Annotated in this window: 55 protein-coding genes, 1 tRNA gene and 1 pseudogene (1 of these 57 only partly in view); 20 read left to right on the forward strand and 37 right to left on the reverse strand. The window is 67.1% G+C overall.

Annotated elements, in window-relative coordinates; genetic code table 11:
- Positions 1-377, reverse strand: a pseudogene (locus ASE91_RS20705) (hypothetical protein); the annotation flags it as partial.
- Positions 378-439: 62 nt separating this feature from the next.
- Complete coding sequence (locus ASE91_RS13625; RefSeq protein ID WP_156357858.1) at positions 440-2020, reverse strand: histidine kinase famiy protein; 1581 nt, start codon at positions 2018-2020, stop codon at positions 440-442.
- 161 nt (positions 2021-2181) lie between these two features.
- On the opposite strand from ASE91_RS13625, the gene ASE91_RS13630 reads away from it, so the two are divergent.
- Positions 2182-3036 carry an oxygenase MpaB family protein gene (locus tag ASE91_RS13630; RefSeq protein WP_056626952.1) on the forward strand — a complete coding sequence of 285 codons (855 nt, stop codon included), beginning with the start codon at positions 2182-2184 and terminating at the stop codon, positions 3034-3036.
- Here ASE91_RS13630 and ASE91_RS13635 read toward each other — a convergent pair.
- Both ASE91_RS13635 and ASE91_RS13640 read right to left on the reverse strand, forming a co-directional pair.
- Positions 3033-5087 (reverse strand): NAD(+) synthase, encoded by a 2055-nt coding sequence (locus ASE91_RS13635; protein WP_056626954.1) that lies wholly within the window; start codon positions 5085-5087, stop codon positions 3033-3035. The genes ASE91_RS13630 and ASE91_RS13635 overlap by 4 nt on opposite strands.
- 42 nt (positions 5088-5129) lie before the next feature.
- Complete coding sequence (locus ASE91_RS13640) at positions 5130-5837, reverse strand: murein L,D-transpeptidase catalytic domain family protein (RefSeq protein ID WP_056626959.1); 708 nt, start codon at positions 5835-5837, stop codon at positions 5130-5132.
- A 177-nt stretch (positions 5838-6014) separates the two neighbouring features.
- Here ASE91_RS13640 and ASE91_RS13645 point away from each other — a divergent pair, with 177 nt between their 5' ends.
- Complete coding sequence (locus tag ASE91_RS13645; protein WP_056626961.1) at positions 6015-6626, forward strand: L,D-transpeptidase family protein; 612 nt, start codon at positions 6015-6017, stop codon at positions 6624-6626.
- Between the two features lie 61 nt (positions 6627-6687).
- Positions 6688-7452 carry a COG3650 family protein gene (locus ASE91_RS13650; protein ID WP_235530486.1) on the forward strand — a complete coding sequence of 255 codons (765 nt, stop codon included), beginning with the start codon at positions 6688-6690 and terminating at the stop codon, positions 7450-7452.
- Here the strand turns inward: ASE91_RS13650 and ASE91_RS13655 are convergent.
- The 12 genes from ASE91_RS13655 to ASE91_RS13710 form a co-directional block, all read right to left on the reverse strand.
- Positions 7427-9229, reverse strand: a complete 1803-nt coding sequence (locus ASE91_RS13655) for a response regulator (RefSeq protein WP_056626965.1) — start codon at positions 9227-9229, stop codon at positions 7427-7429. The two genes, ASE91_RS13650 and ASE91_RS13655, sit on opposite strands and share 26 nt — an antisense overlap.
- Positions 9229-10872: a response regulator gene (locus ASE91_RS13660; protein WP_056626967.1), complete on the reverse strand. Its 1644-nt coding sequence runs from the start codon at positions 10870-10872 to the stop codon at positions 9229-9231. The genes ASE91_RS13655 and ASE91_RS13660 overlap by 1 nt, the downstream gene beginning before the upstream one ends.
- Positions 10872-11912 carry a chemotaxis protein CheB gene (locus ASE91_RS13665; protein WP_200910763.1) on the reverse strand — a complete coding sequence of 347 codons (1041 nt, stop codon included), beginning with the start codon at positions 11910-11912 and terminating at the stop codon, positions 10872-10874. The genes ASE91_RS13660 and ASE91_RS13665 overlap by 1 nt, the downstream gene beginning before the upstream one ends.
- Positions 11913-11919: 7 nt before the next feature.
- Positions 11920-13929 (reverse strand): hybrid sensor histidine kinase/response regulator, encoded by a 2010-nt coding sequence (locus ASE91_RS13670; protein WP_056626968.1) that lies wholly within the window; start codon positions 13927-13929, stop codon positions 11920-11922.
- Positions 13930-13932: 3 nt separating this feature from the next.
- Complete coding sequence (locus ASE91_RS13675) at positions 13933-15591, reverse strand: methyl-accepting chemotaxis protein (RefSeq protein WP_056626970.1); 1659 nt, start codon at positions 15589-15591, stop codon at positions 13933-13935.
- A 3-nt stretch (positions 15592-15594) separates the two neighbouring features.
- Entirely contained in the window at positions 15595-16107 is a 513-nt protein-coding gene (locus tag ASE91_RS13680) for a chemotaxis protein CheW (protein ID WP_056626973.1), read from the reverse strand.
- On the reverse strand, positions 16104-17363 hold the full coding sequence (locus ASE91_RS13685; protein WP_056626974.1) for a CheR family methyltransferase: 1260 nt from the start codon (positions 17361-17363) through the stop codon (positions 16104-16106). Before ASE91_RS13685 ends, ASE91_RS13680 begins: the two co-directional genes overlap by 4 nt.
- Positions 17360-17833 carry a chemotaxis protein CheW gene (locus tag ASE91_RS13690; RefSeq protein ID WP_056626976.1) on the reverse strand — a complete coding sequence of 158 codons (474 nt, stop codon included), beginning with the start codon at positions 17831-17833 and terminating at the stop codon, positions 17360-17362. Before ASE91_RS13690 ends, ASE91_RS13685 begins: the two co-directional genes overlap by 4 nt.
- Before the next feature lie 33 nt (positions 17834-17866).
- Positions 17867-18406, reverse strand: a complete 540-nt coding sequence (gene mobA, locus ASE91_RS13695) for a molybdenum cofactor guanylyltransferase (RefSeq protein WP_056626978.1) — start codon at positions 18404-18406, stop codon at positions 17867-17869.
- Positions 18403-19182: a formate dehydrogenase accessory sulfurtransferase FdhD gene (gene fdhD / locus ASE91_RS13700; RefSeq protein ID WP_056626980.1), complete on the reverse strand. Its 780-nt coding sequence runs from the start codon at positions 19180-19182 to the stop codon at positions 18403-18405. The genes mobA and fdhD overlap by 4 nt, the downstream gene beginning before the upstream one ends.
- A complete protein-coding gene (locus tag ASE91_RS13705; RefSeq protein ID WP_443024540.1) occupies positions 19179-21458 on the reverse strand; it encodes an FdhF/YdeP family oxidoreductase in 2280 nt (759 codons plus the stop codon). Before ASE91_RS13705 ends, fdhD begins: the two co-directional genes overlap by 4 nt.
- A gap of 65 nt (positions 21459-21523) precedes the next feature.
- Positions 21524-22708, reverse strand: coding sequence for an acetyl-CoA C-acyltransferase (locus ASE91_RS13710; protein ID WP_056627221.1), 1185 nt, complete (start codon positions 22706-22708; stop codon positions 21524-21526).
- A gap of 94 nt (positions 22709-22802) precedes the next feature.
- Here ASE91_RS13710 and ASE91_RS13715 point away from each other — a divergent pair, with 94 nt between their 5' ends.
- Complete coding sequence (locus ASE91_RS13715) at positions 22803-23555, forward strand: prepilin peptidase (RefSeq protein WP_056626984.1); 753 nt, start codon at positions 22803-22805, stop codon at positions 23553-23555.
- Here ASE91_RS13715 and ASE91_RS13720 read toward each other — a convergent pair.
- Positions 23552-24139 carry a DUF1989 domain-containing protein gene (locus ASE91_RS13720; RefSeq protein ID WP_056626986.1) on the reverse strand — a complete coding sequence of 196 codons (588 nt, stop codon included), beginning with the start codon at positions 24137-24139 and terminating at the stop codon, positions 23552-23554. The two genes, ASE91_RS13715 and ASE91_RS13720, sit on opposite strands and share 4 nt — an antisense overlap.
- Positions 24136-24822, reverse strand: coding sequence for a guanitoxin biosynthesis heme-dependent pre-guanitoxin N-hydroxylase GntA (gntA, locus tag ASE91_RS13725; RefSeq protein ID WP_055994748.1), 687 nt, complete (start codon positions 24820-24822; stop codon positions 24136-24138). Before gntA ends, ASE91_RS13720 begins: the two co-directional genes overlap by 4 nt.
- A gap of 103 nt (positions 24823-24925) precedes the next feature.
- Between gntA and ASE91_RS13730 the strand changes: the two genes are divergently transcribed.
- Positions 24926-25387: a MarR family winged helix-turn-helix transcriptional regulator gene (locus ASE91_RS13730; protein ID WP_055997029.1), complete on the forward strand. Its 462-nt coding sequence runs from the start codon at positions 24926-24928 to the stop codon at positions 25385-25387.
- On the opposite strand, the gene ASE91_RS13735 is transcribed toward ASE91_RS13730, so the two are convergent.
- Entirely contained in the window at positions 25381-26385 is a 1005-nt protein-coding gene (locus ASE91_RS13735) for a YihY/virulence factor BrkB family protein (RefSeq protein ID WP_235530487.1), read from the reverse strand. The two genes, ASE91_RS13730 and ASE91_RS13735, sit on opposite strands and share 7 nt — an antisense overlap.
- Before the next feature lie 198 nt (positions 26386-26583).
- Between ASE91_RS13735 and ASE91_RS13740 the strand changes: the two genes are divergently transcribed.
- From ASE91_RS13740 to ASE91_RS13750, 3 genes are all read left to right on the forward strand, one after another.
- A complete protein-coding gene (locus ASE91_RS13740) occupies positions 26584-28719 on the forward strand; it encodes an autotransporter assembly complex protein TamA (protein WP_056626988.1) in 2136 nt (711 codons plus the stop codon).
- Positions 28719-32945: a translocation/assembly module TamB domain-containing protein gene (locus ASE91_RS13745; protein ID WP_056626990.1), complete on the forward strand. Its 4227-nt coding sequence runs from the start codon at positions 28719-28721 to the stop codon at positions 32943-32945. The genes ASE91_RS13740 and ASE91_RS13745 overlap by 1 nt, the downstream gene beginning before the upstream one ends.
- A 158-nt stretch (positions 32946-33103) precedes the next feature.
- Positions 33104-33670, forward strand: a complete 567-nt coding sequence (locus ASE91_RS13750; RefSeq protein ID WP_056626992.1) for a nucleotidyltransferase family protein — start codon at positions 33104-33106, stop codon at positions 33668-33670.
- 66 nt (positions 33671-33736) lie between these two features.
- On the opposite strand, the gene ASE91_RS13755 is transcribed toward ASE91_RS13750, so the two are convergent.
- Positions 33737-34897 (reverse strand): endo-1,4-beta-xylanase, encoded by a 1161-nt coding sequence (locus ASE91_RS13755; protein WP_056626996.1) that lies wholly within the window; start codon positions 34895-34897, stop codon positions 33737-33739.
- Positions 34898-35448: 551 nt separating this feature from the next.
- On the opposite strand from ASE91_RS13755, the gene ASE91_RS13760 reads away from it, so the two are divergent.
- The gene (locus ASE91_RS13760) at positions 35449-37587 is read left to right on the forward strand and encodes an alpha-glucuronidase family glycosyl hydrolase (RefSeq protein ID WP_200911260.1); all 2139 of its coding nucleotides are present in this window, start codon (positions 35449-35451) and stop codon (positions 37585-37587) included.
- A 103-nt stretch (positions 37588-37690) separates the two neighbouring features.
- On the opposite strand, the gene lexA is transcribed toward ASE91_RS13760, so the two are convergent.
- The 6 genes from lexA to ASE91_RS13790 form a co-directional block, all read right to left on the reverse strand.
- On the reverse strand, positions 37691-38353 hold the full coding sequence (gene lexA / locus ASE91_RS13765; protein WP_056626999.1) for a transcriptional repressor LexA: 663 nt from the start codon (positions 38351-38353) through the stop codon (positions 37691-37693).
- A 53-nt stretch (positions 38354-38406) separates the two neighbouring features.
- Positions 38407-39585 carry a molybdopterin molybdotransferase MoeA gene (locus tag ASE91_RS13770; RefSeq protein ID WP_056627001.1) on the reverse strand — a complete coding sequence of 393 codons (1179 nt, stop codon included), beginning with the start codon at positions 39583-39585 and terminating at the stop codon, positions 38407-38409.
- Between the two features lie 349 nt (positions 39586-39934).
- Positions 39935-40402: a cyclic pyranopterin monophosphate synthase MoaC gene (moaC, locus tag ASE91_RS13775; RefSeq protein WP_056627002.1), complete on the reverse strand. Its 468-nt coding sequence runs from the start codon at positions 40400-40402 to the stop codon at positions 39935-39937.
- Complete coding sequence (gene trpC, locus ASE91_RS13780; protein WP_056627004.1) at positions 40399-41175, reverse strand: indole-3-glycerol phosphate synthase TrpC; 777 nt, start codon at positions 41173-41175, stop codon at positions 40399-40401. The genes moaC and trpC overlap by 4 nt, the downstream gene beginning before the upstream one ends.
- On the reverse strand, positions 41172-42164 hold the full coding sequence (gene trpD, locus ASE91_RS13785) for an anthranilate phosphoribosyltransferase (RefSeq protein ID WP_056627006.1): 993 nt from the start codon (positions 42162-42164) through the stop codon (positions 41172-41174). Before trpD ends, trpC begins: the two co-directional genes overlap by 4 nt.
- On the reverse strand, positions 42161-42745 hold the full coding sequence (locus ASE91_RS13790; RefSeq protein ID WP_056627008.1) for an anthranilate synthase component II: 585 nt from the start codon (positions 42743-42745) through the stop codon (positions 42161-42163). Before ASE91_RS13790 ends, trpD begins: the two co-directional genes overlap by 4 nt.
- Positions 42746-42854: 109 nt before the next feature.
- Here ASE91_RS13790 and ASE91_RS13795 point away from each other — a divergent pair, with 109 nt between their 5' ends.
- On the forward strand, positions 42855-43259 hold the full coding sequence (locus tag ASE91_RS13795; protein ID WP_082454040.1) for a hypothetical protein: 405 nt from the start codon (positions 42855-42857) through the stop codon (positions 43257-43259).
- A gap of 4 nt (positions 43260-43263) precedes the next feature.
- Here ASE91_RS13795 and ASE91_RS13800 read toward each other — a convergent pair whose 3' ends face one another.
- From ASE91_RS13800 to ASE91_RS13810, 4 genes are all read right to left on the reverse strand, one after another.
- Positions 43264-44421, reverse strand: a complete 1158-nt coding sequence (locus ASE91_RS13800; protein WP_082454025.1) for a GGDEF domain-containing protein — start codon at positions 44419-44421, stop codon at positions 43264-43266.
- A gap of 65 nt (positions 44422-44486) precedes the next feature.
- The gene (locus ASE91_RS18965) at positions 44487-44636 is read right to left on the reverse strand and encodes a DUF2256 domain-containing protein (RefSeq protein ID WP_082439004.1); all 150 of its coding nucleotides are present in this window, start codon (positions 44634-44636) and stop codon (positions 44487-44489) included.
- Entirely contained in the window at positions 44636-45736 is a 1101-nt protein-coding gene (aroB, locus tag ASE91_RS13805) for a 3-dehydroquinate synthase (protein ID WP_056627015.1), read from the reverse strand. The genes ASE91_RS18965 and aroB overlap by 1 nt, the downstream gene beginning before the upstream one ends.
- A complete protein-coding gene (locus ASE91_RS13810; RefSeq protein ID WP_056627017.1) occupies positions 45733-46284 on the reverse strand; it encodes a shikimate kinase in 552 nt (183 codons plus the stop codon). The genes aroB and ASE91_RS13810 overlap by 4 nt, the downstream gene beginning before the upstream one ends.
- Positions 46285-46374: 90 nt before the next feature.
- Here ASE91_RS13810 and ASE91_RS20280 point away from each other — a divergent pair, with 90 nt between their 5' ends.
- Genes ASE91_RS20280 through ASE91_RS13825 form a run of 4 tightly spaced genes read left to right on the forward strand, consistent with a single transcriptional unit; the run spans position 46375 to position 50159 of the window.
- Positions 46375-46512 carry a hypothetical protein gene (locus ASE91_RS20280; RefSeq protein ID WP_200909539.1) on the forward strand — a complete coding sequence of 46 codons (138 nt, stop codon included), beginning with the start codon at positions 46375-46377 and terminating at the stop codon, positions 46510-46512.
- Complete coding sequence (locus ASE91_RS13815) at positions 46493-48295, forward strand: hypothetical protein (RefSeq protein WP_056627020.1); 1803 nt, start codon at positions 46493-46495, stop codon at positions 48293-48295. The genes ASE91_RS20280 and ASE91_RS13815 overlap by 20 nt, the downstream gene beginning before the upstream one ends.
- Positions 48296-48300: 5 nt before the next feature.
- The gene (locus ASE91_RS13820) at positions 48301-49200 is read left to right on the forward strand and encodes a tyrosine-type recombinase/integrase (protein ID WP_156357859.1); all 900 of its coding nucleotides are present in this window, start codon (positions 48301-48303) and stop codon (positions 49198-49200) included.
- A gap of 11 nt (positions 49201-49211) precedes the next feature.
- On the forward strand, positions 49212-50159 hold the full coding sequence (locus ASE91_RS13825; protein WP_056627022.1) for an acetyl-CoA carboxylase carboxyltransferase subunit alpha: 948 nt from the start codon (positions 49212-49214) through the stop codon (positions 50157-50159).
- A 64-nt stretch (positions 50160-50223) separates the two neighbouring features.
- On the opposite strand, the gene ASE91_RS13830 is transcribed toward ASE91_RS13825, so the two are convergent.
- Positions 50224-50403: a Flp family type IVb pilin gene (locus ASE91_RS13830; RefSeq protein ID WP_055997017.1), complete on the reverse strand. Its 180-nt coding sequence runs from the start codon at positions 50401-50403 to the stop codon at positions 50224-50226.
- Between the two features lie 130 nt (positions 50404-50533).
- Positions 50534-50725 carry a Flp family type IVb pilin gene (locus ASE91_RS13835; RefSeq protein ID WP_055994700.1) on the reverse strand — a complete coding sequence of 64 codons (192 nt, stop codon included), beginning with the start codon at positions 50723-50725 and terminating at the stop codon, positions 50534-50536.
- 83 nt (positions 50726-50808) lie between these two features.
- On the opposite strand from ASE91_RS13835, the gene ASE91_RS13840 reads away from it, so the two are divergent.
- Positions 50809-51195 carry a (deoxy)nucleoside triphosphate pyrophosphohydrolase gene (locus ASE91_RS13840; RefSeq protein ID WP_055994697.1) on the forward strand — a complete coding sequence of 129 codons (387 nt, stop codon included), beginning with the start codon at positions 50809-50811 and terminating at the stop codon, positions 51193-51195.
- Between the two features lies 1 nt (position 51196).
- Here ASE91_RS13840 and ASE91_RS13845 read toward each other — a convergent pair whose 3' ends face one another.
- A complete protein-coding gene (locus ASE91_RS13845) occupies positions 51197-52027 on the reverse strand; it encodes a class I SAM-dependent methyltransferase (RefSeq protein ID WP_056627024.1) in 831 nt (276 codons plus the stop codon).
- 42 nt (positions 52028-52069) lie between these two features.
- On the opposite strand from ASE91_RS13845, the gene ASE91_RS13850 reads away from it, so the two are divergent.
- Genes ASE91_RS13850 through ASE91_RS13865 form a run of 4 tightly spaced genes read left to right on the forward strand, consistent with a single transcriptional unit; the run spans position 52070 to position 54336 of the window.
- On the forward strand, positions 52070-52801 hold the full coding sequence (locus ASE91_RS13850) for a ComF family protein (RefSeq protein WP_056627227.1): 732 nt from the start codon (positions 52070-52072) through the stop codon (positions 52799-52801).
- 31 nt (positions 52802-52832) lie between these two features.
- Positions 52833-53090: a glutaredoxin 3 gene (gene grxC / locus ASE91_RS13855; RefSeq protein WP_055994693.1), complete on the forward strand. Its 258-nt coding sequence runs from the start codon at positions 52833-52835 to the stop codon at positions 53088-53090.
- Positions 53087-53911, forward strand: coding sequence for a carbon-nitrogen hydrolase family protein (locus ASE91_RS13860; protein ID WP_056627026.1), 825 nt, complete (start codon positions 53087-53089; stop codon positions 53909-53911). The genes grxC and ASE91_RS13860 overlap by 4 nt, the downstream gene beginning before the upstream one ends.
- A complete protein-coding gene (locus ASE91_RS13865; protein ID WP_056627029.1) occupies positions 53908-54336 on the forward strand; it encodes a DUF1178 family protein in 429 nt (142 codons plus the stop codon). Before ASE91_RS13860 ends, ASE91_RS13865 begins: the two co-directional genes overlap by 4 nt.
- Here ASE91_RS13865 and ASE91_RS13870 read toward each other — a convergent pair.
- From ASE91_RS13870 to folE, 4 genes are all read right to left on the reverse strand, one after another.
- Positions 54333-54782 carry a hypothetical protein gene (locus tag ASE91_RS13870; RefSeq protein ID WP_056627031.1) on the reverse strand — a complete coding sequence of 150 codons (450 nt, stop codon included), beginning with the start codon at positions 54780-54782 and terminating at the stop codon, positions 54333-54335. The genes ASE91_RS13865 and ASE91_RS13870 overlap by 4 nt on opposite strands.
- 86 nt (positions 54783-54868) lie before the next feature.
- A tRNA-Arg gene (locus ASE91_RS13875) sits at positions 54869-54945 on the reverse strand.
- A 47-nt stretch (positions 54946-54992) separates the two neighbouring features.
- The gene (locus ASE91_RS13880; protein ID WP_056627033.1) at positions 54993-55538 is read right to left on the reverse strand and encodes a hypothetical protein; all 546 of its coding nucleotides are present in this window, start codon (positions 55536-55538) and stop codon (positions 54993-54995) included.
- Between the two features lie 34 nt (positions 55539-55572).
- Positions 55573-56196, reverse strand: coding sequence for a GTP cyclohydrolase I FolE (folE, locus tag ASE91_RS13885; RefSeq protein WP_056627229.1), 624 nt, complete (start codon positions 56194-56196; stop codon positions 55573-55575).
- A 205-nt stretch (positions 56197-56401) separates the two neighbouring features.
- On the opposite strand from folE, the gene ASE91_RS13890 reads away from it, so the two are divergent.
- On the forward strand, positions 56402-56498 hold the beginning of the coding sequence (locus ASE91_RS13890) for a TonB-dependent receptor (RefSeq protein WP_056627035.1). It continues 2555 nt past the right edge of the window; 97 of the gene's 2652 nt are visible here — the first part of the coding sequence; it begins with the start codon at positions 56402-56404; its stop codon lies off the right edge, out of view.

The raw sequence follows: 56498 nt of genomic DNA on the forward strand, positions 1-56498 counted from the left end.
TCCACCAGCCAGTACGGATCCGCCCGACTGGCAACGACCGAAAGCGCACGGTCGTTGATCGTGCCGAGCGACACCGGGCCGACGATCGTCGACCGCAGCACGGCAAGGGCATCGGCACCGATCAGCGTGCCGATCGGTCCACCCAGCCAGCCACCGCCCAGCAAGCCGTCGACGTCGCCCGCGCCACCCACGATCCGGTCCTGTCCGGGATCGACGATCAACAGCACGCCATGCGGCTGGATCGCGCCGGGAATATGGATCGCCTCGCGATCGCATGCGGTCACGTCCGGTCCCAGGTCCGACACCGAATGGGCATCGGGCCGCTTGGGGGCATCGAAATCGGCATTCGTCGCCAACGGGTGGCCTTTCGTGGTCATGATGCGACCCGACGACGACAATCGCAGCGGGACACTTGCAGTAAAAGGGCTTGGCGTTTTGTTCAACCGGCCCCCATCGCACCGTCCAGCACCTGCCGGATGCGGGCGATCAGATCGGCACGCTTATACGGCTTTCCGATCAGATCGAACTCGGTGCCCCGCGCATCCACCCGCTCGATCGACGCCTCCGCATAGCCGGTCGTCAGCAGGACCTTCAGCCGGGGGCGCTGTCGTTTTGCCTCGCGCGCCAGCATGACCCCGTTCATGCCGCCCGGCATGATCAGGTCGGTGAACAACAGGTCGATTGCCGTTCCCATGTCCAGAATGTCGATCGCTTCAGGACCGTTGCCAGCACGCACGACGCGATAGCCAACATCGTTCAGGATCGATTCGGCCAGATCGCCGATATCGGGCTGATCCTCGACGACCAGCACCGTCTCGTCGCCGCGTGGTTCGCGTCCGCTATGCGTCAGGCCACGACGGATCGGTTCGGCAGCATCGGTCGCCGCCGGGAACAGCAGGTGGACGGTCGTGCCCTTGCCTTCCCCGGACTCGATCCGCAGCGCGCCGTTCGACTGTTTCATGAACCCATAGACCATCGACAGGCCCAGGCCGGTGCCCTTGCCCTGATCCTTGGTCGTGAAGAACGGTTCGGCCGCCCGCGCCAGCACGTCCGGGGCCATGCCCGATCCGGTGTCGGCGATCGACAGGCCGATATACTGGCCGGCACGCGCGTCGGCGAAACGCTCGTCGGTGCCGTCGATGCATTTGTGTTCGGCGGCGATCGTCACCGTTCCGCCATCGGGCATGGCGTCGCGGGCATTCATCAGGATGTTGAGGATTGCGGTTTCGGCCTGCACGGGATCTATCCGGGCATTGCAGTCGCTGCCGCACGGCCTCACGTCGATGTCGATCGGTGTCGACCGGATCGTGCGTTTCAGCATCGGCAACAGATTCGCGATCAGGTCGTCGATATTGGTGACCCGGCCCGACAGCTTCTGCTTGCGCGAGAAGGCGAGGAGTTGCTGTGTGAGTTCGGCACCGCGTTCCGCCGCCTCCGCTACGGCACGCAGCGACCGGGTGGTCCGTGCCGGATCGATCGGCTTTTCGCCGCTGCGCTCGACCTGCGTCAGCACGACGTCGGTGAACCCTTGGATGACGGTCAGAAGATTGTTGAAGTCATGCGCGATGCCCCCGGTCAATTGTCCGACCGCCTCCATCTTCTGCGCCTGCCGCAACCCTTCCTCGGCATCGCGACGGCGGGTAACGTCGAGCTGCGAGGCAAAGAAATATCGCAACTCGCCTTCGCCATCCAGCACCGGAGACACGAACAAGGCGTTCCAGAACGCGCTGCCGTTCTTCTTGTAGTTGATGATCTCTACCGATGTCTCGCGCCGCTGGCGGATGGCATCGGAGATTTCGGCGATTGTCTCGGGATCGGTCTCCGGTCCCTGCAGAAACCGGCAATTCCGGCCCAGCACCTCGTCCGCCGCATAGCCGGTCATCTGCAGGAAAGCGGGGTTGGCAAAGATGATCGGATTGTCGTCCTGTTTGGGATCGGTCACGATCATCGGCATCCGCGTCGTCTTGACCGCCGCGAAAAAGATGCCGTTCGCCGGGTCGCGCATGTCGCCTTCGGCCATTGCCGGTTGCCGGGGTACGGGATCGAGCGGTTTTTCCGGGCTGGACGGCGCATGCATGGACGGGATCTACCGGTTCGAGGTTTTGCCTATAGGTCGCGAACGTATACATTGGTTCCACCGCGGCACGGACCCCGATCCGGCCACCGGTCGTTGCACATCCCATGAACCCCGTCCGCCAAGCCATTGCCCGCCAAGTCCGATTGTTGACCGGGGCGGGGGACGGCGCGATCGACCTGACCCGGCCGCCTGGCGATGATGGACTGTTCGGGCCGCAATCGGTCAGCTGGCGCGTCCATGGCGATTTTTCGTCGATGATGATCGGCGGCACCGCGGCACTGCTGGTGCAGATGCTGCACCCCGGTGCGCTGGCGGGGGTATGGGATCACAGCAATTTCCAGCGCGACATGCTCGGCCGGCTGAAACGGACCGCGCAGTTCATCGCCGCCACCACCTATGGCAGCACGGTCGAGGCAAATCGGCTGATCGGCAGGGTCCGGCAGATCCATGACCGGGTCAACGGCGTGCTGCCCGATGGCACGCGCTATGACGCCAACGATCCGCACCTGCTGACGTGGGTGCATGTCGCCGAGACCGATTCGTTCCTGCGCGCCTATCTGCGCTATCGCGATCCGACGCTGTCGCGCGCCGATCAGGACCGGTATTTCGCCGAGAATGTCGTGGTGGCCGAACGGCTGGGCGCGACCGACGTGCCCGACAGCCGGGCGGCGGTCGATGCATGGCTGTTGTCGGTGCGGCGCGAACTGCGCTGCGACGAACGGACGCGCACGGTGCGCGATGCGCTGCTGCACCAGCCGCTGCCCAACCCGTTGTTGAAGGGGTTCGGCGCGCTCAACACCGCTGCGGCGATCGACCTGTTGCCGCCATGGGCGCGGGCGATGCTGGAATTGCAGGGCAACGGCGTCGGCGTGCGCACCGGCGCACACGGCATGGCGTGCGTCCTGCGCTGGGCGCTCGGCGGTTCGGCGTCGGAGCGGACGGCGCGGGCGCAGGGCTAGAGCGGCGGCAACCCCGCCTTTAGCTCCGCCATCCACGGCCCGGCGACGCCATCGGACGGCGCGCGCCAGTCGCCGCGCGGCGACAGTGCCCCGCCGCCCGAAACCTTTGGGCCGTTGGGCAGCGCCGACCGCTTGAACTGGCCGGTCTGAAAGAACCGCCACAGGAACTTTTCCAGCCACGCGGCGATCACCGGCAAATCGTAGCTCCCTTTCGCATCGTCCGGAAAGTCGATCGGCCAGCGACCCGCCGCCGCATCGCGCCACGCATGCCAGCACAGGAAGGCGATCTTCGACGGCCGCATCCCGAAGCGCACGACATGATGCAGGAAGAAATCGTTCAGCGCATAGGGGCCGACCCGGTCCTCGGTGCTCTGCATCCTGCCCGACGAATCCGCCGGCACCAGTTCGGGCGAAATCTCGGTGTTGAGGATCGCGTCGAGCACCGCATCGGTATCGGCATCGAACTGGTCGGTGCGGATCACCCAGCGGATCAGATACTGGATCAGCGTCTTCGGCACGCCGGCATTGACGCCATAATGGCTCATATGATCGCCGACGCCATAGGTACACCACCCCAGCGCCAGCTCGGACAGGTCGCCGGTGCCCAGCACCAGTCCCTCGCGCTGGTTCGCCAACCGGAACAGATAATCGGTGCGCAGGCCAGCCTGCACATTCTCGAACGTCACGTCATAGACCGGCTCGCCCTTCGCAAAGGGGTGGTCCATATCGGCCAGCATCTGCTGCGCGGCCGGGCGGATGTCGATCTCGTCGCCGGTGATGCCCAGCGCGCGCATGAGCTTCCACGCATTGCTTCTGGTCGTCTCACCGGTCGCAAAGCCCGGCATGGTAAAGCCGAGAATGTCGGTGCGCGGCCGCTCCAGACGGTCGAACGCCTTGGCCGCGACGATCAGCGCATGGGTCGAATCCAGCCCGCCCGATACGCCGATCACCAGCCGCTTGGTGCCCGACGCGACCAGTCGCTGGCGCAGTCCCTCAACCTGGATGTTGAACGCCTCGTAACAATCGTCGTCGAGCCGCTCGGGGGTGTTCGGCACGAACGGATAGCGGCGGACCGGGCGCAGCAGCCCGATATCCTCATAGGCTGGTGCATGATCGAACCCGATCCGGCGGAACCGGGTTTCGGGATGGCCGCTGGCGGTGGCACAGTCGTTGAACGTGCCGGTCCGCATCCGTTCTAGCCGCAACCGTTCCAGATCGACATCGGCATAGACGATGCCCGCCGCGCGATCGAACCGGTCGGAGGCGACCAGCAACTCGCCCAGTTCGTGGATCGTGCCCTGTCCGTCCCATGACAGATCGGTCGTGCTTTCGCCCATGCCCGCCGCCGAATAGACATAGGCCGACATGGTCCGCGCCGATTGCGACGCGCACAGCATCTCGCGGTCGCGCGCCTTGCCGATGACGATGTTCGACGCCGACAGGTTGCACAGCACCAGCGCCCCGGCCAGCGCGCCCGCCGTCGACGGGGGCAGGGGGGACCAGAAATCCTCGCAAATCTCGGCATGGAAGACGAAATCCGGCAGGTCATCGGCGGCGAAGATCAGGTCGGTACCGAACGGAACGTCCTGCCCGCCGACACGCATCGTCAGTCCGGTCAGCCCGGCACCGGGTGCGAACCAGCGTTTCTCGTAATATTCGCGGTAGTTGGGCAGATAGGTCTTGGGCACGACGCCGAGCACCCGTCCGCGCGCCACGGCCACCGCGCAATTATACAGCCGCCCGTTGCGCCGCAGCGCCGCGCCGAGCAGCAGCGCCGGGCGCAGGTCGGCACTCGCCGCGACCACCGCCGCCAGCGCCGCCTCGGTCGCGTCGCACAGCACGTCCTGCAGATGCAGGTCGTCGATCGCATAGGAGGTGAGGTTCAGTTCGGGAAAGACCAGCAGGTCGGCGCCGGCCGCATGCCCCTCTTGCGCCAGCACGATCGCGGCGCGGCCGTTGGCGGCGGGATCGCCCACGCTCGCCAGCGGGGTACAGGCCCCCACGCGGAGCAGACCATGGGTATGGATCGAATGGAACGGGTGGGCGGTCATGCCCGCAACCTAGAGACCTTGGCCGGCTATCGCCAGCGAGGATCAGACCTTGGCGGCGTAGATCATCCGGCCTTCACCGATCAGGTCGAACACCCGCGCCAGATCGCCTTCGGCGACGGCGAAACAGCCCTGGCTGCGGCCCAGCTTGCCGTGCTGCGCGATCATTTCCGGATTGGCATACCATGCGCCATGGATGACGATCGCGCGCATCAACGCATTGTCGTTGGTATGGTCCAGCCCGACCAGCCGCTGCGACCGGCCATGCTTGCCGATATAGTAATTCTCGGTGACGAACGCGCCTTCCGACGTCGCATTCGAATCGGGCACGTTGCTGAACCGGTCGAGCATCCCGCGATGGCGCGGGTCCGATCCGCTGCCGTGCGAGACGCGCATCGCAGACACGACGCCACTGTACATGTCGATGAACTGGAAGCGCGGATGCGCGGAGTCGACTGCGAAATCGGCGATGGCGATCCGGTCGGTCTTGCGGACCGTGCCGCCATGGCGTTGCAGCGCGGCGTGGGCGCGTTCGAACAAGCCGGGATTCACCGTCGGCGGTGCCAGCATCTTCCTGACCGGTGCGGCAGGAACCGCCGCCGATGCCAGTCGCTGCGGCATCGGCCCGACCGGCAGATTCTGCGCGACGGGCACGATCGCATTCTTGGTACAGCCCTGTGCCAGCACCAGCCCCGCAAGGCCTCCTGCTGCCTTCAGCACTGCCCGCCGCGATCGAACCGCTTCGTCCTGCATCCAAATCCTCGTCAAACCGTTATGGCTCCCCCAGATACGGTACGAACCGGTTCCATTCAATTAACGCCGGGTAATCGGTTGCGTCACTGGTCGCGGCGATGCCACGGGCGGTCGACTCCGTTGCAGTTGATACCGTCCATATTTGCGTTCGGGCTGCGGCTGGGTGATACTCGACGCGTGATTTTCGCCCTTCGTCTTGGACTCGCGCTGGCGCTGCTGCCGCTGCCGGCCGTGGCGCAGCGATCGGATGTGCTGGCGGTCGAGCGTGCGGCGCTGACCATGCGGCCGGGCGCGCATCGCTGGTCCGATGATCCGACCCTGCCGGGACCGGTCAGCATCGTCGTCAGCGTGCCGATGCAGATGGCGTTCGTCTATCGCGGCGATGTGCTGATCGGGGCAACGACGGTATCGACCGGCAAGCCGGGCAAGACCACGCCGATCGGCGAATATGCCATCCTGCAAAAACGGCCGTTTCACCGCTCCAACCTGTATAACAACGCGCCGATGCCGTTCATGCAGCGGTTGACGTGGGACGGGATGGCGCTGCACGCCGGCAATCTTCCCGGCTTCCCCGCGTCGCATGGCTGTATCCGTATCCCGACCGCCTTTGCCCGCACGCTGTTCGCCGCAACGGCGCTCGGCGGGCAGGTGGCGGTGGTGAACGACGTCATCGCCTTTCCCGCCTATCGTCCCGCCGATCCGGTGCCGCGACTGGAGGCGGAGGTGGCGATGCTCGCCGGCCGCGACGACCGGGTGAGCAGCGGAGGCCGTCGTGGCGAACCGCGATAGGCGAAATCCCCGTTGCCCCGGAGCCGCCCGAGACGTCCGCGACAGCCATGCGCCGAACTCCGTGCCGGCCGTTCCCCTGCGGGGAACCGCTACCACGGCCGTGCTGATCGCGCTGGCGCTGGCCGGCTGCAACGACCGCCGCGATTCCGCACCGGCGGCAACGCCCACACCACGCTCGACCGCGGCGATTGTCCCACCGCCGGTCACCTCGACCGTACCCGACCGGATCACCGTGGCGACCAACGAACCCTTCTATTCCGCAAGGGTCGCAGCCGACACGATCGTTCTCAGCGGCGTCGACATGGCCGAGCGGCGCTTGCCGATCACCGATCGCGAAATCGCCGCCGACCGACGAAGCTGGACCGCGCGCGACGATGGCGGCACCGTCGTCGTCACCGCGACCCGCGCCGCTTGCGAAGACGATATGTCGGGCGCGCCGCGCGACTATAGCGGTACGCTGACGCTCGCCGGCCGGACCGTGCGCGGCTGTGCCTTTACCGGCACGCCCGCGCCGCCGCCCGGTGAGACGGCAGCGACGATCCCCGCAAGCTTTACCGGCAACTGGAACACCGACGCCGCCGCCTGCGCCCGCCCCGCCGCCTCGATCGAGGGGGTCAGGGTCACGCCGCACGAAATCCTGTTCCACGAAAGCGCCGGGCGGGTGACGCGGGTCGAACCGCTTGGTGCCGATCGCATCCGCATTCTCGCCGATTATGACGGGGAGGGCGAACGCTGGACCGCGACGCAGACGCTGACGGTCGCCGGGAACCGGCTGACCATCGATACCGGCGGCCCGCCGTTCAGCCGCGTGCGTTGTCGGCAGTAACCAGCACCGCAGCGATCGCCGCGTGCAGCTGGTCGCCGGTGAACGGCTTGGTCAGCACCGGTACCCCAATCGACGTATCGCCGATTTCCGCAAAGCCGGTGATCAGCAGCACCGGCATGGTCGGACAGCAGGACCGCACCCGGTTGGCGACGTCGATCCCCGACAGGTCGGGCATGGCGTAATCGGTCAGCACCAGATCGAACCGTTCGCCCGCCTCCAGCGCCTCTACCGCGGCGCGCGCCGATCCCTGCACCGTGACGCTGTGCCCGACCGCTTCCAGCTGTGCGGCGACGACTGCGCGCACTTCGGGATCGTCCTCGACCAGCAACAGCCGGCGCGGAACGGCGTCGTGCTGGTCGGGGCGGGCAATCGCCGCCGCATCGGTTTCGGCGCGGGGCAGCCATATGTGGATCGTCGTCCCCTCACCGACGACACTGTCGATCGTGACGTCGCCCCCCGCCGCGCGCGCCATCGCCCGCACCATCGGCAGGCCCAGCCCGGTGCCGGCCCCCTGCGCCTTGGTGGTGAAGAACGGTTCGAACACCCGCGCGCGCACAGCGTCGTCCATGCCGCTGCCGGTATCGCCGACCGAGATGCGGACGAACGGTCCCTGCAGGTCCGGCACCAGTGCGGCGGCATCGGCGATGTGCCTGCTGGCGATACGGACGGTGCCGCCACCGCCCATTGCATCGCGCGCATTGATGGCGAGGTTCAGGATCGCCAGCTCGAACTGCCCCGGATCCGTCCGCACCGACCATGGTTCCTCCGCGAAGTCGTAGGTCACGCGGATGCGGCCGGCGGTGGTCCGCAGGATCAGTTCCTCGATCGACTGGATCGCTTCGTCGGGGCGGAAGACTTCGGCGGCCAGATCGCGCTGCCGGCTGAAGCTCAGCAGGCGGCGGGTGATCGCGCTGCCGCGTCCGGCGGCTTCACCGGCGGCGGCGAGATAGCGTTTCAGCCGGTCGCGATCGTCGATCCGCCGTTCGGCCAGTTCCAGATTGCCGATGATCGCCGCCAGCAGGTTGTTGAAGTCGTGCGCGATCCCGCCCGACAGGGTGCCGAGCGCCTCCAGCTTTTCCGACTGATGGTGCCGCCGTTCCGCCAGCCGCCGTTCGGTATCGTCGCGTTCGATCCGCAGCAGATAGCGGTCGTTGCCTGCCTGAAACGGGATGCGGCGGATATGCGTCCACCGGTCGCCACCGGGCAGCGGGTGGTGGCGATCCTCGTCATCGACCCGGTCCTGCGCGAGGGTCGCCAGATCGCGCGGGTCGGGGACGATCGCGGCATCCTCCCCGCGCACGATCCGCCCCTCGGCATCGACGATCGCGACCGCATCGCCCGAACCGTCGGCCAGCCCGCGAAACGCCGCGCGTTCGAACGCCAGCGCGCGGCGCAGCGCATGGCGTTCGGCGGCGGCGGCGACCATCGCCGTCAACGCCTCGGCATCCCATGGCTTGTTGGCATAGCCGCTGATCGCGCCGTCGTTCAGCGCCGCGACGACCGCCGACAGATCGGCATAGCCGGTCAGCAGGATCGCCTCCGCATCGGTCACCGCCCGCGCGCGCGCCAGGAACTGGCTGCCGGTCAGTTCGGGCATCCGCTGGTCCGACACGATCACCGCGATGTCGGGATGCGCCGCGACCAGACCGAGCGCCTCGACCGGCGAGGTGGTCGACACGATGCGATACCGGTCCTCCAGCAGGTCGGTCAGCGCGACGAGAATCTCGCGCTCGTCATCGACCAGCAGCAACAGGGGCAGGGCACCGGTGGTTTCCATTACGCGTGTTCCGGTATCCTGATCGCGAACGATGCGCCACCCCGTGCCGCACGACCGATCTCGATCGTGCCGCCATGCGAGCGCACCACGCCGTAGGCGATGGCGAGGCCCAGACCGGTGCCGGAGCCGACATCCTTGGTGGTGAAGAACGGTTCGAACACCCGCTCGCGCCGGTCGTCGGGGATGCCGGGGCCATTATCATCGATGCGGATGGTGTAGGTACCGTCGACCGATTCGGTCGCGACCACGATCTCGCCGGTCACCGGATCGACCGCGTCGGCGGCGTTGGCGACGATGTTCATCACCACCTGATTGACCAGCGCCCCCGAACATTCGAGCATCCGCGCCGCTCCATAGTCGCGCACGACCCGCACCGTACCCAGCCGTGGTGCAAGCAGCGTCAGCACCGCGTCGATCGCATCGGGAATGTCGATCTGCGACACCTCGCCGTCGTCCAGCCGCGAAAACCGGCGCAGCTTCACCACCAGCTCCTGGATACGGGTCAGCCCCGACCGGATCGACGTCAGCCGGTCCGACGCCTTGGTCAGCAGCGTCGAGCGCCTCGCGTCGTCGGCATCGCGCGCGCCCGCCACCGCCCGTTCCACGGTCGCCTGATGCGCGAGGATGAAGGCCAGCGGATTGTTGATCTCGTGCGCGATGCCCGCGACCAGTTCGCCTAGCGACGCCATCTTCGCCGATTGCACCAGCTGCGCCTGCGTTTCGCGCAGCAGGGCATTGGCCCCGGCCAGTTCGGCATTGGCCCGTGCCAGCCGCTCGGCCGAATCGGCCTCGGCCCGCGCCTGCGCCAGTGCGATCGCCTGCGCCCGTTCGCGGGCGATGCCGGCGGCCTCTTCGTCGCGCGCCAGCTTGCGCCGGACGATCGCGCGGATCCGTACCAGCAGCATGTCGCCGTCGCTCCGCCGCGACACGACATCGTCGACCCCGGCGGCAAGGCCCGCCAGCATCGTCGCCGGTTCGGCATCGTCGGTCAGCGCGACCAGTGCGATGCCGCTCGCCTGCGCCACCCGGCATGCATCAAGCCGGGCCGACAGCGCGAAACTGCGCTCGCGCTCGATCACGAGGATACCATCGGCGCTGTCCGCCTCGATCGCCGCCAGCGCTACCGCCGGATCGGCGCACCGTTCGACCTGATACCCTTCGGCCGACAGCCGTTCGACCAGCGGATCGCGGTTCGCATCGACGGAATCGAGCAGGAACAATCGCGGCTGCCGCAGCGCCGGTGCCGGCCCGTCCTCCATCGGTCGCCCGCGTGTCTGGCGCAGCAGCGCACGAATCCGCGATACGATCAGTTCGCCGCCGCCGCGCTTGGGGACATAGGCGTTCGCCCCGCTGTCGAGGCCCTGTCGCTCCACCTCCGACGCATCGTCGCCGGTCAGCATCAGCACCGGCAACGTCCGCGTCGCCCCCGTCTGCCGCACGATCCGCACCAGTTCGTCGCCGTTCATGCCCGGCAACCGGTAATCGACCACCAGCAGGTCCGGTCGGGCATCGTTCAGCGTCGCCAGTGCCGTCTCGGCATCGCGGGTCCGCTGCACCCGCAGCCCCGCTCGCTCGAACATCCGCCGCAATTGCAGCGCCTGCGTCTCCGAATCCTCGACCAGCAGGATCAATGCGCCGTCCATCACCGCGTCCGGTCCAGCACGCGGCGGATATGCGGCGCGATCAGGTCGAGCGGCAGCGACAGCGCGCCCATGCGCTGTGCGGCGGCGGGCATGCCATAGACGACCGAACTGCTCGCATCCTCCGCCACCGCCAGCCCGCCCGCCGCCAGCAGCGCCTGTACCCCCGGCGCGCCGTCCTCGCCCATGCCGGTCAGCACCACCGCCATCGCCGCACCGTCGAGGGCGGTCGCCCCGCTTTCGATCAGGCGGGTGGCGGACGGGCGCTGGCCGTTGACCGGTGCTGCGCGTCCGACCAGCATCGTGCCGCCCTTGCCGATGGTCAGATGCGCGTCGCCCGGCGCAACGTGGATCATGCCGGGGCGCGGCACGTCGCCATGGCCGGCAATTTCGACCCGCTGCGGCACGACGCTGTCGAGCCAGCTGGCGAAGCCGGTCATGAAACTGGCCCCCATATGCTGCACCAACAGCACCGGCAGCGACAGGTCGGCGGGCAGCGCCCCGAACAATCTGGCAAGGGCAGGGGGGCCGCCGGTCGACGCCGCGACCAGCAACACGGCCGGGGCACGCTGGCGCGTCGTCGGTATCGGCAGGACCGGCGCGGTCCACATCCGCCTTCGGACGACAGCCACCTCGCTCATGATCGCCAGTTGCGTGCGGATTTCGCGTGCGACCTGTGAATAGGCGGCATCGCCCAGCCCGACCGGCTTTTCGACGACCGACAATGCGCCGGCGCGGAGCGCGTCCATGCTGTTGCCCATCGCGCCGCCGTCCATGCTGGCAGAAATCACGACGATCGGCGTCGGTCGATCGGCCATGATCCGCCGTGTCGCCTCCAGCCCGTCGATGCCCGGCAGTCGGATATCCATCGAAATGACGTCGGGCTGCACGACCGGCAAGGCGGCAATCGCATCCTCGGCGGTCGCGAACGCGCCGGCCACCGTCAGACGCGGGTCGCTGTTGATGATGTGGGTCAGCAGCGTGCGGACGACGATCGAATCCTCGACGATCATCACGCGGGCCGGGGTGGTGCGGTCGGGCATCGGCGGGTCAGATCAGCTGCTGCACGACGCCGATCAACTTGCCCTGATCGAAATCCTGTTTGGTGACATAGGCATCCGCCCCGAGGCTGAGGCCGCGTTCGATATCGTCGGGGCTGTTGCGCGAAGTCATCATGACGACGGGTAAAGTTTTGAGTGCCGGATCGTTCCGTATCGCCGCCAGCAAGGTGAATCCGTCCATCCGCGGCATTTCGACATCGGCGACGACCAGATCGATGGCGTCGAGGCCCGATCGCAACCGCTCCAGCCCGGCAAGGCCATCGACCTCGATCAGCACGCGATAGCCCTGCGCCTCGAGGATGCTGCGCTCCAGCGTGCGGGTGGTGATCGAATCATCGACGACCAGGATGGTCTTGCCATGCGGTTCGGGCGCGGCGTCGGCGGCGATCGGCAGGGCGGCGGTGCCCGGCCGGTCGCGCACCAGTTGTACCGGGTCCAGCACCAGCACGATCTCTCCGTTCAACAGGATCGTGCCCAGCACCAGCGGCACATCGGCGGCGATCGCCGCGACATCGCCGATCAGCAGCGCGCGGACGTCACTCAGGCCATCGACCACCAGCATCCGCCGGACGCCGTCGGCGGCGATCATCACGGCGGGCAGGGTGCCGGCCGGGGCACCATGCGCCACGGCCAGCATATCGCCCAACCGGCTCACCGGAATGGCCGTGCCGTCGATCGTCACCATCGTGTCGCTGCCGCTCGGCGACAATTCGACCGGGTCGATCCGCCGCACCTGCTGTACCGCATCGGCGGGCAGGGCGAGGCGCATGTCGCCGACCTCGACCAGCAACAGCGTCCGCCGGGTCAGCGCGACCGGTACCGCGAGTGCCACGATCGTCCCGCCACCTGTGCCGCGCGCGATCGTCGCCGATCCGTGCAGCCGCCGCGCGACTTCGGCCACTACCGACAGGCCGATGCCGCGTCCGGCCACCTCGTCCAGACGTTCGGCAGTCGAAAATCCCTGTTCGAACAGCAACGCGTGCAGCGCGTGATCGCGCGGCACCGGGGCATCGGCGGCGATCAGCCCGGCGGCTCGCGCCCGTGCGGCAATGGCGGCGTCGTTCAACCCCGCTCCATCGTCGCGCACCGTGATCGTCAGGCGGCCACGGTCGATCCGCGCATCGACGGCGATGGTCCCGGCATCGTCCTTGCCCGCGAGACGCCGGGCCGCCGGGGTCTCGATCCCGTGGCGGACGGCGTTGCGCAGCAGGTGCAGCAGCGGATCGCGCAACGCGTTGAGCACCCGGCGATCGGCTTCACCGGCGATATCGGCGACCTGCAACCGGGCGATCTTGCCCTCGGCGGCGGCAAGGTCGCGCACCGCGCGTTCGTGCCCGTCAAACAGCGTCGCGACCGGTTGCAACAGCATCCGCTCGCCATCACGCTCCAGCTCGGCGCTCGACCGGTCCAGCGCATCGCGCAGCCGACCGTGCAGGCGGCGGATACGGTCGAGTTCGCCGGTCGCCTGCCGCAATCGCCGCGCGGCTTCGCCATCGCCGCTATTGGCGAGCATAGGGAGCAGCGTAGCAAGGTCTTGCGACAATGCGTCCAGCCGCTCGGCGACCTGCCCCTGTTCGGCGACCTGCGTCGCCATGACGTGCAGCGACCGGCCGAGCCGTTCGACGCGGTGGCCGGCAATCGCGACACGCCGTTCGGGTTCGATTTCTCGCTCGGTGTCGGTCGCTGCGGCGGGCGGGGCGGCCCCGTCCTCGATCGCGTCGGCCAGCATCCGCAATTCGACGATGGCGGCTTCGTCCATGGCGCGGTCGCCGCTTTCGATTGCCAGCAACAGCGCCTCGGCCTCATGCGCGGCCGCTTCGGTCGCGGGCAGTTCGACTGCCCGCGCCGCGCCTTTCAGGCTGTGTGCCCGCCGGCTGAACTCACGCAGGTCGACCGGCCGTCCGGCATCGGCATCGGCCAGCGCCGCGCGGATGCCGGCCATATGCTCCGCCAGCTCCGACGCGAACGCCGCCATCAATTCGGCCTGCAATTCGTCCATGGCCTACATCCGGTAGCGTTCGGTCAGCCCGACCAGCGTGCGCGATAATTCGCCCAGATCGCCCGCCGCCTGATCCAGCTGCCGGGTCGACGACGCGGTCTGTTGCGATGCCTCGCGGATATTCTGCAGCGCGATCGTAACCTGTTCGATGCCGATCTGCTGCTGGTTGGTCGACGCGACGATCTGCTGGAACGTCTGGACGTTCTCCTGCACCCGCGCGGCCAGTTCCTCGATCGCGGCATGGCCGGCATCGGTGCGTTCCTTGCCCGATGCGACGCGCTTCACCGCTTCCTCGGTCAGCATCACCGACGAATTGATCCCGCGTTGAATGTCGCCCAAAATCGAGCGGACGTTGCGCGTCGCGCCCTTTGCCTGATCGGCGAGCAGCTTCATCTCCGCGGCGACGATCGCGAAGCTGCGACCCTGTTCGCCCGCCGCCGCCGCCTCGATCGATGCGTTCAGCGCCAGCAGGTGCGACCGTTCGGACACGTCGTTGACCGTTGCGATGATGTCGCCGATCGCCTGCGTCTTTTCCGATAGCGCGACGATGTTGGTCGCGACCGCTTCGGCCTGTTCGCGGATCGCGACCATCGCCTGCGCGGTATCGCCGACCGCGCTCAACCCCGCGTCGCTGATCTGCGCGGTGGCCTGTGCCTGCGCGATCACTTCCTGTGCGCGGCGGCTGATCTGCGCACCGCTATGGGTGATCTCGTCGACGGTCGCGGCGGTTTCCTGCACGGCGGCCAACTGTTCCTCGACCGACGCCGCCTGCTCCTGCGTCGATGCACGAATTTCGGTGGTCGCGGCGTTCAGATCGTTGGTCGCGGCGCGGTTCTGCGATGCGATGGTACGCAGCCCGCCGACCATCTCGTTCAACGTCCGGCCCAGCTTACCCAGCTCGTCCTTGCCGGTCGCGTCGGTCGTGGTCGACAGGTCGCCGCCACCGATTCGCCCGACGAACTGCATGAATTCGTCGAGGGGGCGGACGATCGACCGGCGGATGGTGATCGCGATCGCGATGCTGACCAGCACCGCGACGATCAGCCCGATGCCGATCGACACGCGGCTGGCGTCGTACACGTTGCGGGTCGCGTCACGGCCCTTTTCGATCGCGGCGTTCAACGTCTCGCGCGCCTGTCCGACCCGGGCGACCGTCGCGGCGTGATCGCGCACGATATCGTCATCCACCGCCAGCACGGCGGCGCGGTCGCCCGCCTGGATGGCGGCCAGCTGCGTTTCGACATCGGTGCGGGTACGGACCAGCGCGCGTTCGGCCTCGCCCAGCTGCCGGGCCATCCGCGCCCATTGTTCGGACCTGAGGCCGGTAACCGCAGTCGTGCGATATGTCTCGGCGGCGCGTTGCTGTTCCGCCATGCCGCGCGCGGCATCGTCGATCGCGGCCCGCCAGCCGGCAATGCCTTCGCGGGTGTCGGTGCCGTTGCCGGTCAGGAAACCGCGCACCAGCGCCGCGCGCTGTTCGACCTTGCGCGACAGGGCATGGTCGATACGGTTCAGCTCCTCCATCGACGACAGGTCGCGTTCGACGATCAGGTCGACGGTCGATCGGACCTCGCCGATCTGCGTCAGTGCATAGAGGCCGAGGGCGAGCAGGATCGCGGTGAGGGCGGCAAAGCCGGCGGCGATCCGGGTGGAGACGGACAAACCTTATCCTTCCTGAAGACGGGCGGGGAGTAGCAGTGCGATCAGCAGCGCCGGGTCGACGCGGGTCAGCCGCTGGCCATCCCCTTCGACCAGACGCGACAATGTTGGCGGTGCATCGTCGCGCGGTGTGCGGACCACGCCCAGCAGGGCATCGACCGCCAGCGCGATCCGCGGCGCATCGTGGCGCAGGACGATCATCGCAGTGGCCGTGCCAACTTCGCGCGCCAGAACGGTCGCCGGATTGAACAGGTTCACCACCGCCCCGCGCCATGCGACCACCCCGGCCAGCGCCCCCGGACCATGCGGCACACGTGTAACCTTTGGCACCTTCGCCACCGCCCGCACCTGCTCGATCGGCAGCCCGTGCGCGACCCCGCCCAGTTCGAACGCCAGCAGCGTTTCGGTCGGTCGATCGCTCGCGATCCGCTCCCCCGCGACCGCACGCTGCCGTATCCGCAGCACTGCCGCAATGGCATCGGCGTCCAGCCCGTCGGCGACGATCGGTGGCGCGCTCATCGCGTACGTCCCATGATATGCCGGATCGCGGCGGTCATCGCCCCCGCCGTCATGCCGTCGCCTCCGGTCAGCTCGGTGGCGGGATCGAGTGCGGCGGCGACGCGCAACGCATTGGTCAGGCTGCGTTTGCCGTCGGGCTGCCGCCCTTGTGCCAACAGGTAATGACCGAACTGGTAATGCGCCATCGCGAACGATCCATCGAGATACAGTGCATCGCGAAATGCCCGCTCGGCCGAATCCCGGTCCCCGCCTGCCAGCGCGTCGAGCGCCGCAAAATAGCGCGCCACCGCATCCGGCATCCGCTCGACGACCGGTTTGGGCGTCGCGACCGGCCGGGCTGTCGCGCGGGGCATCGGCGGCGGTACCGGAGCAGGGGGCCGCGCCACTACCACTGGCGGCGGAACGACCGGGGTTACCCGCAAGACTGACCCGCGCGGGCGATAGGCCAGGATACCCGCCACTTGCGTCGCATCGGCCACCGCATCGAACCCCGGATTTGGCTCGGCATGACCCAGCAGCAGCAACCCCTCTAGCGCCAGCCGCTCGACCAGCGCGCCGACGATCGCCGTCGCATGGTCCTGTGCGAAATAGATCAGGACGTTGCGGCACAGGATCAGGTCGTACTCGGTAAAGCCGAGCGCCGCCGTACCGTCGATCAGCGACAACAGGTTATGGCGCTCGAACCGCGCGGTTGCGCGGTACCGCTCCTTCAGCCGGTATCGCTCGCCGTTCCGGTCGAACAGCCGCGCCCGTTCCGCGTCGCCCATGGTCCGGAGCGCCCATGAAGAATAGTCCGCCTGCCGCGCCGCCGTCAGCGCCGCATCGTCGATATCGGTCCCGGTCAGCGCGATCCGCCACTCGCCGATCGCCTCGCCAAGCAGGTCGTTCAGCAGGATCGCGATCGAATGCGCCTCCGCCCCGGTCGAACAGCCCACGCTCCAGATGCGCAACCGCTTCTCCGCCGCGTTCCGCGCAATCAGCCGCGGCAGAATGACGTTGCGTAGCGCATCGAACTGCTCGGCGAAGCGGAAGAAAAAGGTTTCGTTGATCGTCACCGCGCTTTCGAGCAGCGGCCATTCGGCATGGTCGGGATCGCGCAGCCGATCGAGATACGCCGACAGGGTCGTATCGCCCGTCTCGGCCATACGATGGGCGATCCGTTCGGCGAGCTGCGCTTCCTTGTCGATATAGTAATGATGGCCGGTACGCGCGATCACCAGCGCCTTGACCTCGGCAAAGGCCTCGTCGCGGATCATGAGACGCGCCACCGGTCGGCACGGGCGGCGGCAGCAACCGTCAGCGCCGCCAGCGTCGCGCGTTCGCTGTCGAGCAGCAGTCGGTCGGCCGCGATCACATGGGCAACCTCGTCCCCGAGCGGCAGCTCGCCGACGATCGCCGCATTCAGGCTCTTTTCCGGATCGACCGGCGCAACGTCACCGCGCACGACGTCCTCCGCGCGGTCGACCAGCAGGCAGGGGCCGTCGCCCCGCAACCGAACCAGATGCGAAAACAGCCCGATCGCCCCGACGCTCGCCATGGGGTCGAGCAGCATCAGCGGTGCCACCACCGGCACCGGCGCGCCCTGCAACAACACGAAGCCCAACACCGGCGCGGGCAACCCCGGCGGCGCATCGATCGGCAGCACCGGCAGCACTTCGCGCACCGCCGTCATCGGCAGCGCGAGGCGGGTGTCGCCGATACGCAGGATCAGGAACGATGCGGTCATCGTGGCACGCTATATCGCGGGTGTGTCCCGCTGTCAGTCGCGTTGCGCGCTCAGCCGCGCGAGATCGGCCTGTGTATTGACGTTGGCGATCTGGCCCTCGACCGTCACCGGCTCCGCGCCGATCCAGTCGGCAAAGGCCCGCACCGATCGCGATCCCGGACCGCGCAGCACTGCCTGCAGCGTCGTACTCGCATCGACCGGCCATAGCCCGACAACGGGCAGGTCAGGCAGATAGGCGGCAGGCCCGACCGCCGACAATTGCGCGCGCAGGTCGCCCGGCACGAACGGCGTATCGCACGGCACCGTCAGTACGTGCGTGAACCCTTTGGCACAGGCATGGTGCAGCGCCGCCGCGATCCCGCCGAGCGGCCCCAAATCGGGGGCGGGGCGATCGGGCACCGCCTCTAGTCCTTCATGGGTGCGTCCGACGACGATCAGGGCATCGACTTGCGGTTCGACCGCGTCGGCGACGTGGTCGATCAGCGCACGTCCGTCGATCGCGGCCAGCGCCTTGTCGCTGCCGAAGCGGCTCGATCGGCCGCCGGCGATGATCGCGCCCAAAATCCGCGTCATGACGCGAGCATCGCATCGGACCGGACCAGCGTCCGCAGTGCCAGTCCAGCGGCAGCGGCCCGGTCCATCGCCAGCGTCGTCGCGGCGGACAGCGTCGCCAGCATCGGGCATCCCGCCAGCACCGCTTTTTCGACCAGTTCGAACGAGCAGCGCGACGACAGCAGGGCGAAGCCGCCGTCCCAGTCGAACCCGCCCCGCCGCATCGCGCCGATGAGCTTGTCGAAGGCATTATGCCGCCCGACATCCTCGCGGACCAGCCGGATGCTGCCATCGGCTGCGCAGAGCGCGGCGGCGTGGGTCGCGCCGGTCGCCAGTGCCAGCGGCTGATGATCTCGAAGCGCGGCGGCGGCGGCGAACAGGGCCGCGTCGCCCGCCGTCGATCGCGCGGTCACGGTCGGCAGCGGGCGCAATGCCTGCTCCAGATTCTCGATGCCGCACAGACCGCAGGATGATTCCGAAACGCGGTGCCGAACCCGGTCGGCGACCCGCTCGTGCCGTTCGGGTATCAACGTCACGCGCAGCAAGGTGCCGGCATCGGTGGCATGCGCACTCACCTCGACGACCTCGTTCGCCTGATCGGCCAATCGTTCGGCGAGCACGAAGCCGTGCGCGAAATCGCCAAGTTCGTTCGGTGTCGCCATCAGCACCGCATAGCCCAGACCGTTCACTTCGATCGCCACCGGCGCTTCGACGGCTACGGCGCGGTCATGCTCGGTCCGGTCCCCCGCCGGCGCCACCCGGTCGAACCGTCGAATAATTGTTCCATCGGCATTCATCCGGCGACGATACGGACCGGCACCGCTTTCGCGGCGGGTGTCTTCGATGCGTGATCGTGCCAGCCGATCGGGATCAGCGGATTGAGTTCGGGATAATATCCCGCGACACACCCGTTGGGCAGGTCGAACGGCACGACTTTCAGCCCCGTGACCCGGCGATCGACGCCGTCCTCGGCATCGCCAACCAGCGTCACGACCTGCCCCTTGTGCAGTCCCGCCTTGGCTATTTCGGTCGGGTTCATCATCAACACGTCGCGCGTCCCCGAAATTCCACGGAAGCGGTCGTCATAGCCGTAAATCGTCGTATTGAATTGATCGTTCGAACGGAGCGTCACGAGCCGTAACCGGCCTGGCGCATCGTCGATCGCCGTTCCGGACAAGGACCGGGGAATGGTGAACTCGGCCTTGCCGCTGTCGGTCTTCCACACCCGCTCCCGCGCCGCATTGCCGCGATAGAATCCGCCGGGCGTGAACATGCGTTCTTCGAAATCGTGAAATTCTTCGGGATAGGTCGCTTCGATCAATGCGCGGATCTTCGCATAGTCACCGGTCCAGCCGTCCCAATCGACTTTCGGATTGGGATCGAGCGTCGCCTTGGCCATGCCCGCGACGATCGCGACTTCAGATTTCAGATGCTCGCTCGCCGGTTCATGCGTGGCGATCGACCCATGGATATGGCTGAACGTATCCTCGATCGTGACGATCTGCTCGCCGCCGGCCTGCTTGTCGACTTCGGTCCGGACCAGACAGGGCAGGAGATACGCCGTCTTGCCGTTGATCAGGTGACTGCGGTTCAACTTCGTCGCGATCTGCACGGTCAGGCGGATGTCGGGCCACGCCGCCTCGATCCGCTCCAGATCGGGGATCGCGCGCAGGAAATTCCCGCCGAGCGAGACGAAGGCCTCGATCTCGCCCTTCAAAATGTCCTCGCACGCGGTGACGGTGTTGTGGCCCTGCTCCATCGGCGGCTCGAAACCGAACAGTTCGCGCAACCGGTCCATCGGCACGAGCTCGGGCTTTTCCGAAATGCCGACGGAGCGCTGGCCCTGCACATTGCTATGTCCGCGGACGGGCGACATGCCGGTGCCGACGCGTCCGATATTTCCCTTCATCAGCAACAGGTTCACATAGGTCACGACATTGTCGAACCCGTTGACCTGCTGCGTCAGTCCCATGCCGTAGATGCCGATCGTCCGATCCGCCTCGACATAGACCTGTCCCGCTGCCTCGATATCGGCGCGCTTCAGTCCGCTTTCGCGCTCGATATCCGACCAGTCGGTGGCGCGGACCATCGCTTCGAACTCGGCGAACCCGGCGGTATGTTGTTCGATGAAGTCGACGTCGAGGACATGGACCTTGTGCTCCGCCCAGTTCTTGTCCTCGGCAGCAAGCACATGCTTGGCGAGGCCGATCATGACCGCGACGTCGCCGCCGGGTCGGACCTGATGATATTGGCAGGAAATCTTGGTTTCGCTGCGGGTCGCCATCTCGAACGGATTTTGCGGATCGGTGAACGCGATCAGGCCCGGCTCCTTGACCGGGTTGAACGTCACGACCTTGCACCCGCGCTTCACCGCGTCGCGCAGCGGGTGCAGGAAGCGCGGGCTGTTCGATCCGGTATTCTGCCCGAAGAAAAACATCGCATCGCAATGTTCGAAATCGTCGAGGATCGAGGTGCCGACCGGCGCACCGATCACCTTCTTCAGCGCGACCGACGTGGTCTCGTGGCACATGTTCGAACTGTCGGGCAGGTTGTTGTGCCCATAGAGCCGCGCAAACAAGGCGAAGAGATAGGATGTTTCGAGGCTGGCGCGGCCCGACGCGTAGAAGATCGCCTTTTTCGGATCGATCGCGCGCAGTTCGGTACCGATCGCCGTAAAGGCTTCGTCCCAGCTGCATTCGACATAATGGTCGGTGGCTTGATCGTACCGCATTGGGTGGGTCAGCCGCCCCTGATGCTCAAGATCGAAATCCTTCCAGCCCTTCAGTTCGCTGACCGAATGCGTGGCGAAGAATTCGGGGGTGCAGCGATTGGGGGTTAGGTCCCAAAGGGTCGCCTTGGCACCGTTCTCACAGAATTCGAAAGGGTGCGGCTCGGCCGGTTTTCCCCATGCGCAGGAGGTGCACATGAAGCCCTTGGTCTTGTTCTGGCGGGCAAGCTGGGCGAGCGCGGCGGGACGGTTGCGTTCCTTGCCGAGGATTTTCGACATCCCCTTGACCGAACCCCACCCGCCGGCGGGGCCGTCATAGCCCACTACATCTTCGCGATCCGCCACCGTCATCCCCTCGCCACGCCGTATGACCCACCTTTACGCAGCACGATGCGCGAAAGTTCCGACACTCAATCGACCATCTCGACCGCGAGAGCGGTGGCTTCGCCGCCGCCGATGCACAGCGACGCCATGCCCCGCCGCAATCCGCGGGTTTCCAGCGCCGACAACAGCGTCGCCAATATTCGCGCGCCGCTTGCCCCGATCGGATGGCCCAGCGCGCACGCTCCGCCATGAACGTTGACGATGTCGTGCGGCAGGTCGAGATCGTGCATCGCCGCCATCGTGACACAGGCGAACGCCTCGTTCACCTCGAACAGGTCTACGTCACCGCTCGCCCAGCCGGCCCGATCGAGCAACTTGCGCATGGCAAAGGCCGGCGCGGTCGCGAACCGGGCAGGTGCATGGGCGTGTCCCGCATGGGCCACGATCCGCGCGACCGGGGTTAGGCCCAACCGTTCGGCGACCGATGCCCGCGCCAGCACCAGCGCCGCCGCCCCGTCCGAAATCGACGATGCGTTGGCGGCGGTGATCGTCCCGTCTTTGGCGAAGGCGGGCTTGAGCGTCGGGATTTTCGATGCGTCGCCGCGCGTCGGCTGTTCGTCGGTGCGCACGGTCGTCGTGCCCTTGCGGCCGGTGATGTCGACCGGCACGATCTCACGATCGAACGCACCCGATGCCTGCGCCTCCTCTGCCCGGGTCAGCGACGCGATGGCGAACGCGTCCTGCGCCTCGCGGGTAAAGCCATAGGCGGCGGCGGTTTCCTCGGCAAAGCTGCCCATCAGCCGGCCGGGTTCGTACGCATCCTCCAGTCCGTCGATATACATATGGTCGAGCAACCGGTCGTGTCCGATCCGCGCGCCGCCGCGGTGGCGGTGCGATAGATAGGGGGCATTGGTCATGCTCTCCATTCCGCCAGCGACGATGAGATCGGCCGAACCGGCGGCGAGGGTGTCGGCGGCCATCATCACCGCCTGCATACCCGATCCGCACATCTTGTTAACGGTCGTCGCCTCAACATGCTGCGGAAGGCCGGCACCCAGCGCCGCCTGTCGCGCCGGGGCCTGTCCAAGGCCGGCGGGCAAGACGCACCCCATATAAATGCGTTCGACCGCCTCGCCCGACAGCCCCGCCCGCGCGACCGCCGCCCCGACCGCCGCCGCACCCAGTTCGGTTGCGCTGGCATCGGTCAGACACCCCTGAAAGCTGCCCATCGGCGTACGGGCATAGGACAGGATGACGACGGGATCGGACATGCGGCTCTCCACGGACTATGGTTTCGTTTGTTATCACATCTAGGGGGAAGGCCGCCGCCTCGCAAATGCCGGTGATTGCCGATAGGGGCGGGCCATGGTCGCTGCGCTCCCTCCGTCCTTCTGGCCGATCCTGCTCGGCGTGCTTGGCACGGTGTTCGGCAGTTTCATCGCGACGCTCGCCATCCGCTGGCCGCAGGGGCGGTCGATAGCGGTCGGGCGATCCGCGTGCGACGGTTGCGGCCGAACCTTGCAGGGCAGCGAACTGGTGCCGTTGGTCAGTTACATCGCGCTACGCGGTCGATGCCGTAGCTGCGGCATCTGCATTGTGCCGGGTCATCCAGTTACCGAACTGCTGGGTGCGACGATCGGTATCGTTGCCGGACTGGTTGCGCCGGGCGTCGACGGCGTCGCCGGTGCAATTTGTGGCTGGCTGTTGCTGGCCTCGGGTACGATCGATCTCGCCGCGTTCTGGCTGCCCGACCGGTTAACGGCGGCCCTTGCCATCGCTGCCTTGGTCGGAGGCGCGGCGGGCATCGCGCCTGATGTGACCGACCGTATGATCGGCGGGGCGGGGGGCTTTGCCGCACTGTCGCTGGTAGCGACGTTGTACCGCCGAATCCGGGGTCGAACCGGTCTTGGCGGCGGCGATCCCAAACTGTTCGGTGCGATCGGCCTGTGGCTCGGCTGGCGGGCATTGCCAGCAGTGTTGTTGATCGCATCGATCGCGGGCTTGGCAATCGTCGCCGTGATGGCGCTTGCCGGCCGGCGTCCGGCGGCCAGCGACCGCCTGCCGCTCGGCACGCTGCTGGCCGCCGCCGCGTTCCTGTGCTGGACCCTGTCGGCCTAGGCTGGCTCGACCCGGTATTCGATCGGCTTGAAGCTGCCGCCGTTCGATGCCGGGGCCGAACACGCGGTCAACCCGATGATCAGATCCATCGCCGCGCGAAAGGTGATGGTATCGCCCGCCTTGCTGATCGGCGGCAAGACGCTCAGCTTTCCTGTTGCGGCATCGACCGGGACGTTCATGAAGCAGTTGAATGCCACCGGTATCCGGTCAGGCGATATGCCGTACGGCTCGAGCGCCGCCGCCAGATTGCCGAAGCATCCACGATGCGGCGGGAGGTCGGGGTAGAAATGATGGAAGGTATCGTACGAGCAAGGCGTCAAGAGAAAGTCGTGCATCCCGACCATATCGTCGACGATCTCCAGCATCACCCGACTGCGGTTTGAATACAGCCGGTGCCCGGTCGTCAGCCGGATCGTCTCGGCATAATCGAGCGTACGCCCGGAGGAGATGACCTCGTCCAGATCATCGGCATTGAACGCCAGCAGGTCCGCGACCTGACATCCGCGCGGGTCGACCACGACCAGCGTCTCGCCCTGTCGGAGGGGGAAGGCGGTGCCGGAGCGTTCCGGGATGACGATGTTCAATCGCCTTCCCCCGAATAGTGGAAGGGGCAGGACCAGCGATCGTCGACCTGCCGTCCGCTATATTGCCGCGCTTCGCTCGCCGCGCCGTGGCGCGCCAGCATCGGGTTGCGGCTGCCGGCCAGCGCCTCGTCGCGCACGAGGATCTTCTCACGCATCGTCTCGTACTTGCCCTCGGCGCGCAGGCGTTCGAACTGGTCGTGCAGGTTGAACACCAGCGTCGGCCGGTCGAACCGCCGCGCCGGCCGGCTCGATCGGGGATGAAGGCCGACGATGAAGAACGCCTCGCCGCCGAAGCTCAGCGAGAAATGCGGGTTGTTGGGGTCGGCGCTGACCCGGGTGTCATAATCCTGCCCGCGCCAGACATCCTTGTCCGACAGCGACTGGACCCGTTTCCATAACGCATGTTCGAACTCGGTTTCGGTCAGATCGTCCGGCCCGTCGAAGATGACGGCGAAGCTGCGATACATCGTCCGGTCGCGGCGATAACTGACGGCGAGTTGCATCAACGCATCGTGAATGCGGACATCGTCCCAGGCGCTGTCGATGCGCGAGCAGGCAAGAACGTCCAGCGTCCCCTTCGCCATCGCCGATTTCGCACCGACACAGGGGAAGGCGCGGTCGTCGACATGCTCGAACAGCATCGCCTGCAGACGATCCTGCGCCTCGTGTTTCCAGTTGAACATTGCGGAGACCCCGACCCGGTTATTGGATGAACAGTACGTTTCGCCCCTGACACCGGTTCCGCGCCTGTTGACGGGCGGCGACGGGGCGGCAACAATCAACACCGTGAACAAAAGACTGCTTCTCGACGATTTCCTGCCGTACCGGCTGTCCATCGCGTCCAACCGCGTGTCCGACGCGATCGCATCGACATATCGATCGTTGTTCGGGCTGCGCATTCCCGAATGGCGGCTGGTGACGGTCATCGCCGAGAGCGAGGGCATCACCCAGCAATCGCTGTGCGTGGCGACCCGCATGGACAAGGTGACGGTCAGCCGCGGTGCGATCGCGCTGGTCGATCGCGGACTGGTCGAACGCCGCGCCAATGCCGGCGATCAACGGTCGCACCTGCTGCAACTGACACCGTCGGGACGCGCTCTGTACGAACAGGTCGCACCGAAGGCACTGTTGATCGAACAGGAACTGTTCGCCGCGTTCAGCGCCGAGGAAATCGAGGTGCTCCGCGACATGCTCGGGCGGGTGCAGGCCGCCGCCGACGCGATGGAACAGCGCACCGTCGATCAATAACGGTCGCGGCGCGGCTTTGCCTGATGCTTGGTCGGCAGCGTATCGGCCAGCCGTGCGCCGCGCCGGCCCATCGGCCGCGGATGGCCGACGGTCGAATCGATCGCGGTCTGCCGCTCCGCCTCGGCATTGATCTCCGCACCGATCAGGATCGCGAAGCTCGATACGAACAGCCACATGAGCAGCACGACGACCGCGCCCAGCGCGCCATAGGTCGCGTTGTAATTGGCGAAGTTCGCCGCATAAAGGCCGAACAACACCGTCGCCAGCAGCCACAACACGGTCGCTGCGACCGACCCGACCGAGAGCCAGCGCCAACGCGCCGGTGCGCGGTCGGGGCCATAGCGGTAGGCGAAGGCAATAGCCGCGCTCGCAATGCTGCCGGCGACGATCCACGTTGCGCCTTGAATGACGACCGCGCCGGCGGTCCCCAGAAACTCGGTCTGGGTGCGGATCCATGTCAGCACGCCAGCCGACACGATTCCGACGAGCGCCGCGACGATCGCCGCGACGGTAATCATCGCCGACAGCAGCGTCGTGGTGATGATGCTGCGTTCGTCCTCCTCTTCGTAAATCACGTTCAGCGCCTGAATGATCGCGCTGGCTGCGCGCATCGCGCCGTAAATGGAGAGGAGCAGCGCGATGGCGAGGCCGAATCCCGCCTGTGACGACGCGGTCGTCACCACCGCAATCAATTGATCGGAAATCAGGCGTGCGGCGTCGGCCGGCACCAGTTCGAAGATCGTTTGCATATGCCGCGAGACCGTCGACGGGTCGGCAACCAGTCCATAGGTCATCACGATCGCGCCGAGCAGCGGTACGAACGACAAGAAGGCGTAGAAAGCGACCCCTGCCGCCATCAGCGTCAGATTGTGATAGCCGACCATCGTGTAGACGCGGAACAGGATCGCCCGCCATGCGGGCCACGGGTGCGCCCAGGGATGGGACGACTGGCTCCCCGGAATTGTCGCCGGATCAATCTGCATCGCGGTATCGGTCACGCTGTTCCCCTTGCCTGCCGACACCAACGCTTCCCGCTTTGTTGGGATGCAAAATTTTTACCATATGAACCAAATCATTGGTTTGGCGTTTCTCGATCTGCCGGGGGTTGTGCACTGCAACGTCCGGGGCAAGGGGACGGGGACGAAACGTTGGGGGATTTTCGCGCGCGGACGATCTGTATCTTGTTGGCGGGAACGATGACCGCACCGGGTGCGCTGGCCCAGACGAAGCGCACTTCGCCGCCACCGATCGTCGTACCATCATCGTCCCAGAATCCGCCGGTCGATGGCGCGATCGTGCCGGACCCTGAATTCGACGCGGCGCTGCCGAGCCTGTCGGGCGATATCAACGCGCCACTCGAGCCGATGTCGGGGTTCGACGCGCCAGCCGCGCCGACGCCGCAGACCACTCCGCCGGTCCTGCCCGCGCCGCCGACGGCACCGGCGACCGAGGCGGCAGTTCCCGCGGAAACGCTGCCCGACGCGGTCCTGCCGGAAGCTCCCGAACTGGCCCAGCCGCTGCCGCCGCTGTCGTCGTTCGATGTGACCCCGGTCGAGGTCGCCGGAACCGATGACAAACGTGCGGTCGAAATCCGCTATGATACCGTCGTTCGTGGCCTCGACGATATCGATGGAACCGCGCAGTTCAAGGCGCTGTCGTCGTTGCAGGAGGGCAAGGGCAAGGCCGCCAACGCGACGATGGTGCAGGCGCGCGCGCGCGAGGACGAACAGCTCGCGATCCGGATCATGCGGGCCAAAGGCTATTATGACGGCACCGCGACCTCGGCGATCGAAAACCCGCCGGGCGAACGTATCCGTGCCGTCGTCACGGCCATTCCGGGCAAGCAGTTCACGCTGGGGTCGATCCGTATCGATACCCAGCCGACCGTGCCGCCGAACCTCGTCCAGCGCGAATTGCCGCTGAAGGTCGGCGATCCGGTCGATGCCGAACGGATTCAGGCAGCGGAGGCGAATGTCAGCCTGAGGCTTCCGCAACAGGGCTATCCGTTCGTCGAGGTCGGGCAACGCGACATCCTGCTCGACGACACGGCCTATACCGGCGCGTACACCCTGCCGGTGACGACCGGGCCGCGCTCGTCGTTCGGAACCTATTCCACCACCGGCAAGCTGGCGTTCGATGCCGATCATGTCGGTGTGCTTGCGCGGTTCGAGCAGGGCGAACTCTATGACAATCGCAAGGTCGACGATCTGCGCGCGGCGCTGGTGTCGACGGGCCTGTTCTCCAGTGTCTCGGTCGAACCGCAGCGGACCGGGCAGCTTGCCCCCGACGGAACGGAACTCGTAAACCTGCTGGTGCGGCAGGATGCCGGGCCGGCGCGGACGCTGGCGGGTGAGGGGGGCTACGGCACGGGGCAGGGCATCCGCCTCGAAGGATCGTGGACCCACCGCAATCTGTTCCCGCCCGAAGGAGCGCTGATCGTTCGCGGTGTCGCCGGCACGCAGGAACAGGGCGCGGGCGTCACGTTCCGCCGGTCCAACGCCGGTCGCCGCGACCGGACGTTCCAGATCCTCGCCAATGCCAGCCGCACCAATTACGACGCGTTCGAGGCGTTCACCGGCACGCTGGGTATCCGTTGGTCGTATGACTCGACACCCATCTGGCAGAAGCGGTTTACCTATGCCTATGGTGCCGAACTGATCGGCACCAACGAAGATACCTACGACTTCGACGTCGGAGAGCGTCGTCGCAAGACCTATGGCATCGCCGCGCTGCCGTTGTTCGCCGGGTTCGACACGTCGGACAATCTCCTCAACCCGACCAAGGGCTTCCGCGTGAAGTTGAACGTCAGCCCCGAAGCGTCGGTGCAGGGTGCGGTGCGCCCCTATGGCCGGTTCATGGTCGAGGGCACCGGCTATTATCCGATCGGCGAGAGCATCGTTATCGCCGGGCGCGCCCGTGCCGGATCGATCCAGGGCATCGCCCGCAACGATCTGGCCCCGTCGCGGCGCTATTATGCCGGTGGCGGCGGATCGGTCCGTGGCTTCGGTTTTCAGGAACTCGGCCCCCGCACGCCCGAGGTCGATGAGGATGGCAACAATCTGAACCGTCCGATCGGCGGCCGCAGCCTGAACGAATTCGCGATCGAGGCGCGCTACCGCTTCGGCGATTTCGGGATCGTGCCGTTCCTCGACGCCGGTCAGGTCTATGAATCGAGCCTGCCGAAGGGGTCGGACCTTCGCTTCGGTGCCGGTATCGGCGGCCGGTTCTACACCAATTTCGGGCCGCTCCGCGTCGATGTCGCCACGCCGATCGCCCGGCGACCGGGTGAATCGAAGATCGCCCTCTACATCTCGATCGGGCAGGCTTTCTGATGACCGACGCCGAACTGCCCGCCGCCGACGCTGTGACCGTCCGCGACCGTCCGCTCTGGGTCCGCATCCTGAAATGGATCGGCATCGCGATTGTCGGCCTGTTGCTGCTGGTCGTGGTGCTGGTGTTCGCGCTGAACACCGGACCGGGCCGCGGTTTTCTCGTCCGGCAGCTCGACGGCTACACCACGGCGTCGGGGCTGAAGGTCAATGTCGGGCGGATCGACGGATCGCTGTACGGCGCGATGACCATCCGCGACCTGCGGCTGAGCGATACGCGCGGCGTCTTCGCGGACTCGCCCGCGATCGCACTCGACTGGCGGCCGTTCGCCTTCACCAACAGCCATGTCGATATCCGCAGCCTGACCAGCCCGCTGGTCCGCTATGCCCGTAATCCGGTGCTGAAGGATACGCCGCCGGGCGACCCGAACGCGCCGTTGCTGCCCGATTATGATATCGACGTGAACCGTCTGCGCGTCGACCGGATCGAGGTCGGCCCGGCCGTGACCGGCCAGCGTCACATCGCCCGTCTCGACGGTGCCGTACATATCGCCGATCGCCGCGCGCAGGTGACCGCCAACGCCGCGACCATCGCCGCGCCGGGCGACGCCGGCGGCGACCGGGTCGCGCTGAAACTCGACGCGGTGCCCGACGATAACCGGTTCGATATCGACGCCCGCATCGTCGGGCCGGCAAATGGCATGATCGCCGAGATGGCCGGGCTGAAGGCGCCGGTCGTCGCTACGATCGCCGGCAATGGCGACTGGAACGACTGGCGCGGCCGGCTGGCCGGCACGCTCGGCGGGCAGCAGCTTGCCGATCTTGCGGTGACCGGGCGCGATGGTCGCTTCACCGTGCGCGGTTCGACCCGTCCGGGCCTGATCCTGCAAGGGCCGGTCGAACGGCTGACCGCGCCGCGCCTCGACGTCGCGATCGACGCCGCGCTTGCCGATCGCAAGGCCGATACGCGTATCCAGCTCCGCTCCAGCGCACTTGCGGTCAATGCCGCCGGTCTGCTCGACCTCGGCAACAGCCGGTTCGGCAATTTCCGGACCGAAGCGATGCTGCTGACCCCCGGCGCGATCCTGCCGAACCTCAACGGTCGCTCGGTTCGTGCGGCGGTGGTCCTCGATGGCGGCTTCGGTACCCCGACCGTCGACTATAAGGTACAGGCAGCCGCACTCGGCTTCGGCGAGACCGTGGTCGAACAACTCTATGCCGAAGGTCGCGCAACGGTCGACGCCGACAGGATCCTGATCCCGATCGCGGCAAAGGCGCGTCGCATCACCGGGCTGAACGCTGCCGTGGGCGGGCTCGTCACCAATGTCGCGATCAACGGCGACCTCGCCATCTCCGGCGATCAGGTGCTGTCCGACAATCTGCGCATCCGTTCCGACCGGATCGATGCGACCGCGATCGTCGCCGCCAACCTGACCACCGGCCGCTATACCGGCGCGATCAAGGGGCGGATCAACGATTACGAAGTTGCCAGCATCGGCATCCTCAACCTGTCGACCGATGCCAATCTTTATGCCGCACCGGGCGGCGGCTTCGGGATCAAGGGACGGGTCGTTGCCCAGACCACGCGACTGTTCAACGAAGGGGTCCGCAACTTCCTCGGCGGCAATGTCTCGACCACGCGCGTCGATGTCGGTGTCGCGCCCGACGGGATCATCACCTTTTCCAACCTGCGGATGAACGCGCCGCAGTTCCGCATCACCAACGGTTCGGGCCGCTATGATCCGGCCGGACCGCTGCTGGTCAAAGCCGATGCCGTTTCGACGCAATATGGCCCGCTGTCGGCGCGGGTGACCGGATCGGTCGCCGCCCCGCAGGTGCTGTTGCGCGCGGCCCGGCCGGGCGTCGGCGTCGGGCTCGTCAACCTCGAAGCGCGGGTGCGCGGGCAGGGCGACCGGTACGCGATCCAGGCGACCGGTGGCACCAATTATGGCCCGTTCCGCGCCGATGTGCTGGTGTCGACCGCGCCGCGCCTTGTCGCCGACATCCGGTCCGCGACCTTTGCCGGCGTGAATATCGATGGTCGGGTCGAGGCCACGAATGCCGGACCGTTCGCCGGCCGCATCAACTTTGCCGGATCGGGGATCGCCGGCATCGCTCGCCTGTCGGCACAGGGCCGCTACCAGCGCGCCGACGTGAACGCGCAGGCTTCGAACGCCGCGATCCCCGGCAACATGGGCATCCGCATCGGCCGTGCGATCGTGACCGCCACCGCGGTGTTGTACGACGAGCCCGAAATCGTCGCCGATGCGCAGGTCGCCAACCTGTCGATGGGCAACTTCCTGCTCGAACGCAGCCGTGCGAAGGTCAATTATCGCGGCGGCAACGGCACGGCACAGCTGTTCGCGCAAGGATCGTCGGGCGTGCCGTTCCGCGTCGCCGCCAATGCCCGCCTGCGCCCGAACGACTATTTGGTCGCGTTGCAGGGCGTAGCAAACTCGATCCCGTTCAAGACCGTTAATCCGGCACGGATCGTGTCCGCACCGGGCGGCTATCGTATGTACCCGACGCGGATCGATTTTGCGCAAGGGTCGATTCGCGCCGCCGGCGTCTATGGCAACGGCATGTCGATCCAGACCCGGCTCGACCGGCTCGACCTCACGATCATCAACGCCTTCATGCCCGGAACCGGAATCGGCGGCACCGCGACCGGCAGCCTCGATTTCGCACAGGCCGCGGACCAGAGCTTCCCGCGCGCCGATGCCCGCCTGACCATCCAGAACTTCCAGCGGACCAGCCTCGCCTCGGTTTCCGAACCGGTCGATATCGTGTTCGCCGGGGACCTGCGTCCCGAAGGCGGCAGCGGTCGTGCGCTGATCCGTCGCGGTACGACAACGGTCGGGCGGATGGTCGCTAACCTGCGGCCCCTGCCGCCGGGCAGCGGATCATGGATCACGCGGATGCTGGCGGCACCGCTGTCGGGCGGCATACGCTATAACGGGCCGGCGGGCGTGCTGTTCTCCTTTGCGGGTCTTGCCGACCAGCAGTTGAGCGGGCCGATCGGCATCGCCGCCGACTTCGGCGGCCGGGTACAGGCGCCGCAACTGACCGGCGTGGTCCGCGCCAACAACCTGACCTATGATAACGAGACGCTGGGCACCCGGCTGACCAATCTCGGCATCAACGGTCGCTTCACCAACGATCGGTTCGAATTGACCCAGTTGCGCGCGCGTGCCGGCGAAGGAACGATCGCCGCACAGGGTTCGGTCGGGCTGGCAGCGAATAGCGGATTCCCGATCGATATCCGTGCCCAGCTGCGCGATGCGCAACTCGCGCGCAGCGATGCGCTGGCGGGGTCCGCAACCGGCGATATCCGTATCCAGAACGGTGCCGATGGCGGGCTGATCTCGGGCGATCTCACCATTCCCGAGGCCCGCTATGAAATCATCCGGCAGGGTGCGGCCGAAGTACCCGAACTGACCGGGGTCCGTCGGAAGAGCGATGCAAATCGCGGCGCGGCGGCACCGCAACAACGTCCGGCGGCTTCCGCCGGCCTGTTCCGCCTCGCGCTGCGCGTTCGCGCCGACAACCGGTTGTACGTGTCGGGCATGGGACTGGAATCGGAATGGGAGGCCGATCTGCGGATCGGCGGCACCTCTGCCGCGCCGGCCATTGCCGGTCAGCTGCAACTGGTGCGCGGTACCTATTCCTTCGCCGGCAAGCGTTTCGACGTCGAACGCGGGATCGTCCGCTTCGAAGGCGAGAATTACACCAATCCCTCGATAGACATCGCCGCAACGACGACGGCTGAGGGGATCACCGCCTCGATCAACGTCACCGGGTTCGCACAGGCACCGCAGATCGCATTCAATTCGACCCCGGCACTGGCGCAGGACGAGGTGCTGTCGCGGTTGCTGTTCGGTAGTTCGGTGACCAACCTGTCGGCTACCGAAGCAATCCAGCTGGCGGCGGCGCTCAACTCGCTGCGCGGGTCGAGCGGCGGCGGTCTCAACCCGCTCGGGAAGTTGCGCTCGGCGACCGGCTTCGATCGCCTGCGGGTGCTGGGCGGCGATGAGGCGACGGGGCGCGGGACGTCGCTCGCCGCCGGCAAATACCTGACCGACGATATCTATATCGAGATCATCACCGACGCGCGCGGTTTCACCGCCACGCAAATCCAGATCGCGCTGACCCGCACCTTGAGCGTGTTGTCGCAGACCGGATCGTTCGGCGGATCGAATGCGTCGGTGCGGTACAGCCGGGATTATTGACGGATCGGGGGTTGACGCACTCCGATCCTCATCGCCGGCGAAGACGGCTTCGGCTCGACGGGGCGTTCTCGCGACGGGCGCTGGCGGAGGCCTGACGATCATGCGGTCCACCCGGCATGACCGTACCGTCGGGAGCTTGATGGTGATAGCCGCGGGACATGGACGCGCATTCACAGGTCATTGCCATTCTGCGGGCTGATCCGCTTCGATGGCATCTACTGGGGGTGGTACGTGCGCTGAACCTGCGGGACGGCTGGATCGCAGCGGGTTTCGTCAGGAACGCGGTATGGGATCATCTTCATGGCCGTGCACCTTCCGCACCGACGGGCGATGTCGACGTCATCTGGTACGATCCGCTCGTAATCGATCCGGTCGAAGACCGCCGCTATGAAGCGATGTTGCGAGCGGCGGAACCGGGTATCGCATGGTCGGTGAAGAATCAGGCGAGGATGCATGTTCGCAACGACGATCGGCCGTATCTTTCCGCGACCGATGCGATGCGCCATTGGCCGGAAACGGCAACCGCCATCGCCGTTCGCCGACGGGGCGAAGAGGGTTGCGAAGTGGCGGCCCCGCTGGGCCTGAACGACTTGATGCACCTTATCCTGCGGCCGACGTCCCGCTTCATCGACGAAAAACGCGCCATGTACGATGGGCGGGTCGCGTCGAAACGATGGATTGAGAATTGGCCGCGTCTACGGCAAGAGCCCGGCGAGGGCCGGTAGCGACGCAGGACATTTGCAGCTGCAAGGCAGCAATCGGCCCATGATGCGTGCGTCGGCCTCCCGAACCTACGCCGCCTGGCCCACTTGCCGCACGCCGCCAGCCAGCGCCGCCAGCATCGCCGCCCGCAACGGCTTGGCCTTCAGGTCCGTATCATAGGGACAGCCGCGCGTGACTTCGCCGTCGGGACGCGGCTCGAACCCGCGCAACCAGCTGTAGCGGTCGCTCAATCCCCAGGCGAGAACATCGCCAAGCTGCGGATAGGACAGCATGATGTCCAGATAGGCGCGGGCGAAGTCGGCGACCCCCCGGTCGCGTGGGCCGATCACCGCTGGCAATCCCTTGTCGCGCACGTCGAATTCGGTGATGACCAGCCGATATCCCATCGCGGTGACCCGGTCGAGAAATGCCCTCCATTCGGGTTCGAGCCGCTTTGCCACCACGCCGGCGTCGGTCGTCGGCTGGAACAGTCCGATATGCGATTGCACGCCCAGCGCATCGACCGGCGTGCCGCGCCGGCGAAAATCGGCCAACAGCGCCAGCACGCCGGCACGGTGTTTGGCGTTGCCGTCTTCCCAGCTCATATAGTCGTTATAGACCAGTTCGGCATGCGGCGCGGCGGCGCGAGCGGTGCGGAATGCATGGTCGAGCACGTTCGCCGTGCCGCCCATCGCCCGCGACAGCGATGTTTCGCGCAAGGTCCCCGTATCGGGATCGACCGCTTCGTTCACCACGTCATAGCTGTCGATCTTGCGGCCATAGCGCTTGGTTACGGTGTCGATATGCTGGTCGAGGATGCGCGCAGCCTCGATCGCGGGGCGCTGGCCAAAGTCATGGTTGTTCAGCCAGGCCGGGAACCAGCGCGAATATGCCCAGAACAGCGTATGGCCGCGCAGCGCGAAGCCGTTCGTCGTCGCCCATTCGACCATCGGATCGAACCGGCTGAAATCGAACCGGTCGGCGGCGGGACGAATCGCCTGCCACTTCATCTGGTTTTCGGGCACCAGCACATCGCAGTCACGCCGCAGCAATGCGGCATAGGCCGGGTTGGCGAACGATCCTGCATCAGCTCCGGCCGGGCTCCACGCAAAGGCCGACCCGAAACGGCGGCCCTTGCTTGCAGCGGCGGCCTTCAAGGTGCCGGCGGGCGCATCGGCGGCGCGGACGGTGGTCGCGGCGAGGAGCGCGGCGCTGCCCGCCAAGATGCCGCGACGATCGATCATGGTCATGCGACGGCCTTTCCATCGATAGGGGTGTAGTTGGTCACGATCGGGCGAAGGTCGGTCGCTGCCGGCGATAGGTGCAGGCCGTGACGCGGAAGGTCGGTTGGTATCCGCGGACCGTTTGGAGAATCAGTCTCGCGCGCGTCGCCACTGACATTCGGGGGAGCGCACCAGCCGGTCCGCCGATGCCGCCGACCGATCCGGCCAACCAGCAGGGGCACAGGTCGCCAGGCAAAGCATGAAGCTTGAGGGAAACGTGCCGACGCCCGGTACGCGCCAGTCGGATCGGTCCGACCGCGACCCGTCTGCTGCGTACCTCGACCGTGCGGGCGATCGGCGCAACGCTGAACGTCGCCGTCGTGTGTCGGCGCCTGCATCCGTCCGGCCAGCGGGGCACACCGATGGCGGACGATGCGGTAGGACTCCCCTCGATCAGGCGGATTCAGGAACATGCACTCTCCGGTCCCACGCTCTAGCGACGTGATAGCGCTACCATGATCGGTATGATATGGCCGTGTCAACGCCGTCGGTCAGACGGGATGGATAGAGGATGCCCGATGCTGAAATGGTTGGGGTGGGTCGTGCTTGCCGGTGCACTATGGGCCGCACCCGCGCGGGCCGAAGATGGCTATGACCTGTGGCTGCGCTATCGGTCTTTGCCGACGGCGCAGGCTGGAGCCGTTGCGACGCAGGCGACGGCGATCGTGCGCGACGAACGTGACCCGACGATCGAGCTTGCCGCAGTGGAACTGGCGCGAGGCCTGTCGGGACTGACGGGGCGGGCGGTTGCCGACGGCACTGTCACCGATGGTGCGATCGTGATCGGAACGGCGAAGTCCGCGCGGATCGCCGGGCTGGGGTTGCCGTTGCAGTCGATCGGCCGCGAAGGGTTCGTGCTGCGGTCGGTTGCGATCGACGGCAAACGGAGGACGGTCGTCGCTGCGAACAGTCCGATCGGCGTGCTGTACGGCGCGTTCCGGTTGCTGCGGATTGCGCAGACGACCGGCAGCCTGGCCAATATTTCGGTGACCGATCGGCCGAAGCTGGGCCTGCGATTGCTCAACCATTGGGATAATCTCGATCGCTATGTCGAGCGTGGCTATGCCGGCCGGTCGCTATGGGACTGGCAGAAATTGCCCGGTTTCGCGGACCCGCGTTATACCGATTACGCGCGCGCCAACGCATCGATCGGTATCAACGGGACGGTCCTGAACAACGTCAATGCCAGCGCCGATATTCTGAAGCCCGAGTTCATCGGCAAGATCGAGAAGCTGGCCGCGATCTTCCGGCCATGGGGCATCAAGGTCTATGTCTCGGCGCGGTTTTCGGCGCCGATCGAGATCGGGGGGCTGAAGACCGCCGACCCGCTCGATCCGCAGGTCGCGGCGTGGTGGAAGACGAAGGCCGACGACATCTATGCCCGCATTCCCGATTTCGGCGGGTTCCTGATCAAGGCCAATTCCGAAGGGCAGCCCGGACCGGGCGATTACAAGCGCAGCCATGCCGACGGCGCGAACATGCTGGCGGCAGCGGTCAGGCCGCATGGCGGGATCGTGATGTGGCGCGCGTTCGTCTATGCTAGCGAAAAGCCCGAGGACCGGGTGCGGCAGGCCTATAGCGAGTTCGCGCCGCTGGACGGCAAGTTCGCCGACAATGTCATCGTGCAGGTCAAGAACGGGCCGATCGATTTTCAGCCGCGCGAGCCATTCCATCCGCTGTTCGGGGCGATGCCGCGCACGCCGCTGATGATGGAGGTGCAGATCACCAAGGAATATATGGGGTTCGCCACGCACCTCGTCTATCTCGGCACGATGTGGCAGGAGGTCCTGCGCAGCGACACCTATCGTCCGCGCAAGGGCACGACGGTCGCCGATGTGCTCGACCGGCCGGTGCGACCGGGGGCGCTGACGGGAATCGCGGGCGTGTCCAATATCGGTACCGATCGCAACTGGTCGGGATCGCAGTTCGATCAGGCGAACTGGTATGCGTTCGGGCGACTGGCGTGGAACCCCGACGACGACGCGCGTGAGATCGCCCGCAACTGGGCGGCGATGACCTGGGGTGCCGCCGCAGCGGAGCCGATCGTCCCGATGATGATGCGGTCGCACGAGGCGGTCGTGGATTATATGATGCCGTTGGGGCTGAACCACCTGTTCGCGACCGGGCATCATTATGGGCCGGGGCCATGGGTCGACGATCTGGCGCGGGCGGACTGGAACCCGGTCTATTTCCACAAGGCGGACCGGAACGGGATCGGGTTCGACCGGACGCCGACGGGGAGCGATGCGGCGGCACAATATGCGCCGGTGCTGGCCCGGCGGTTCAGCGATCCTAAGGCGGTGCCGGAAAACCTGCTGCTGTGGTTCCACCATGCGTCATGGGATCGGCGGATGGAGTCGGGACGAACGCTGTGGGAGGAACTGGTCGCGCGGTACGACCGGGGCGTGGCCGAGGTGACGGCGATGCAGGGGCAGTGGGCGGCGATCGAGGGACAGGTCGATGCACAACGCTTTGCCGAGGTCCGTCAGTTCCTCGCGATCCAGCGGCAGGAGGCGCAGTGGTGGCGCGATGCGTGTATCGCCTATTTCGCCGAGGTATCTGGCCGTCCGCTGCCGGCCGGGGTGACGCCGCCGCCGCATCCGCTGAGCTATTACAAGGCGATACGGACGCCATGGGCACCGGGGAACGGCAAGTAACGACAACGCCCCGCCCGGCGATCAACGCTGGACGGGGCGTCAAAGGTCACGAAAGTCACACTCGCACGCGTTATGCGCGCAACCGCGAATCGCTCCTATTCATTCAATATCGGCGGAGCAGGCCGGCCAGCTTGCCCTGTACGCGCACCTGTTCGGGGCGATAGCGTTGCGGGTCGTAGCTGCGATTGGCCGGATCGAGACGGATCATCGCCCCTTCGCGACGAAAATATTTGAGCGTCGCTTCGCTATCCTCGATCAGCGCAACGACGATTTCCCCGTCGCGTGCCGTTTCGGTGCGGCGAACCAGCGCATAGTCGCCATCGAGGATGCCCGCCTCGACCATCGAATCACCGGCGACTTCGAGCGCATAGTGATCGCCAGCCCCGAGCAGCGCGGCGGGAACGGGCAGCGTCGCCTGACCCTCGATCGCCTCGATCGGGACGCCGGCAGCGATGCGACCGTGAAGCGGCAATTCGACGACGTCGTTGGCGGGCTGCGGCGCGGGCCGGGGCGCGGCGGCAGGCTTGGCCGCCACCTTCTTCGCGACAGGGCGCTCGGGCATCCGCAGCACTTCGAGTGCGCGGGCGCGGTTCGGCAGGCGACGGATGAACTCGCGTTCCTCCAGCGCCGAGATCAGGCGATGCACGCCCGATTTCGATTTGAGATCGAGCGCCTCCTTCATCTCCTCGAACGAAGGGGAGACGCCGGTCGCGCGCAACCGGTCATCGATGAAGCAGATCAGCTCGTGCTGCTTACGCGTCAACATGGGGTTCTCCGTCGGAACAGACGTGGAACCAATAGGAAACGATTTTCTTGCCGTCAAGCTAGTTGCAGGATTTCCGCCGAGTCGCCCGCTTCCGCCGCCGGCGCGTGCGGCGCGCGTACGATCAGGCAGTCCGAGCGGGCGAGCGTCCGTAACATCGAACTGTCCTGAATGGCGGCGGTCGATGCCTGCCCGTCGATGAGCGTCGCCCGCAGATAATCCTGCCGCGGTCCGTTGGCGGGCAGCGGATGCGCCAGCATGGCACGGGACGTGCGGGGCAGCGGATCGGCGGCACCGGCCAGCCGCGCGACCAGCGGACGGACGAACAACAGCGCGGTGATATAGGATGACACCGGATTGCCGGGAAGCCCGAGCACCGCCGCGTCGCGGAGCGTTCCCGCTAGCATCGGTTTGCCGGGCCGCAGGGCGATCCGCCAGAAATCGAGCGTCCCGCCCGCCGCCGCCAGCGCCGGCCGGACCAGATCATGGTCGCCGACCGACGCGCCGCCGGTGGTAACGAGCAGGTCGCATTCCACGCCGGCAAAAGCGTCGACCAGCGCCTCCATCCGGTCGGGCAGGATGCCAAGATCGATGCGGTCGACCGGCAGGTCGGCGAGCAGTCCCGCCAGCATCAAGCCGTTGGTTTCGGGCAGCTGGTCGTCGCCGATCGGCTGTCCGGCGGGGACCAGCTCGTCCCCCGTGGCGGCGATGGCGACGCGGACGCGACGACCGACCGACAGTGTGCCGTGCCCGGCGATCGCGGCCAGCGCTGCGCGGGCAGGGGTAATGCGTTCGCCTGCCGCGATCAGCAGCTCGCCTTCACGAAAATCGAGGCCGGCGCGACGGACATTGCCGCCCCGGACCGGACCTTCGCCCGACAGGTGCAGGCAGTCACCGTCGCGCGTCGCCTCCTCCTGCACCAGCACGCAGTCGGTGCCGGTCGGCATCGCCGCGCCGGTGAAGATGCGGGTCGCCTGGCCTTCATCGACGGTGCCGGCGAAGGAGGCACCGGCAGCGCTTTCGCCGATGACGTCCCACGGGCCGGGCAGATCGTCGAAGCGGATCGCATAGCCGTCCATCGCCGATAGCGGGCGCGCCGGCTGGGTCCGGCGCGCGACGATGTCCGTCGCGGCGAACCGACCGATAGTGTCGGCGATGGGGAGAGTTTCGGCGGCGGTGGCGCGACCGAGCGCGAGGACACGGCCTTGGGCTTCGGCGACGGGGAGGAGGCGCATGGGTCGGCCTTCATATCGTTAGGAGGGGCGTTTCGTTGCTCCGGACTTGATCCGGAGTTTCGCTTTTGTCGAGCGGCGAGAAGGTGGCGGGAGCCGGGATCAAGTCGGGACTTTTGCGAACGTACTTATTCCTACCCTTCCGTACCCCCGCGCAGGCGGGGGTCCAGCGCCAGACAGAACAACGGCTTACGCTTGGAACCCTGGACCCCCGCCTGCGCTGGGGTACGGCAGAGGCGAGGGATCGGTACTTTCGTACAGATCTCCGTCAAGTCCGGGGCGGCGTTTGGTGGCGGAAGGGTGGTACTTCAACACAGGGCGAGAGCAGACGAGATATCGCGCCCGGTCCCGATCACCCCCGCACCCAATTCCCGGACTTGCCGCCCTGCTTTTCCAGCACGCAGATCCCCTCGATTACCATCATCTTGTCGATTGCCTTCGCCATGTCATAGACCGTCAGCAATGCGGTGGAAGCTGCTGTCAATGCTTCCATTTCCACGCCGGTCTTGCCATCGGTCGCAGCGGTTGCGTGGACGCGGATCGCGGTTTCCTCGAATGCGAACTCGATCGACGCTTTGGTCAACGGTAGGGGGTGGCAGAGCGGGATCATGTCGCTGGTGCGCTTGGCGGCCATGATGCCGGCGATACGGGCTACGGCGAGGACGTCGCCCTTCTTGACCAGCCCGTCGCGGATTGCGACCAGTGCTTCGGGTGACATGGTGATGCGACCGGTGGCGATGGCAACGCGCTGCGTCACTGCCTTGCCGCCGACATCGACCATGTGCGCGCTGCCATCGGCGTCGAGATGGGTGAGGCTCATCCGATCATCGCGCGGGTCGCGGCGTCGACATCGTGATGGCGCATCAGCGCCTCGCCGATCAGGAAGCAGCGGACACCGTGTTCGGCCATCGCGTCGAGATCGGCGCGCGTGCTGAGCCCGCTCTCGGCAACGAAGGTGCAGCCCGCCGGGGCGTGATCGACCAGTTCATAGGTCCGATCAAAACTTACCGAGAAGTCTTTGAGATTACGGTTATTTACCCCGATCAGACGCGATCGGAGGGCGAGTGCCCGCTCCAGTTCGGCGCGGTCGTGGACCTCGACCAGCACGTCCATGTCGCGTTCGATCGCCGCTGCCTCGATCTCGGTCATCTGTGCATCGGACAGTGCGGCGACGATGATGAGGATCGCGTCGGCCCCAAGCGCGCGCGCCTCGGCCACCTGCCACGGATCGACGTTGAAGTCCTTGCGCAGGACCGGGAGGTCGCAGGCGGCGCGGGCAGCGACCAGATAGTCGTCGGCACCTTGGAAATAGTCGATATCGGTCAGCACCGACAGGCAGGCCGCGCCACCGGCCTGATAGGCGCGGGCATGGGCCGGCGGATCGAAATCCGGGCGGATCAATCCCTTGGACGGGCTGGCCTTCTTGATCTCGGCTATCAGGGCGTGGCCCGGTTTTGCGTCGAGCGCGGCGCGAAAGCCGCGTGGCGGGGTGCGTTCGCTGGCGCGGGCGTCGAGATCGGCGATGCTAGCGCGGGCGCTGCGGGCGGCGACCTCACTCCGCTTGGTGGCGAGGATGGTGTCGAGCATCGTCATGGGTAGGCGATCCATTGGTCGAGCAGGCGGTCGGCCGCGCCGCTATCGATGGTGTCGGCGGCGCGTTCGGCTCCGTCGCGAAGGTCGGTGGCGGCGTCGGCAACAAGCAGCGCGGCGGCGGCATTGAGCAAGACTGCGTCGCGATACGCGCTCTTCTCGCCCTTCAGCAGTGCGCGCAGCGCGGCGGCGTTATGCGCCGCGTCGCCACCCCGGATCGCGCTGATCGGATGGCGGGGCAGGCCGGCGTCTTCGGGGACGATGCGGTCGGCCATGGCCATGCCAACGGGAACGACGATGGTCGGACCGGCACCGGAAATTTCGTCCAGCCCTTCCTCCCCCGACACGATCAGCGCGGTTTCGGCGCCGAGCAGCTCCATCGCTTCGGCATAGACGACCGCATAGTCGGGGCGGGCGATGCCGATCAGCTGGCGGGTGGTGCGGGCCGGATTGGCGAGCGGCCCCATCAGGTTAAAGATGGTGCGACGGCCGATACGCTGGCGGATCGGGGTGATACGCCGCATCGCCGGATGGTGGTTCGCGGCGAAGAGGAAGGCGATGCCGATATCGCGCAGGCTGGATTCGGCCATCGCACCGGCCAGCGTCATGTCGAGCCCGAGCGCTTCGAGCGTGTCGGCGGCCCCGGCCTTGCTGGACGCGGCGCGGTTGCCGTGCTTGGCGACGGGTACGCCGGACGCCGCGACGACGAGGCTGACGGCGGTCGAGACGTTGAGCGTGTGGTGGCCGTCGCCGCCGGTGCCGCAGACGTCGATCGCGTTGGCGACGGGGGCGATCGGGATCATCCGTTCGCGCAGGGCGCGCGCGGCCTCGGCGATCTCGATGCTGGTTTCGCCGCGGATGGCGAGGTCGGTCAGGAAGTTGGCGATGGCATCGTCGCCGACCGTGCCGTCGAGGATCGCGGCGAACGCCTCGGCCGCGCTCTGGTGGCTGAGCGGTGTCGACGGGTCGGGGAGCAGGGTGGTGACGGTCATGCGGGCATCGTCGCGGCCAAGCCGGCATGTTTCAGGAAATTGGCGAGCATGGCGTGGCCATGTTCGGTGGCGATGCTTTCGGGGTGGAACTGTACGCCGTGGATCGGCAGCTCGCGGTGGCGCAGCCCCATGACGCTGGCGTCGGACGCGGTCGCGTTGACGGCGAGGCAGTCGGGTATCTCGGTGACGATCAGCGAGTGATAGCGGGTGGCGATGAAGGGCGAGGGCAGCCCTTCGAACACGCCGGTGCCGTCATGCTCGACCGGACAGGTCTTGCCATGCATCAACCCGCCGCGCACGACCTTTCCCCCGAAATGCTGGCCGATCGCCTGATGACCGAGGCAGACGCCGAGCAGGGGCCGGCGCGCTTCGGCGCACGCCGCGACGAGGTCGAGCGAAATGCCCGCTTCGGTCGGGGTGCAGGGGCCGGGCGAGATCAGGAAACCGTGCGCGTTGCTGGCAAGCGCGTCGGCGGCGGTCATCGCGTCGTTGCGCTCGACGCGAACCTCGACACCCAGTTCCATCAGGTAATGGACGAGGTTCCAGGTAAAGCTGTCGTAATTGTCGATGACGAGGATCATGGCACTGCCATAGCGTGTAGCGGCGTGCGTGCAACGCCCCGAACGTGCGGTGCGTTCAGCCTGCGCTCATCCGGGACGGCGGTTATGACCGGGAGCGAGGAGAGTGACGATGACGCGTTGGGTTTTGGCGGGACTGGCATTGGCGATCGCGGGTCCGGCGATCGCGCAGGACGCGCCGGCCGATCCGCCGCAACGGGTGCGCAACGCAACCGTGTATGGCGACGAGCAATGCCCGAAGCCCGAGGGCGACGACGAGATCGTGGTGTGCGCCCGGCTGAACGAAAACGAGCGCTATCGCATTCCCAAGCGCTTCCGTGATCCCCCGTCGCAGCGGTCGGCGGATGCGAGCTGGGCACAGCGGGCCGATTTCGCGATGGAAGCGGCACGGGCGACGCGGCCCAACAGCTGCTCGGTGATCGGCACCGGCGGCCAGACCGGCTGTACCCAGGCGATGCTGCGCCAATGGTTCGCCGAACGGCGTCAGCAGCAGTCGGCGGGCAGCGGCGTCCCCTGACCGTTCAGGCGACGTGGGTGAGCGCCGCCTGCGGATCGTACCGCCGGACCCCGCCGCCGCGTTTGGCGGAATACAGCGCATCGTCGGCGCGGTTGCGCAGGACGGCGAGCGAGGTCGCGTCGTCGGGGAAGCAGGCATAGCCGATGCTGACCCCGACCGTGATCGGTTCGCCGGAGTCGATGGGGTAGCTGCTGCCCGAAATCGTACGCGCAAGTTGTTCGGCGAGGGACTGGGCCTGTCCGGGTGACAGGCCGGGGAGGGCGAGCAGGAATTCGTCCCCGCCCAGCCGCACGATCAGTGCCTGTTCCCCAGCCACGACGTGCAGCCGTTCGGCGACCCCGACCAGCACCGCATCGCCGGCGGCATGGCCGAACCGGTCGTTGATCGGCTTGAACCGGTCGAGATCGAGGCACAGCAGCGCCAGCGGATGTTCGGGTGAGGCGGTAAGCCGGGCCAGTTGGGCGTCGAGATCGTAGCGATTGGCGAGGCCGGTCAGCGGATCGTGTCCCGCAAGCAAGCGGTTGCGTTCGGCGGCGTTGAGCGATGCGGCAAGGATCGTGGTGAAATTGCGCAGCAGGACGCGAACGCTGGCCAGCAAGGGCACGGACAACGGGATCAGAATCCACAGGATCGGATGCCCGCTCAGGGCCAGTCCGATCTTGAACGGAACATCGCACAACAACACCAGCGTTACCGCAAGTCGGGGCGCAGTGTGATTGCGCGCGCAAATCGGTGCGACGAGGCCGAGGATGAAGGCGGTCGTGATGACGATCGTCGGCAGATCGCCGGTCAGCCCGATGGCGAAGGCGACAATACCCTGCAACGCGCACCAAGCGATCGTCAGCATGACCGATCGATCGATCGTCGGGAGCGTCCCGGCCCGGAAATGACGCTGGCAGCGCCGGACCGCACGCAGGCGGAGCAGCAGCAGCGTGATGTCGATCGCGGCGAAGATCCAGAATTGCGTCAGCCCGGTGCGAATGGCTGCGGCGACGGTAATCAGGAGGCTGCTGAGTACGCCGATGACGACGACGCCCGGGGCGGCCAGCAGCGCGCCGTACAGGAGCGGACGGGCATCGCGGGGAATGTCGGTCGTCGGGTCGACCAGCCAGGCAAGCACCCCGCAGTCACCGCCGAGCCGTGCCCTTCGTTGATGATCCATGACGGCCGACCCACGCTCCAACTACCACGAGCGTCGCCGGATATCGTATGGCGCTTTCGATCGCGTTAACGCGGTGTTCCCGTACGGCGGCAACGGTCCGAACAATAAACGACATTGTCCCAGTCGCGTGCCCATTTCTTGCGCCACGCGAAGGGGCGTTCGCACACCGGGCAGATCTTGGTCGGCAGATCCCGCTTCGCGACGCCCTGCGGCATCAGCGGGGCTGACGGTTCAGGAATGCGGCGACCTGATCCAGATCGACCGAACGGTCGAGATAGGTCTGGCCGATGCCGCGAACGAGCAAAAAGGGCAGCGTGCCGCCTTCGCGCTTCTTGTCGTGGAGCATGTGCGCGACCAGCGCTTCGCCCGATGCGGTGATGCGGGCGGCGGCAAGTCCTTCGGGCAGGCCGGCGGCGCGCAGATGCACGGCGACGCGATCGGCATCCTGCCGGCTGCACAATCCCTGTTCGGCGGAATAGGCGAAGGCCAGCGCCATGCCGGCGGCAACGCCCTCGCCATGCAGCAGCGACCCGTCGAAGCCGGCCTCCGCCTCCAGCGCATGGCCGAAGGTGTGGCCGAGATTGAGCAGCGCGCGGGTGCCGGTCGTCTCGCGTTCGTCGGCACCGACGATCCGCGCCTTGGCCGATACCGAGCGGGCGATGGCATAGGCGCGGGCGGCGGGGTCGCCGGCCAGCAAGGCCGCGCCATTCGCCTCGCACCATGCGAAGAAATCCGGGTTGTCGATCAGCCCGTATTTGACGACCTCGGCATAGCCCGCGCGCACTTCGCGCGGCGGCAGCGTGTCGAGGGTGGTCGGATCGATCAGGACGAGGGCCGGCTGATGAAAGGCACCGACCAGATTCTTGCCGGCGCGGGTGTTGATTCCGGTCTTGCCCCCGACCGACGAATCGACCTGCGCCAGCAAGGTCGTCGGCACCTGTACGAAGCCGCAGCCGCGCTTCAGGATCGCCGCCGCGAAACCGACCAGATCGCCGATCACGCCGCCGCCCAGCGCGACGATATGGTCGCCGCGCTCGATCCCCAGCGCAAGGAGCGAATCGAGCAGGCGTTCGAGCGTCGCCCAGCTCTTCGAGCCTTCGCCCGCCGCGATCTCGATCGCTTCGCTGTCCACGCCTGCCGCCGACAGCGAGTCGCGCAGCGTTGCCAGATGCATCGGCACATTGGCGTCGGCGACGATCACCATCCGCCGTCCGCGCGCGATGGGGCCGAGATAGTCGCCGGCACGGGCGAGCACGCCGTCCTCGATCACGATGTCGTAGCTGCGGTCGCCAAGCGCGACGGGAATGACGGTCATTGGCCGATGGCTTTCAGGATCGCGGAGACGGTGGCGTCATGCGGTGCGTGCTGGCTGACGATATGGATCGGTGCAAGCGCGTAGACCGGATTGCGAACGCGGGCGAGTTCGGTCAGCACTTTTCGCGGGTCCTTTCCGCGCAGCAGCGGGCGGGTGTCGCGGCGGCGGACCCGTTCGGCGAGGATGTCGGGCGAGGCATCGAGCCAGATCGCCAGCGACTGGTCGAGGATCAGCGTCCGGGTCTCGTCCTGCATGAACGCACCGCCGCCGGTCGCGATGATCTTGGGCGTACCATCGATCAGGCGGGCGATGACGCGGCGTTCGCCGTCGCGGAAATGCGCTTCACCGAACCGTTCGAAGATTTCGGAGATGGTCATGCCGGCGGCATGTTCGATCTCGTGATCGGCATCGACGAAATCGAGCTTCATCCGCTGGGCCAGACGCCGGCCCACGGTGGATTTACCGACGCCCATCAACCCGATCAGGACGATCGGACGCCCGGTCCAGGGCGGCGGCGGTTGGGGGATGGATTCTTGAATTTGCAGCATTGAACGATGGGCTATACAGCCGCCCAACCGATCGGGCAAAAGGCGCTTCGCCATCTTTGTCCGACCCAAATTACCGGGACGATTTGATCCATGTCGCGTTCGCTTGTCATTCTTCTCGTCGTCGTGGTCGCGCTGATCGCGGGCATGTTCCTGCTGGCGGGGCGGTCGACCGAGCAGCAGCCGACCCAGATCGAAAAGGCGGTCTCGCTTGAAAATCTCGCCAACTGACCGGTTGCGGATCGGGGTCGCCGCAGCGGCACTGATCGCCATCGCGGTACCGGCGATCGGGCAAGACGTACCCGAATCGCTGTTGCCGCCGGGGTTCGGCGATGCGCCGGCTGCGACGCCGACGCCCCGACCCAGTGGATCGGCGGTGCCGGGCGGGCCGATCCTCGCGCCGCCCGCGCCGATCGTGCAGCCATTGCCGGGCGTGCCCGGCGCGCTGCCGACCCCGACGCCCACGCCATCGGCATCGGCATCGACGGTGCCGATCGATGCCGCGGCGCTGCGGCAATATGAATTGCCCGACTTCGCCCGCCGGTCGCTGAACAATATCGGCATTGCCGGACAGGGCAGCGACTTCGCGCGCGATGCGTTCGGCGCGGCCGACGGTCCGTGGCTGGAACGGATCATGCGCGCGCTCGACGCGCCGGTCGCGTCGCGCTGGGTCTCGATCGCTTTACGCCGCGCGCTGGTCGCCGATCTCGATACGCCGACCGGCGTCGACGGCGCGGACTTCGCCGCCGAGCGGGCGTGGCTCCTGGTTCGCATGGGCGAAGCACCGGCGGCGCGCGCGCTGGTCCAGTCGGTCGATCTCGATAACTACACCCCCAAATTATACCAGATCGCGATGCAGTCGCTGCTGGCGACCGGCGATCCGGGGGGGCTGTGCCCACTGGTCCAGCCGGCGATGCGGGTTTCGAACGAGCGCGGCTGGCGACTGGCGAACGCCGTCTGCCTCGGCCTGTCGGGGCAGCCGCGCGAGGCCGGGCGGATCGTTGATCAGGCGCGGCGACAGGCACCGGGCGGCGGCGCGATCGACGTCGCGCTGGCGGAAAAGCTGGTCGGCAAGGGCGCGCAGGGTCGCCGGGCGGCGACGATCGAATGGGACGGCGTCGACCGGTTGACGGCATGGCGATACGGCATGGCCGCCGCCAGCGCGACGCCGGTGCCGCCAGCGATGTTCGACGGGGTCGGGCCACAGGTCCGCTACTGGCATGCGACCGCGCCGCAATTCGCGCCCAATGTCCGGCTGACCGATGGCGAGTTCGCGGCGGCGCAGGGCGTCTTGTCCAGCGAGGCGCTGGTCGACCTGTATGCGCAATTGCTGGCCGACGAGGATGCCAGCAGTTCGCAAAGCGCGCTCGCCACCGATTTGCGGACCGCCTTTACCGGTAGCGACGACGCGCGGCTGGCGGTGTTGCGGCAGTTCTGGGAACCGGCGGCGACCTCGCCGCTGGGCCATGCGCGCCGGGTGCTGACCGCGCGGGCGGCGGCGATGATCGCGCCGGTGGCCGACCATGTCGCCGATGCTGATTCGCTGATCGCATCGATGCTGACCGCCGGGCTCGACCTGCCGGCGCTGCGCTGGCGTTCGGTGGTGCCGGTCGGCAGCGACGGCTGGGCGATGCTGGCGCTGGCCGATCCGATGGGACGGTCGGTCGCGGTGGGGGCCGTATCGGACTATGCCGGGCAGAACGGGCGCAAGGGACAGCTGCTGTTCGCGGGGCTGGCCGGTCTCGGGCGGCTGCCGCAGGATCAGGTGCAGGGGCTGGCCCGCGACCTGAACGTCGCGATCGGGGCGCGCAACGCGTGGACCGATGCGATCGACCGGTCGGGCGTGCGGGGTGAGGCTGGCACGGTATTGCTGCTCGCCGCTATGGGTATGCAGACGCGCGACTGGCGCGGCGTGTCGCCGGTGGCGCTGTTCCACATCGTCGCGGCGCTGCGCGCGGCGGGGCGTGAGGGCGAGGCGCGGATGATCGCCGCCGAGGCGATCGCACGGTCGTGAGCGGCATCGGCGGCGATCGGGTGCTGATCGACCGCTTCCTCGAAATGATGGCGGCGGAGGCGGGGGCGGCACGCAATACCGTCGCTGCCTATCGCACCGATTTGTCGCTGGCATCGGCGACGCTGGGCGGGACACTGGCCGAGGCGGATGCCGCCGCCATCGGGCGGCTGGCCGATGGCTGGGCGACGCTGGCCAAATCGACCGTCGCGCGCAAGGCGTCGGCGCTGCGGCGGTTCTATGCGTTCCTTGCCGAGGAAGGGTTGCGCGCCGACGATCCGGGAAGCGCATTGCCCCGGCCGGGCACGTCGCGGCCGCTGCCCAGGACGCTGTCGGGCGGCGACATCGAGGCGATGTTCGCGGCGATCGACGTGCGGATCGCGCGGGTGCCGCCCGATCGCAACGACCTGCGGCTGTCGGCGCTGTTCGAGCTGCTCTATGGATCGGGGCTGCGGGCGACCGAACTGGTGTCGTTGCCGCGCGGGGCGGTCGTGTCGGACCGGCCCTATCTGATCCTGAAGGGGAAGGGCGGGCGGGAGCGGATGGTGCCACTGTCGGATCGCGCGCGCGCCGCCGTCGTCCGCTGGCGCGCGCAGGTGCCGGCGGCCAGCCCGTGGCTGTTCCCGTCGGGCAAGTCGCATCTCAGCCGGATGCGGCTGTATCAGGTCGTGCGGGCGCTGGCGGGAGAGGCGGGGATACCGCCCGACCGGATCAGCCCGCACGTGCTGCGTCACGCCTTTGCCACGCACCTGCTGGAGGGCGGCGCCGATCTGCGCGCGTTGCAGGCGATGCTGGGCCATGCCGATATCGCGACCACCGAAATCTATACCCATGTCGATGCGTCGCGACTGGTCCGGCTGGTGAGCGAACTCCACCCGCTGATTGACGCCGGGCGGACACGGCCATAGGGCGCGGACCCATGGCAAGCTTCCTTGATTTCGAAAAACCCATCGCCGAATTGCAGGCGCGGATCGACGAACTGCGCGATACCGCCGCGGACGGCGAACTCGACATCGCCACCGAAATCGGGCGGTTGCAGACCAAGTCCGACCGGCTGCTGCGCGAAACCTATACCAGATTGACCCCGTGGCAGAAGACGCAGGTCGCGCGGCATCCCGAGCGGCCGCACTTCAAACATTATGTCGCGGGACTGATCGAGGATTTCATGCCGCTGGGCGGCGACCGCGCCTTTGCCGACGACTCGGCGATCCTCGGCGGGATGGGCCGTTTGCGGGGCCGCAAGGTCGTGGTCATCGGGCATGAGAAGGGCGACGACACCGCCAGCCGGCTGCGCCACAATTTCGGCATGGGCAAGCCCGAGGGCTATCGCAAGGCGATCCGGCTGATGCAGCTGGCCGACCGGTTCGGCCTGCCGGTGGTGACGCTGGTCGACACGTCGGGGGCATTTCCCGGCATCCAGGCCGAGGAGCGCGGACAGGCGGAGGCGATCGCGCGGTCGACCGAGGCGGCGCTGAACCTCGGCGTGCCGATGGTGTCGGCGATTCTCGGTGAAGGCGGGTCGGGTGGCGCGATCGCGCTGGCGGCGGGCAATGTCGTGCTGATGATGGAGCACGCGGTCTATTCGGTGATCTCGCCTGAGGGCTGCGCGTCGATCCTGTGGCGCACCGCCGACAAGGCACCCGAAGCGGCCGAGGCGATGCGCGTGACCGCGCAGGACCTGAAGTCGCTGGGCGTCATCGACCGGATCGTGTCCGAACCGCTGGGTGCGGCACATCGCGACAAGGGTGCGGCGATCACGGCGCTGGGCGATGCGATCGACCAGGCGCTGGGCGAATTGTCGGGCATGGAAGCCGCGTCGCTGCGGCAGGCACGGCGTCAGAAGTTCCTGAAGATGGGCAGGCTGTAATCCGAAACAAAAGGGCGGCGGAACCGAAGTCCCGCCGCCCCCTTGCATCCGGCGATGGCTGAGATCAGCCGCCGGCCTTCGTCGCGCCCATCTGGCCCGAAACGTTGTTGAAGGTCTTGCTGAGCTGATTGCCCAGACCCTGCATGGCGGTGATGGCGGCAACGGCGATCAGCGCGGCGATCAGGCCGTATTCGATCGCGGTGGCGCCCTTGCTGTTCTTCAGGAAGGTGCGGATCTTCTGCATCTGGGTCTCCATGGTTCTGCGTACTTCAATTTCCCGGCCGTTCGGACGATGCCCGGTCAGCATGCGGACAGTAGGAAGAACTCGGTTGATAAAGTTTTAAGCAGAACGGTTACCGGCGATATTTTGATGGTTAACCGATCCGGCTGTGTGCAATGACGTTGGTCGCGACGCTATTCCAGATGCCGCCGTTCACATCGCCCAGCCCGGCGACGGCGGCAGAGATCGCGACGGCAATCATGGCGAGGAGGATGCCATATTCTATGGCGGTGGCCCCGCGCCGATCCCGCCAAAGACCGCGTAACAGGCGCAGCGTGCATCGCATGGATCACCTACTCCGCTATGACCGGACCGATCCCTACGGCGCAGGAGGTTAAGAAATTGTCGACTCGGAACTCCAATTTCCTGATGGTGAGCGCCGCCGCGATGATCGACGGCGATGGCCGCGTGCTGGTCCAGCAACGTCCGCCGGGAACGGCGATGTCCGGTCTGTGGGAATTTCCCGGCGGCAAGATCGAACCCGGCGAGACGCCGGAGGCGGCGCTGGTCCGCGAACTGGACGAGGAACTGGGGATCGTCGTCGATCACAGCTGCCTCGCGCCTGCCGCCTTTGCCAGCGAACCGCTGGGCGATCGGCATCTGCTGCTGCTGCTGTACGCCCTGCGCAAATGGCAGGGGATGCCGGTCGCGCGCCATGCGACCGCGCTGCGATGGCTGCGGCCGGTGCAGCTGCATGCGTTGGCCATGCCACCCGCCGACCGGCCGCTGATCGGCCTGCTCGAAGCGCTTGTCTAACCTATCTGGGCCGCAGCGTGTCCGCGAGCGAGGCGGTGGCGCTGCCGCGACGGGCCGGTTGCGGCTGGCTGGGGGCGGGGGCCCAGCCGGTCAGGTAGATCACCTCGAACTGCTCGGCGGTCCGGCCATCGGCATCGGCGCGATCGGCAAAGGCGCTGGCCGCTGCCATCAGCCCGGCCCGGCCGAGCGGGGCGGGTTCGAGCAGGCCGGTCGCGCCCATGCCGCGCAGATCGTCGACCAGCTTGCCCATGCCGGCATAACGCACCGTCAGCGTTTCCGAATCGGCGACCGGCAAGGCAAAGCCGGCGCGGACCAGCAGGTCGCCCGCCGACCGCAGGTCGATTTGTGGATGGACCCGCGCAGCCGGCCGATCGGCCTCGGCCGTCAACAGCGACTGGCGCAGCGTCGATAGCGTCCGCCCGCCGGTAAAGGCGGCGAGGAACAGGCCGTCGGGGCGCAGCGTCCGCCGGATCAGCGTCAGCGCGCCGGGCAGGTCGTTGACGCTGTCCAGCACCCCGACCGACACCACAAGATCGAAGGCTCCATCGGCGAACGGCAACCGATCCTCGTCACCCTGCACGCCGCCTGCCGCCCGCGCGAAGGCGAAGCCCGGATCGAGTCGTGCGATGCGGGTACCCGCCGGGGGCGTGAAGGCGGCATCGTGGCAACCGAGGTCGAGCACGTCGGTGAACTGACGGGTCACCGCCTGCAACCGTTCCTCGATCCCCTCCAGCATGTAACGATGCAGGAAATCGGCGCGCGCGAAGCCGGGCTGGGCGCGGTCGCGGTGCAGGCGGCGGCGATGGCGGGCGAAGAGGTCGGGGGCGGTCACGCGGCTGCTTGTGCCGGGCGGCGTGGGCGGCGACAAGGGGCGATGCTGCTCGCCCGCGCCCCCGTCGCCGCACTGAACCGGCTGGTCGCGCTGGCGCTGCCGCCGCGCTGTCCGGGTTGTGGCGAGGTGGTCGAGGCGGACCATCGGTTCTGCGCGCTATGCTGGTCGGCATTGCGCTTTCTCGGCGATCCGGCCTGCGTCACCTGCGGCGCGCCGTTCGCGATCGATCGGGGACCGGGTCTGCGATGCGCGCCGTGCCTCATCCGGCCACCGGCGCATGACGGGCTGCGGGCTGCCGTCGCCTATGGCCCGGTGGCGCGCGATGTCGCGCTGAAGCTGAAATATGGTGGACGGCTGGCGCTGGCGACGACGATGGCGCGGTTGATGCACCGCCATCTGGCGAGCGATGCGACGCTGCTCGTGCCGGTGCCGTTGCACCGGCGGCGGTTATGGACGCGCGGCTATAATCAGGCGCTGTTGATCGCAGCCGGATTGTCGCGGCTGTCAGGTGTGCCGGTTGCGCGCGACGTGCTGCGGCGAACCCGCGCCACCCCGCCGCTCAAGGGCATGAACGGCCGCAAGCGTGCACAGGCGGTGCGCGGCGCATTCGTCATGGTCGATCCGGCGCGGGTCACCGGTCAGTCGGTGGTCCTGATCGACGACGTCCACACCAGCGGCGCGACGGTCGCGGCCTGTGCAAGGGGGCTGCGCGCGGCGGGTGCGGAGCGCGTCACGATCCTGTGCTGGGCACGGGTCGTCGGTCCGGACGATTGACAAGCCCGGTCGCCGGCCACACCTCAGCAGCATGACCAGTATCCTCATCTACACGAAGGCGTTCTGCCCCTATTGCACGCGCGCCAAGCGGCTGCTCGATGAAAAGGGCGCAGCCTATGAAGAGATCGATATCACCATGGGCGGTCCGCAGCGGCAGGAGATGCTGGCGCGGTCGAACGGCCGGACGACGGTGCCGCAGATCTTCGTGGGCGATACCCATGTCGGCGGGTCGGACGATCTGGCGGCGCTGGAACGCGCAGGCAAGCTGGATGCGCTGCTGAACGCATGAAGCTTGCGCTGCTTCAGATGACGGCGGGGACCGACCCGCACGCCAATGCAGCGGTGCTGGTGGATGCGATCGAACGGGCGGCGGCGGGCGGCGCAGCGATGCTGTTCACCCCCGAAATGTCGGGGTTGATCGACCGCGACCGCGACCGTGCCGCCGCGTCGATCGCGACCGAGGATGCCGACGCGGTATTGCGGGCGGTCTGCACGGCGGCAGCACAAGCGGGCATCTGGGTTCATCTCGGGTCGCTGGCGATCCGGCTGGCCGACGGGCGACTCGCCAATCGCGGCTATGTGATCGATTCCGCCGGGGCGATCCGGGCACGGTACGACAAGCTGCATCTGTTCGACGTGACGCTGCCGACGGGCGAGAGCTGGCGCGAATCGGCAAGCTATGCGCCAGGCCAAAGCGCCAGCGTCGTCGCCACGCCGGTCGGGCAGGTCGGGCTGGCGATCTGTTACGATCTGCGCTTTGCCGATCTGTTCAGGGCACTGGCCGATGCCGGTGCGACGCTGCTGTCGGTGCCGGCGGCATTCACCGTCCCGACCGGGCAGGCGCATTGGCATGTGCTCTTGCGCGCGCGGGCGATCGAGGCGGGGGCGTTCGTCGTCGCCGCGGCACAGACCGGGCAGCATGCGGACGGCCGCACGACCTTCGGTCATTCGCTGGTCATCGATCCGTGGGGCAAGGTGATGCTCGACATGGGTGAGGCGGCCGGGGTCGGGTTCGTCGATATCGATCCGGCGCAGGTCGATGCGGTGCGCGCGCGGATACCGGTGCTGGCGCATCGCCGGACGATCCCGCCGGTCGGGACCGTCGCGTGATCGTGTTCGACCTGCGTTGTAGCAACGCGCATGTGTTCGAGGCGTGGTTCGCATCGAGCGGTGCTTATGCCGATCAACGCGCGCAGGGGCTGATCCGCTGTCCGTTCTGCGACGACGTGACGATCGAGAAGGCGGTGATGGCCCCCAATATCAGCCCGAAAGGCGGCCGCTCCGCCGGACTGCCGCCCGAGGCGATGAAGGCGGCGTTGCAGGCTTTGGCGCAGGCGCAACAGGCGGCGCTGTCGAACAGCGAGTGGGTCGGTACCGCCTTTGCCGATCGCGCGCGGGCGATGCATGTCGGCGATGCCGAACTGGCGACGATCCATGGGCAGGCGACGCGGGCCGAGGCGAAGGCACTGGTCGAGGAAGGCGTACCGGTCGCGCCGTTACTGTTGCCGGTCGTGCCGCCGGAACGCGCGAATTAACCCAAGTACGCGCGAACGGATGTCGGTCGGGGTCGGTCGGCTTCGAGGTACCAGATGAACCAGAGGCAGTCGCAGAGGTTGCCGCCACTGGCCTCATAGGCGTAAAACGCAGCGGGGAATGCGTCGCGCTCTTCTGAAAGGAAGCCGTACCGATTGCGGATGTCCGCAAACTGCTGTCGGGCGACGGTGGCAGCGCGCGCGACGCGTTCGGTCCAGCGCAGGCCCCCTGGTTCCTGCGCCACCGCGTCGACCTCGACCCAATAGCATTCGCACGTGGCTCCCGGCAGGCGGAACTGCAATTGGCCACCAATATTGAGCAGGCCTGCCTGTTCGGCGGCATCGATCACCTGCGGTATCGCGTCCGGTCGCCAGCCCCATTCGCACCCGCTGCGGCTGGCGATCGATCGTATCGTTTTCGGCAGGAGCATCTCGGGACGGTCGTGCATGGCAGGTTCCAGCCGGCGGCAGGATCAGGGCAATATCGCGACGGTTACACCCGGTTCGCCGACCGCAGTGGATCGTGGACGATGACTGGTGGCCTCGGAGGGACTCGAACCCCCGACGCCCGCTTTAGGAAAGCGGCGCTCTGTCCAGCTGAGCTACGAGGCCATCGACGCGCTGTAGAATGCCATCGCCGATGACGCAACGCCCGGCGATCAGCTGCCGCATTCCCAGCGACCTTCGCGATAGATGCGCTCGCCGCTGTCGGCGGTGCGCATCGTCAGCGTCGCTGGCCATGCCCGGGACGATCCGCCCGATGGCACGGCATTGCCCGGTTGACGGGCAAGGGTGAACGACACGCCGTCGCCCGCAAGAATCGCGCCGACTTGCATCGCCTCCCGGCCCGGCGTGGCGGCGGTGATGCGGTGGAAGCGCTTGTTATATTTGACCAGCCCGTCGCCCTCGTCGCGGACCATCAGCAGCATCGGGGCATCGGCACCGGCGTGGAAGGCGCAACCCGAACCCAGTAGATCCTTGTCCTTCAGATCGTCCCCGACCAACGGCTGCAATTCGGACGCCGGATGAAGCGCCGGCGAGGTCGGCACGCCGCGAATCGACACGACGCCGCCGCCCGCCGCCGGATCGACGCCGCCAAGCGACCCGACCGGCATCGCCGCCTGCGTCGCATTCGTGGAAGCGGCCGGTTCGGAAGAACAGGCGGCCAGCGCCAGCGGGATCAGCAGGGCGATGCGACGGTTCATCCTGCGCAAACGTCGGCCGGTCGCTCCCGTTCCGTCAGCCGCGCCCCATCAGCGCCAGCACTTCCTTGCGGCTGCGTTCGTCGTCGCGGAACACCCCCATCATGCGGCTGGTGGTCATGGTGACGCCGGGGGTGCGCACACCGCGCGCGGTCATGCAGCCATGCGTCGCCTCGATCACCACTGCGACGCCGCGCGGTTTCAGGCCGTTCCAGATGCAGTCGGCGACCTCGGCGGTCAGGCGTTCCTGCACCTGCAACCGCCGGGCATAGCCGTGCAGCACGCGCGCCAGCTTCGATATACCGACGACGTGATCGCGGGGCAGATAGGCGATGTGCGCCTTGCCGACGATCGGTGCCATATGGTGCTCGCAATGCGACTGGAACGGAATGTCGCGGAGCAGGACGATCTCGTCATAGCCGCCGACTTCCTCGAACACGCGTTCGAGGTGCCGGGCGGGATCGTCGGCATAGCCCTGCGTATATTCGCGCCATGCGCGTGCAACCCGCAGCGGGGTTTCGATCAGCCCTTCGCGCGCCGGGTCCTCACCGGTCCAGCGGATCAGGGTGCGGATCGCCTCCACGACGTCCTCAGGTACGGGAATTTTCGGCGGCGATGCCACCAGGTCGCCGGTCGCGGCATCGTCATTCGCGTCACACATCGTCGTCGTCCATTCCCGATATTCGAACTTGTTCGCATCCGCCGCAAGAAATGCCTGTAAAGTCGCAACTGTGGCTTCCATACCCGTTCGCCGGTAAAAGCTGTCCGAGAATGCAGGTTGCCCGTTGACGCGGGATAGATGCTCCGTCACCAAATGCCAACTGCGTTAGCCGGATCGATATCGGCATCGCGGAGGAGGGGATGTCATGATGAAGTTCCAATTGCTGGCCGCAACCGCTCTATCGATGGTCGCCGGGGCGAGCCCGACCATCGCGCAGACCGCGACGCCCGCGACCGAACCCG

The sequence above is a fragment of the Sphingomonas sp. Leaf62 genome (assembly GCF_001421915.1).
Taxonomy (GTDB): domain Bacteria; phylum Pseudomonadota; class Alphaproteobacteria; order Sphingomonadales; family Sphingomonadaceae; genus Sphingomonas.

Bases quoted from the DNA above. Each gene is read 5' to 3' on its own strand.
- ASE91_RS13625 (WP_156357858.1), bottom strand. From the start codon at position 2,020: ATGGCCGAAGGCGACATGCGCGACCCGGCGAACGGCATCTTTTTCGCG.
- ASE91_RS13630 (WP_056626952.1), top strand. From the start codon at position 2,182: ATGAACCCCGTCCGCCAAGCCATTGCCCGCCAAGTCCGATTGTTGACC.
- ASE91_RS13635 (WP_056626954.1), bottom strand. From the start codon at position 5,087: ATGACCGCCCACCCGTTCCATTCGATCCATACCCATGGTCTGCTCCGC.
- ASE91_RS13640 (WP_056626959.1), bottom strand. From the start codon at position 5,837: ATGCAGGACGAAGCGGTTCGATCGCGGCGGGCAGTGCTGAAGGCAGCA.
- ASE91_RS13655 (WP_056626965.1), bottom strand. From the start codon at position 9,229: ATGGAAACCACCGGTGCCCTGCCCCTGTTGCTGCTGGTCGATGACGAG.
- ASE91_RS13660 (WP_056626967.1), bottom strand. From the start codon at position 10,872: ATGGACGGCGCATTGATCCTGCTGGTCGAGGATTCGGAGACGCAGGCG.
- ASE91_RS13665 (WP_200910763.1), bottom strand. From the start codon at position 11,912: ATGCCCGACCGCACCACCCCGGCCCGCGTGATGATCGTCGAGGATTCG.
- ASE91_RS13670 (WP_056626968.1), bottom strand. From the start codon at position 13,929: ATGGACGAATTGCAGGCCGAATTGATGGCGGCGTTCGCGTCGGAGCTG.
- ASE91_RS13680 (WP_056626973.1), bottom strand. From the start codon at position 16,107: ATGAGCGCGCCACCGATCGTCGCCGACGGGCTGGACGCCGATGCCATT.
- ASE91_RS13685 (WP_056626974.1), bottom strand. From the start codon at position 17,363: ATGATCCGCGACGAGGCCTTTGCCGAGGTCAAGGCGCTGGTGATCGCG.
- ASE91_RS13690 (WP_056626976.1), bottom strand. From the start codon at position 17,833: ATGACCGCATCGTTCCTGATCCTGCGTATCGGCGACACCCGCCTCGCG.
- mobA (WP_056626978.1), bottom strand. From the start codon at position 18,406: ATGACGCGGATTTTGGGCGCGATCATCGCCGGCGGCCGATCGAGCCGC.
- fdhD (WP_056626980.1), bottom strand. From the start codon at position 19,182: ATGAATGCCGATGGAACAATTATTCGACGGTTCGACCGGGTGGCGCCG.
- ASE91_RS13710 (WP_056627221.1), bottom strand. From the start codon at position 22,708: ATGTCCGATCCCGTCGTCATCCTGTCCTATGCCCGTACGCCGATGGGC.
- ASE91_RS13715 (WP_056626984.1), top strand. From the start codon at position 22,803: ATGGTCGCTGCGCTCCCTCCGTCCTTCTGGCCGATCCTGCTCGGCGTG.
- gntA (WP_055994748.1), bottom strand. From the start codon at position 24,822: ATGTTCAACTGGAAACACGAGGCGCAGGATCGTCTGCAGGCGATGCTG.
- ASE91_RS13740 (WP_056626988.1), top strand. From the start codon at position 26,584: ATGACCGCACCGGGTGCGCTGGCCCAGACGAAGCGCACTTCGCCGCCA.
- ASE91_RS13745 (WP_056626990.1), top strand. From the start codon at position 28,719: ATGACCGACGCCGAACTGCCCGCCGCCGACGCTGTGACCGTCCGCGAC.
- ASE91_RS13750 (WP_056626992.1), top strand. From the start codon at position 33,104: ATGGACGCGCATTCACAGGTCATTGCCATTCTGCGGGCTGATCCGCTT.
- ASE91_RS13755 (WP_056626996.1), bottom strand. From the start codon at position 34,897: ATGACCATGATCGATCGTCGCGGCATCTTGGCGGGCAGCGCCGCGCTC.
- ASE91_RS13760 (WP_200911260.1), top strand. From the start codon at position 35,449: ATGCTGAAATGGTTGGGGTGGGTCGTGCTTGCCGGTGCACTATGGGCC.
- lexA (WP_056626999.1), bottom strand. From the start codon at position 38,353: ATGTTGACGCGTAAGCAGCACGAGCTGATCTGCTTCATCGATGACCGG.
- ASE91_RS13770 (WP_056627001.1), bottom strand. From the start codon at position 39,585: ATGCGCCTCCTCCCCGTCGCCGAAGCCCAAGGCCGTGTCCTCGCGCTC.
- moaC (WP_056627002.1), bottom strand. From the start codon at position 40,402: ATGAGCCTCACCCATCTCGACGCCGATGGCAGCGCGCACATGGTCGAT.
- trpC (WP_056627004.1), bottom strand. From the start codon at position 41,175: ATGACGATGCTCGACACCATCCTCGCCACCAAGCGGAGTGAGGTCGCC.
- trpD (WP_056627006.1), bottom strand. From the start codon at position 42,164: ATGACCGTCACCACCCTGCTCCCCGACCCGTCGACACCGCTCAGCCAC.
- ASE91_RS13790 (WP_056627008.1), bottom strand. From the start codon at position 42,745: ATGATCCTCGTCATCGACAATTACGACAGCTTTACCTGGAACCTCGTC.
- ASE91_RS13795 (WP_082454040.1), top strand. From the start codon at position 42,855: ATGACGCGTTGGGTTTTGGCGGGACTGGCATTGGCGATCGCGGGTCCG.
- ASE91_RS13800 (WP_082454025.1), bottom strand. From the start codon at position 44,421: ATGGATCATCAACGAAGGGCACGGCTCGGCGGTGACTGCGGGGTGCTT.
- ASE91_RS18965 (WP_082439004.1), bottom strand. From the start codon at position 44,636: ATGCCGCAGGGCGTCGCGAAGCGGGATCTGCCGACCAAGATCTGCCCG.
- aroB (WP_056627015.1), bottom strand. From the start codon at position 45,736: ATGACCGTCATTCCCGTCGCGCTTGGCGACCGCAGCTACGACATCGTG.
- ASE91_RS13810 (WP_056627017.1), bottom strand. From the start codon at position 46,284: ATGCTGCAAATTCAAGAATCCATCCCCCAACCGCCGCCGCCCTGGACC.
- ASE91_RS20280 (WP_200909539.1), top strand. From the start codon at position 46,375: ATGTCGCGTTCGCTTGTCATTCTTCTCGTCGTCGTGGTCGCGCTGATC.
- ASE91_RS13825 (WP_056627022.1), top strand. From the start codon at position 49,212: ATGGCAAGCTTCCTTGATTTCGAAAAACCCATCGCCGAATTGCAGGCG.
- ASE91_RS13830 (WP_055997017.1), bottom strand. From the start codon at position 50,403: ATGCAGAAGATCCGCACCTTCCTGAAGAACAGCAAGGGCGCCACCGCG.
- ASE91_RS13835 (WP_055994700.1), bottom strand. From the start codon at position 50,725: ATGCGATGCACGCTGCGCCTGTTACGCGGTCTTTGGCGGGATCGGCGC.
- ASE91_RS13840 (WP_055994697.1), top strand. From the start codon at position 50,809: ATGGTGAGCGCCGCCGCGATGATCGACGGCGATGGCCGCGTGCTGGTC.
- ASE91_RS13850 (WP_056627227.1), top strand. From the start codon at position 52,070: ATGCTGCTCGCCCGCGCCCCCGTCGCCGCACTGAACCGGCTGGTCGCG.
- grxC (WP_055994693.1), top strand. From the start codon at position 52,833: ATGACCAGTATCCTCATCTACACGAAGGCGTTCTGCCCCTATTGCACG.
- ASE91_RS13860 (WP_056627026.1), top strand. From the start codon at position 53,087: ATGAAGCTTGCGCTGCTTCAGATGACGGCGGGGACCGACCCGCACGCC.
- ASE91_RS13870 (WP_056627031.1), bottom strand. From the start codon at position 54,782: ATGCACGACCGTCCCGAGATGCTCCTGCCGAAAACGATACGATCGATC.
- ASE91_RS13880 (WP_056627033.1), bottom strand. From the start codon at position 55,538: ATGAACCGTCGCATCGCCCTGCTGATCCCGCTGGCGCTGGCCGCCTGT.
- folE (WP_056627229.1), bottom strand. From the start codon at position 56,196: ATGTGTGACGCGAATGACGATGCCGCGACCGGCGACCTGGTGGCATCG.